Origin of the sequence: Pseudomonas sp. 57B-090624 (assembly GCF_003234055.1) — a bacterium.
In the GTDB taxonomy this organism is placed as follows: domain Bacteria; phylum Pseudomonadota; class Gammaproteobacteria; order Pseudomonadales; family Pseudomonadaceae; genus Metapseudomonas; species Metapseudomonas tohonis.
In genome coordinates, this window is record NZ_QKRU01000007.1 from 55,673 (window position 1) to 109,614 (window position 53,942).

58 protein-coding genes (2 of these 58 running past the window's edge) are annotated in these 53,942 nt (G+C 68.5%); 28 read left to right on the forward strand and 30 right to left on the reverse strand.

Annotation, left to right across the window (positions count from 1 at the left end):
• The 7 genes from DMX10_RS04860 to DMX10_RS04890 all read right to left on the reverse strand — a co-directional run.
• Positions 1-376, reverse strand: the 5' portion of a protein-coding gene (locus tag DMX10_RS04860; protein ID WP_111260028.1) for a putative glycolipid-binding domain-containing protein. It extends 227 nt beyond the left edge of the window; only the first 376 of its 603 coding nucleotides appear in the window; its start codon is at positions 374-376; its stop codon lies off the left edge, out of view.
• 170 nt (positions 377-546) lie between these two features.
• Positions 547-885, reverse strand: coding sequence for a HopJ type III effector protein (locus DMX10_RS04865; RefSeq protein WP_111260029.1), 339 nt, complete (start codon positions 883-885; stop codon positions 547-549).
• A complete protein-coding gene (locus tag DMX10_RS04870) occupies positions 882-1,175 on the reverse strand; it encodes a DUF1244 domain-containing protein (protein WP_111260030.1) in 294 nt (97 codons plus the stop codon). The genes DMX10_RS04865 and DMX10_RS04870 overlap by 4 nt, the downstream gene beginning before the upstream one ends.
• 100 nt (positions 1,176-1,275) lie before the next feature.
• The gene (gene folX, locus DMX10_RS04875) at positions 1,276-1,647 is read right to left on the reverse strand and encodes a dihydroneopterin triphosphate 2'-epimerase (protein ID WP_031286921.1); all 372 of its coding nucleotides are present in this window, start codon (positions 1,645-1,647) and stop codon (positions 1,276-1,278) included.
• 2 nt (positions 1,648-1,649) lie between these two features.
• Positions 1,650-2,210 carry a GTP cyclohydrolase I FolE gene (gene folE / locus DMX10_RS04880; protein ID WP_111260031.1) on the reverse strand — a complete coding sequence of 187 codons (561 nt, stop codon included), beginning with the start codon at positions 2,208-2,210 and terminating at the stop codon, positions 1,650-1,652.
• A gap of 22 nt (positions 2,211-2,232) precedes the next feature.
• Positions 2,233-2,943 (reverse strand): dihydromonapterin reductase, encoded by a 711-nt coding sequence (gene folM / locus DMX10_RS04885; protein ID WP_111260032.1) that lies wholly within the window; start codon positions 2,941-2,943, stop codon positions 2,233-2,235.
• Between the two features lie 207 nt (positions 2,944-3,150).
• Positions 3,151-3,720, reverse strand: coding sequence for an antibiotic biosynthesis monooxygenase (locus tag DMX10_RS04890; RefSeq protein ID WP_111260033.1), 570 nt, complete (start codon positions 3,718-3,720; stop codon positions 3,151-3,153).
• 284 nt (positions 3,721-4,004) lie between these two features.
• Between DMX10_RS04890 and DMX10_RS04895 the strand changes: the two genes are divergently transcribed.
• Positions 4,005-4,955, forward strand: coding sequence for a MerR family transcriptional regulator (locus DMX10_RS04895; protein ID WP_111260034.1), 951 nt, complete (start codon positions 4,005-4,007; stop codon positions 4,953-4,955).
• A gap of 194 nt (positions 4,956-5,149) precedes the next feature.
• On the opposite strand, the gene DMX10_RS04900 is transcribed toward DMX10_RS04895, so the two are convergent.
• Entirely contained in the window at positions 5,150-5,593 is a 444-nt protein-coding gene (locus DMX10_RS04900; protein ID WP_111260035.1) for a PAS domain-containing protein, read from the reverse strand.
• A gap of 102 nt (positions 5,594-5,695) precedes the next feature.
• Between DMX10_RS04900 and DMX10_RS04905 the strand changes: the two genes are divergently transcribed.
• Entirely contained in the window at positions 5,696-6,148 is a 453-nt protein-coding gene (locus DMX10_RS04905) for a flavodoxin (protein WP_111260036.1), read from the forward strand.
• Positions 6,149-6,170: 22 nt separating this feature from the next.
• On the opposite strand, the gene DMX10_RS04910 is transcribed toward DMX10_RS04905, so the two are convergent.
• Complete coding sequence (locus tag DMX10_RS04910) at positions 6,171-7,061, reverse strand: LysR family transcriptional regulator (RefSeq protein WP_111260037.1); 891 nt, start codon at positions 7,059-7,061, stop codon at positions 6,171-6,173.
• Positions 7,062-7,159: 98 nt separating this feature from the next.
• Here DMX10_RS04910 and DMX10_RS04915 point away from each other — a divergent pair, with 98 nt between their 5' ends.
• The 8 genes from DMX10_RS04915 (at position 7,160) to DMX10_RS04950 (ending at position 12,823) form a co-directional block, all read left to right on the forward strand.
• Positions 7,160-7,540, forward strand: a complete 381-nt coding sequence (locus DMX10_RS04915; protein WP_111260038.1) for a CidA/LrgA family protein — start codon at positions 7,160-7,162, stop codon at positions 7,538-7,540.
• Positions 7,530-8,216: an LrgB family protein gene (locus DMX10_RS04920; RefSeq protein WP_111260039.1), complete on the forward strand. Its 687-nt coding sequence runs from the start codon at positions 7,530-7,532 to the stop codon at positions 8,214-8,216. Before DMX10_RS04915 ends, DMX10_RS04920 begins: the two co-directional genes overlap by 11 nt.
• A 119-nt stretch (positions 8,217-8,335) precedes the next feature.
• Positions 8,336-9,100 (forward strand): class II aldolase/adducin family protein, encoded by a 765-nt coding sequence (locus tag DMX10_RS04925; RefSeq protein ID WP_178082920.1) that lies wholly within the window; start codon positions 8,336-8,338, stop codon positions 9,098-9,100.
• Positions 9,100-9,984, forward strand: coding sequence for an alpha/beta fold hydrolase (locus DMX10_RS04930; protein ID WP_111260040.1), 885 nt, complete (start codon positions 9,100-9,102; stop codon positions 9,982-9,984). The genes DMX10_RS04925 and DMX10_RS04930 overlap by 1 nt, the downstream gene beginning before the upstream one ends.
• Complete coding sequence (locus tag DMX10_RS04935; protein WP_111260041.1) at positions 9,981-10,511, forward strand: DUF1569 domain-containing protein; 531 nt, start codon at positions 9,981-9,983, stop codon at positions 10,509-10,511. Before DMX10_RS04930 ends, DMX10_RS04935 begins: the two co-directional genes overlap by 4 nt.
• A gap of 134 nt (positions 10,512-10,645) precedes the next feature.
• Complete coding sequence (locus DMX10_RS04940) at positions 10,646-10,897, forward strand: hypothetical protein (protein WP_111260042.1); 252 nt, start codon at positions 10,646-10,648, stop codon at positions 10,895-10,897.
• A 121-nt stretch (positions 10,898-11,018) separates the two neighbouring features.
• Positions 11,019-11,930 carry an SDR family oxidoreductase gene (locus DMX10_RS04945; RefSeq protein ID WP_111260043.1) on the forward strand — a complete coding sequence of 304 codons (912 nt, stop codon included), beginning with the start codon at positions 11,019-11,021 and terminating at the stop codon, positions 11,928-11,930.
• Between the two features lie 122 nt (positions 11,931-12,052).
• Positions 12,053-12,823 carry a crotonase/enoyl-CoA hydratase family protein gene (locus tag DMX10_RS04950; RefSeq protein ID WP_111260044.1) on the forward strand — a complete coding sequence of 257 codons (771 nt, stop codon included), beginning with the start codon at positions 12,053-12,055 and terminating at the stop codon, positions 12,821-12,823.
• An 810-nt stretch (positions 12,824-13,633) separates the two neighbouring features.
• Here the strand turns inward: DMX10_RS04950 and DMX10_RS04960 are convergent.
• The 3 genes from DMX10_RS04960 to DMX10_RS04970 all read right to left on the reverse strand — a co-directional run bounded on the left by DMX10_RS04960 (position 13,634) and on the right by DMX10_RS04970 (position 16,300).
• On the reverse strand, positions 13,634-13,978 hold the full coding sequence (locus DMX10_RS04960) for a cupin domain-containing protein (RefSeq protein ID WP_111260046.1): 345 nt from the start codon (positions 13,976-13,978) through the stop codon (positions 13,634-13,636).
• A 55-nt stretch (positions 13,979-14,033) separates the two neighbouring features.
• Positions 14,034-15,440, reverse strand: coding sequence for an FAD-binding oxidoreductase (locus tag DMX10_RS04965; protein WP_111260047.1), 1,407 nt, complete (start codon positions 15,438-15,440; stop codon positions 14,034-14,036).
• Positions 15,441-15,568: 128 nt separating this feature from the next.
• Positions 15,569-16,300, reverse strand: coding sequence for an AraC family transcriptional regulator (locus DMX10_RS04970; RefSeq protein ID WP_111260102.1), 732 nt, complete (start codon positions 16,298-16,300; stop codon positions 15,569-15,571).
• A gap of 293 nt (positions 16,301-16,593) precedes the next feature.
• Here DMX10_RS04970 and DMX10_RS04975 point away from each other — a divergent pair, with 293 nt between their 5' ends.
• From DMX10_RS04975 to DMX10_RS04985, 3 genes are all read left to right on the forward strand, one after another.
• Positions 16,594-18,387: a DUF1302 domain-containing protein gene (locus DMX10_RS04975; RefSeq protein ID WP_111260048.1), complete on the forward strand. Its 1,794-nt coding sequence runs from the start codon at positions 16,594-16,596 to the stop codon at positions 18,385-18,387.
• Positions 18,388-18,406: 19 nt separating this feature from the next.
• Positions 18,407-19,774 (forward strand): DUF1329 domain-containing protein, encoded by a 1,368-nt coding sequence (locus tag DMX10_RS04980; RefSeq protein ID WP_111260049.1) that lies wholly within the window; start codon positions 18,407-18,409, stop codon positions 19,772-19,774.
• A 186-nt stretch (positions 19,775-19,960) separates the two neighbouring features.
• Positions 19,961-22,510 carry a LuxR C-terminal-related transcriptional regulator gene (locus DMX10_RS04985; RefSeq protein WP_111260050.1) on the forward strand — a complete coding sequence of 850 codons (2,550 nt, stop codon included), beginning with the start codon at positions 19,961-19,963 and terminating at the stop codon, positions 22,508-22,510.
• Between the two features lie 182 nt (positions 22,511-22,692).
• Here the strand turns inward: DMX10_RS04985 and DMX10_RS04990 are convergent, their stop codons facing one another.
• The gene (locus DMX10_RS04990; RefSeq protein WP_111260051.1) at positions 22,693-23,502 is read right to left on the reverse strand and encodes a SirB1 family protein; all 810 of its coding nucleotides are present in this window, start codon (positions 23,500-23,502) and stop codon (positions 22,693-22,695) included.
• A 123-nt stretch (positions 23,503-23,625) separates the two neighbouring features.
• Here DMX10_RS04990 and DMX10_RS04995 point away from each other — a divergent pair, with 123 nt between their 5' ends.
• The 9 genes from DMX10_RS04995 to DMX10_RS05035 all read left to right on the forward strand — a co-directional run bounded on the left by DMX10_RS04995 (position 23,626) and on the right by DMX10_RS05035 (position 34,613).
• Positions 23,626-24,645, forward strand: coding sequence for a Glu/Leu/Phe/Val dehydrogenase dimerization domain-containing protein (locus DMX10_RS04995; protein WP_111260052.1), 1,020 nt, complete (start codon positions 23,626-23,628; stop codon positions 24,643-24,645).
• A gap of 121 nt (positions 24,646-24,766) precedes the next feature.
• Entirely contained in the window at positions 24,767-25,861 is a 1,095-nt protein-coding gene (pdhA, locus tag DMX10_RS05000; RefSeq protein ID WP_111260053.1) for a pyruvate dehydrogenase (acetyl-transferring) E1 component subunit alpha, read from the forward strand.
• Positions 25,854-26,852, forward strand: coding sequence for an alpha-ketoacid dehydrogenase subunit beta (locus tag DMX10_RS05005; RefSeq protein ID WP_111260054.1), 999 nt, complete (start codon positions 25,854-25,856; stop codon positions 26,850-26,852). The genes pdhA and DMX10_RS05005 overlap by 8 nt, the downstream gene beginning before the upstream one ends.
• Before the next feature lie 18 nt (positions 26,853-26,870).
• Complete coding sequence (locus tag DMX10_RS05010) at positions 26,871-27,977, forward strand: dihydrolipoamide acetyltransferase family protein (protein ID WP_111260055.1); 1,107 nt, start codon at positions 26,871-26,873, stop codon at positions 27,975-27,977.
• 262 nt (positions 27,978-28,239) lie between these two features.
• Entirely contained in the window at positions 28,240-29,376 is a 1,137-nt protein-coding gene (locus DMX10_RS05015; RefSeq protein WP_218281309.1) for a PAS domain-containing protein, read from the forward strand.
• A gap of 9 nt (positions 29,377-29,385) precedes the next feature.
• On the forward strand, positions 29,386-29,760 hold the full coding sequence (locus DMX10_RS05020) for an anti-anti-sigma factor (RefSeq protein WP_111260057.1): 375 nt from the start codon (positions 29,386-29,388) through the stop codon (positions 29,758-29,760).
• A gap of 3 nt (positions 29,761-29,763) precedes the next feature.
• Complete coding sequence (locus tag DMX10_RS05025) at positions 29,764-30,828, forward strand: SpoIIE family protein phosphatase (RefSeq protein ID WP_111260058.1); 1,065 nt, start codon at positions 29,764-29,766, stop codon at positions 30,826-30,828.
• On the forward strand, positions 30,829-33,498 hold the full coding sequence (locus DMX10_RS05030) for a hybrid sensor histidine kinase/response regulator (protein ID WP_111260059.1): 2,670 nt from the start codon (positions 30,829-30,831) through the stop codon (positions 33,496-33,498).
• Positions 33,499-33,509: 11 nt separating this feature from the next.
• Positions 33,510-34,613 (forward strand): two-component system response regulator, encoded by a 1,104-nt coding sequence (locus DMX10_RS05035; RefSeq protein WP_111260060.1) that lies wholly within the window; start codon positions 33,510-33,512, stop codon positions 34,611-34,613.
• 157 nt (positions 34,614-34,770) lie between these two features.
• Here DMX10_RS05035 and DMX10_RS05040 read toward each other — a convergent pair whose 3' ends face one another.
• Entirely contained in the window at positions 34,771-35,223 is a 453-nt protein-coding gene (locus DMX10_RS05040) for a BRO family protein (protein WP_111260061.1), read from the reverse strand.
• Between the two features lie 570 nt (positions 35,224-35,793).
• Here DMX10_RS05040 and DMX10_RS05045 point away from each other — a divergent pair.
• Complete coding sequence (locus DMX10_RS05045; RefSeq protein WP_111260062.1) at positions 35,794-36,474, forward strand: helix-turn-helix domain-containing protein; 681 nt, start codon at positions 35,794-35,796, stop codon at positions 36,472-36,474.
• Positions 36,475-36,738: 264 nt separating this feature from the next.
• Here DMX10_RS05045 and DMX10_RS05050 read toward each other — a convergent pair whose 3' ends face one another.
• The 3 genes from DMX10_RS05050 to DMX10_RS05060 all read right to left on the reverse strand — a co-directional run bounded on the left by DMX10_RS05050 (position 36,739) and on the right by DMX10_RS05060 (position 38,900).
• The gene (locus DMX10_RS05050) at positions 36,739-37,386 is read right to left on the reverse strand and encodes a transglycosylase domain-containing protein (RefSeq protein ID WP_111260063.1); all 648 of its coding nucleotides are present in this window, start codon (positions 37,384-37,386) and stop codon (positions 36,739-36,741) included.
• Between the two features lie 199 nt (positions 37,387-37,585).
• Positions 37,586-38,470, reverse strand: coding sequence for a sterol desaturase family protein (locus DMX10_RS05055; protein ID WP_111260064.1), 885 nt, complete (start codon positions 38,468-38,470; stop codon positions 37,586-37,588).
• 166 nt (positions 38,471-38,636) lie between these two features.
• On the reverse strand, positions 38,637-38,900 hold the full coding sequence (locus tag DMX10_RS05060; RefSeq protein WP_111260065.1) for a YebG family protein: 264 nt from the start codon (positions 38,898-38,900) through the stop codon (positions 38,637-38,639).
• A gap of 269 nt (positions 38,901-39,169) precedes the next feature.
• Between DMX10_RS05060 and DMX10_RS05065 the strand changes: the two genes are divergently transcribed.
• Complete coding sequence (locus DMX10_RS05065; protein ID WP_111260066.1) at positions 39,170-39,661, forward strand: phosphate-starvation-inducible protein PsiE; 492 nt, start codon at positions 39,170-39,172, stop codon at positions 39,659-39,661.
• Between the two features lie 22 nt (positions 39,662-39,683).
• Here DMX10_RS05065 and DMX10_RS05070 read toward each other — a convergent pair whose 3' ends face one another.
• The 4 genes from DMX10_RS05070 to DMX10_RS05085 all read right to left on the reverse strand — a co-directional run bounded on the left by DMX10_RS05070 (position 39,684) and on the right by DMX10_RS05085 (position 44,494).
• The gene (locus tag DMX10_RS05070; protein WP_111260067.1) at positions 39,684-40,007 is read right to left on the reverse strand and encodes a DUF3509 domain-containing protein; all 324 of its coding nucleotides are present in this window, start codon (positions 40,005-40,007) and stop codon (positions 39,684-39,686) included.
• Between the two features lie 364 nt (positions 40,008-40,371).
• Positions 40,372-42,915, reverse strand: a complete 2,544-nt coding sequence (locus DMX10_RS05075; protein WP_256604766.1) for a TonB-dependent receptor — start codon at positions 42,913-42,915, stop codon at positions 40,372-40,374.
• A 107-nt stretch (positions 42,916-43,022) separates the two neighbouring features.
• Positions 43,023-43,985, reverse strand: a complete 963-nt coding sequence (locus tag DMX10_RS05080) for a FecR domain-containing protein (RefSeq protein ID WP_111260068.1) — start codon at positions 43,983-43,985, stop codon at positions 43,023-43,025.
• Complete coding sequence (locus tag DMX10_RS05085) at positions 43,985-44,494, reverse strand: sigma-70 family RNA polymerase sigma factor (RefSeq protein ID WP_111260069.1); 510 nt, start codon at positions 44,492-44,494, stop codon at positions 43,985-43,987. Before DMX10_RS05085 ends, DMX10_RS05080 begins: the two co-directional genes overlap by 1 nt.
• Before the next feature lie 172 nt (positions 44,495-44,666).
• Here DMX10_RS05085 and DMX10_RS05090 point away from each other — a divergent pair, with 172 nt between their 5' ends.
• The gene (locus DMX10_RS05090; RefSeq protein WP_111260070.1) at positions 44,667-45,065 is read left to right on the forward strand and encodes a PA2779 family protein; all 399 of its coding nucleotides are present in this window, start codon (positions 44,667-44,669) and stop codon (positions 45,063-45,065) included.
• Entirely contained in the window at positions 45,065-46,021 is a 957-nt protein-coding gene (locus DMX10_RS05095) for a PA2778 family cysteine peptidase (protein ID WP_111260071.1), read from the forward strand. Before DMX10_RS05090 ends, DMX10_RS05095 begins: the two co-directional genes overlap by 1 nt.
• 174 nt (positions 46,022-46,195) lie before the next feature.
• On the opposite strand, the gene DMX10_RS05100 is transcribed toward DMX10_RS05095, so the two are convergent.
• On the reverse strand, positions 46,196-47,068 hold the full coding sequence (locus DMX10_RS05100; protein ID WP_111260072.1) for a helix-turn-helix domain-containing protein: 873 nt from the start codon (positions 47,066-47,068) through the stop codon (positions 46,196-46,198).
• A 150-nt stretch (positions 47,069-47,218) separates the two neighbouring features.
• Between DMX10_RS05100 and DMX10_RS05105 the strand changes: the two genes are divergently transcribed.
• Together DMX10_RS05105 and DMX10_RS05110 are read left to right on the forward strand one after the other, a co-directional pair.
• Positions 47,219-48,124 carry a DMT family transporter gene (locus DMX10_RS05105; protein ID WP_111260104.1) on the forward strand — a complete coding sequence of 302 codons (906 nt, stop codon included), beginning with the start codon at positions 47,219-47,221 and terminating at the stop codon, positions 48,122-48,124.
• Entirely contained in the window at positions 48,121-48,438 is a 318-nt protein-coding gene (locus DMX10_RS05110; RefSeq protein WP_111260073.1) for a cupin, read from the forward strand. The genes DMX10_RS05105 and DMX10_RS05110 overlap by 4 nt, the downstream gene beginning before the upstream one ends.
• On the opposite strand, the gene DMX10_RS05115 is transcribed toward DMX10_RS05110, so the two are convergent.
• The 8 genes from DMX10_RS05115 to DMX10_RS05150 all read right to left on the reverse strand — a co-directional run.
• Complete coding sequence (locus tag DMX10_RS05115; RefSeq protein ID WP_111260074.1) at positions 48,435-48,671, reverse strand: hypothetical protein; 237 nt, start codon at positions 48,669-48,671, stop codon at positions 48,435-48,437. The genes DMX10_RS05110 and DMX10_RS05115 overlap by 4 nt on opposite strands.
• Before the next feature lie 58 nt (positions 48,672-48,729).
• A complete protein-coding gene (locus tag DMX10_RS05120) occupies positions 48,730-49,266 on the reverse strand; it encodes a GNAT family N-acetyltransferase (RefSeq protein ID WP_111260075.1) in 537 nt (178 codons plus the stop codon).
• Between the two features lie 254 nt (positions 49,267-49,520).
• Complete coding sequence (locus tag DMX10_RS05125; RefSeq protein ID WP_158545575.1) at positions 49,521-50,252, reverse strand: hypothetical protein; 732 nt, start codon at positions 50,250-50,252, stop codon at positions 49,521-49,523.
• A gap of 183 nt (positions 50,253-50,435) precedes the next feature.
• Entirely contained in the window at positions 50,436-50,777 is a 342-nt protein-coding gene (locus DMX10_RS05130; RefSeq protein ID WP_111260105.1) for a hypothetical protein, read from the reverse strand.
• Positions 50,778-50,800: 23 nt separating this feature from the next.
• Positions 50,801-51,640 (reverse strand): SDR family oxidoreductase, encoded by an 840-nt coding sequence (locus DMX10_RS05135; RefSeq protein WP_111260077.1) that lies wholly within the window; start codon positions 51,638-51,640, stop codon positions 50,801-50,803.
• Between the two features lie 54 nt (positions 51,641-51,694).
• On the reverse strand, positions 51,695-52,159 hold the full coding sequence (locus DMX10_RS05140) for a multidrug transporter (protein WP_111260078.1): 465 nt from the start codon (positions 52,157-52,159) through the stop codon (positions 51,695-51,697).
• 168 nt (positions 52,160-52,327) lie between these two features.
• Positions 52,328-53,773, reverse strand: coding sequence for a mannose-1-phosphate guanylyltransferase/mannose-6-phosphate isomerase (locus DMX10_RS05145; protein WP_111260079.1), 1,446 nt, complete (start codon positions 53,771-53,773; stop codon positions 52,328-52,330).
• 140 nt (positions 53,774-53,913) lie between these two features.
• Positions 53,914-53,942: the end of an alginate O-acetyltransferase AlgF gene (locus tag DMX10_RS05150; RefSeq protein ID WP_111260080.1), read on the reverse strand. The gene runs 616 nt beyond the window's last position; only the last 29 of its 645 coding nucleotides appear in the window; its start codon lies off the right edge, out of view — the gene reads right to left on this strand; its stop codon occupies positions 53,914-53,916.

Sequence of the window (53,942 nt, forward strand, 5' to 3'; positions counted from 1 at the left end):
CGATCTGCATCTCCTCGCTCTGGCCGCATTCGAGGGCGCTGCGCTGCAGGATCGGCGTGTGGGTGAAGGGGCTGGCGGAGAGCATCACCTGCTGGCAGGCGTCGAGGTCGCCGCGCGGCTGGCCGTCCAGGCGCCACTGGCCACGGATGTCGCGCTGCAGGCGCAGGCTGGCCTGGCCGTGGTTGTCGACCTTTATCCACAGGCTGCGAAAGCGCCAGCAGGGGTCGTAGTCGAGCACGTAGGTGGCGGCGAAGCTCTGCCCGCCGGCACTGAGCATGAGGTGGCTGCTGGCGTGGATGCCGGCGCTGTCGACATGCAGGCGCAGGTTCTCGATGCCGGGGTTGGTCCAGGGTTTCCACACGAGGGTCTGTTGCATCCATGCGACTCCGAAACTGCACGGGAAGGGGAACGCACAACGGGCGTATATGCGTAGGACACCGTCCCTGGTGTTCCCGATACGTCGCGCAGAATACGTTGTTCCCTTTGTGACGTCTGTCAGCTTTCTCTGACAGATGAGCAGCGCCCGGAGCGCTGCCCGGCACCGCCTCAGGCCTTGCGCTTGAGCGGCTCGCCGTCGAAGCGAACACCGGCCAGGCCGGTTTCCATGAGGGCGCGGATGTTGCCGTGGTCGCTGCCCTGCGGCGTGGCCAGCACGGCGCGGTAGTGCTCGCCGAAGGCCAGCAGCGCCTCGTCCAGGCCCAGGCCTTCGAGCAGGGCCAGGCCGAGGGTCTTGCAGGAGCCCTCGTTCTGCCCGGCGGCGTTTTCCACCTTGCCGTTGGCGAAGGCGGTGGGTTGGTAGTCGTAGCCGGCGGCGATGAACGCCAGGGTGTCGGCGAAGGCATGCTGGCCGCTGCGCAGGCGGGCGCGGAAATCGATCAGGGTCATTCTTTGTTCGCTTTGTTGAAGGCCGCTTGCTGCTCGGCACTGGCTTCTTTCTGGTACTTGGCCTTCCAGTCGGCATAAGGCATGCCGTAGACCTCTTCGCGGGCCTGGTCGGGAGTGACCTCGACGCCGAGGTCGTCGGCGGCGGCCTTGTACCACTTGGACAGGCAGTTGCGGCAGAAGCCGGCGAGGTTCATCAGGTCGATGTTCTGCACGTCCGGGCGGCTGCGCAGGTGCTGGACCAGTTGGCGGAAGGCGGCGGCTTCGAGTTCGAGGCGTTCTTGCTCGTTCATCGCAGTACTCCTGGGCTCGGGTGGCGGGTGCGCCGGGATGATAAGAGTGGCCCGCGGCGGCGGCAATGCCCGGAGAGCGCCCGGGCATCACGGGTTTTCGTCAGCGGTGGCCGGCGAGGGTGATGGACACCGACTCGGCGAAACGCAGGGCGTGGGGCTTGTCCACTTCCACTTCGGCGTAGCGCACGCTGGGGTTGGCCATGACCAGGTCGAGGATCTCCTGGGTCAGGCGCTCCAGCAGGGCGAAGCGGTTCTCCTCGACATGGCGGATGATCGCCTTGGTGATGGTGCGGTAGTTGAGTGCGTGCTCGATGTCGTTGCCTTCAACGGCCTCCACGGCGGGGTAGAGGATGGTCAGGTTGATCAGCACGTCCTGCTTGTTGAGGATCTCTTCTTCCTTGATCCCGATGAAGGTACGCAGGCGCAGGTCCTTGACGCGGATTCGCGCCATTCCGGGCTCCAGTCGCGGCATTGTTACTTGCTCCGTCCAATCAGTTGCAGGAATTCGTGACGGGTCGTCGAGCTCTCGCGGAACGCGCCGAGCATCACCGAGGTGAGCATCTGCGAATTCTGCTTCTCCACGCCACGCATCATCATGCACATGTGCTGGGCCTCGATGACCACGGCCACTCCGGCCGCGCCGGTCACGCTTCGGATCGCCTCGGCGATCTGCCGGGTCAGGTTCTCCTGGATCTGCAGCCGGCGCGCGAACATGTCGACGATGCGCGCCACCTTGGACAGCCCCAGCACCTTGCCGGTGGGAATGTACGCCACATGGGCCTTGCCGATGAAGGGCAGCAGGTGGTGCTCGCAGAGGGAATAGAGCTCGATGTCCCGCACGATGACCATCTCGTCGTTGTCGGACGCGAACAGCGCGCCGTTGACGATCTCGTCCAGCGATTGTTCATAGCCGTGGCACAGGTAGCGCATGGCCTTGGCGGCGCGCTTGGGGGTGTCCAGCAGGCCTTCGCGCTGCGGGTCCTCGCCCAGGCCGAGAAGGATTTCCCGGTAATGGTGGGGCAGTTGTTCGCTCATCGATGGTTTCCTCGCGGCCGCCTCACTTGAGGTGGCGGCCACCGTTCAGTGTCAGGGTGGTTCCGGTGACGTAGGGGGTGTCCAGCAGGTAGCGCAGGCCCTGGTAGACCACCTCGGCGCCCGGCTCGATGCCCAGCGCGGATTTGGCCAGGGTCTTCTCGCGGTACGCCGCGTCGTCGTTGTCGTTGAACATCACCAGCGCCGGCGCGATGCCGTTGACCTTGATGGCCGGGGCGTAGCGCGCGGCGAAGGAGAGGGTGAGGTTGTCCAGCCCGGCCTTGCTGGCGCAGTAGGCGATGCGCTTCTCGCTGCCCTTGCGCGCCACATCGTCGCTGATGTGGACGATGTCGGCCGGGCCGCCGTGGCGCAGCAGCGCTTCGGCATGCAGGTTGATCAGGTAGGGCGCCAGCATGTGCACGCTGAACATCCGCTGGAAGGCCTCGGCTTCGTGGCCGGGGGCTTCGGTGAGCCAGTCGGAGGCGTTGTGCACGATGGCCCGCAGGTGCGGGGTGGCGGCCTTGAGACGTTCGATGAAGGCGAGGATCCCGGCTTCATCCGAGAAGTCCGCCGCGATCACGCAGGCACCGCGCTCACGCAGGCGGTGCACGCCATCGCGCTCGGTGCGGTAGCTGATGATCACCGGCTGGCCGTCGTCCAGCAGGCGCTCGGCGCAATGCAGGCCCACGCGCTGGCTGGCGCCGGTGATCAGGATGGGAGCGGCCGAAGGGCTCATGAGGGGCCTCGAGGCAGGACGATGCCCGGGGAGGGGCGGAATGCTGAAAACTTATACCAGATGCCCGTATTTGTACAATTGTTGGCGCCGCAAAAATACGGATTCCGACTGTGATTTCAGCCAAGGCCTTGATTTATGTGGGGTTATAGAAGAGCTGAGCGATTTTCTTGGTTGTACAGGTGTGGTGCCTGTACAACCTTTGTGACGTTATCGCGAGGGAGCGGTGGCGCCTGGGCGGCGGGTGCGGGAGGCTGGTGCGTTGAGCCAGAAGGCCAGCAGGCGGGTGGACAACGGGATGAACCAGTAGGTCATCAGCGGCGTCAGCGCCAGGGTGCTGATCAGGACGCGCACCACCAGCGGCAGGTCGGTCAGCCAGGGACCGAAGCACAGGTTGAAACCCAGCGACACCGGGAAGAACGCCAGCCAGATGGCCACGCTCTGCTTCCAGCGTGGCGGGCGGCGATCGGCACTGCCGAACCACGCGTCCAGGCCCAGGGCGCGGTGTTCATGGGGCTGCTCGAAGAGGCCGGTGCCGCGCTCCAGCCAGGCGCGGCGCGAAGCGGAGTGCTCCCAGGCCGACAGGGTCGACTCGTCGGCAAAGCGGAAGATCATCTGGAATTCGTCGTCTTCAGGAGGCGGCGCGAGCACGCCGGAGCCGAGGTAGCCGGGGAAGTCGGCAGCCAGTTGCTCGCCTTCGCGCAGCCAGGCCATGAAAGCGGAGTAGCGCTCGCGGGAAACGCGGCGCGCCACCATGAGGGTGACGGGATCGGCAGACATCGTGTATCTCCACTGAACGGGCACCCGGCCGGGTAGGCGGGGCGCGAAACGCTGCCCGGGGTGATGGGCTGCGTATTCGAAGAGGCAAGGATTATTCCGGATTCGCGAAAAATCGCCAGGGGTACGTCTCCTTGCGGGGTGCAGGCAGACAGCCGGTCGCTGGCGTCGCGCGGGGCGGCATGCGCTGCACCGGGCTGGTGCAGCCCGCCCGTCAGAGATGCATTCGAGCGCGAGGCCCGTGCTGGGTTAAACTCAGGCGCATCGTCCATCCACCGCAGCCGATCATGATCGAACCCGCCGCCGCCCCTCAGGCCGATATCGCCATGCAGCAGGAAGAACTGTTCCCCATCCGCGAGGTTTCCCGCCTCACTGGCGTCAACCCGGTCACCCTGCGTGCGTGGGAGCGGCGCTATGGCCTGATCAAGCCGACCCGCACCGACAGCGGCCATCGCCTCTATTCCTTCGCCGACATCGAGGCGGTGCGCAACATCCTCGCCTGGATGGATCGCGGCGTGGCGGTGAGCAAGGTAGGCACCATCCTGGCCCGCAGCGCCCAGGCAAAGGCACCGGCGGTGCCGGCCTACCAGGGCGTGGCGAGCGCCGAGTGGGTCGAACTCCAGGCGCAGCTGCGCCGGGTCCTGGCGAGCTTCGACGAAGCGGGCGTGGAGCGCCTCTACGGCCAGGTGTTCTCCACCTACCCGGTCCCGGTGGCGTTCCAGGATGTCCTGATGCCGGTGTGGCGCGACCTGCTGCTGCGCCAGGACGAATACGGCGCAGCCAGCGAATGGGCCTTCCTCGACGCCTTCCTGCGCGCGCGGGTGCTGCAGCGCCTGCAATTGGCGCGCAACCTTGCGGATGACCGCGTGCTGCTGGCACCCATTCCCGGCGAATGCCGCGAACTGGAGCTGCTGGTGGCCGGCCTGTTGATGGGCAGCGATGAGGTGGCGGTCAGCGTCCTGGGGCTCGAGCAACCCCTCCAGGAGCTGGCGCTGGTCTGCGAGAAGATGCGGCCCCAGGCGCTGGTGCTGTTCTCCAACCACCCGCCGCAGGACGATGCGGCCAGCCGCCTGTCCCGTCTCGCCCTGACCCTCGATTGCCCCCTGGCCCTGGCCGGTGAGGCGGCTGACCTCCTGGGTGACAGCCTCGATGGTTCGCCCGTCGCCTGCCTGGGCAATGACGGCCGTTCGATGCAGCGGCGCCTGGCGCAGTTCCTTGCGGGGCACCTGGACACCTGAGTCGGCTCGGGTTTGAAGTTTTTTCGATGCGATCCCTGTACAAATCTGTTTTATGTACAAGAATCGTCAGTGAACCTTCCAACTGCGCAACCGGCCGCCAACGCGTCCCCCTCCTTGTTCCTCTTCGGCCGCCGGTCTTTTATTCCCACAGGACGCCTCGCCTCGCGCGGGGCGTCCTGTCTCGTTTCCGCCGCTCAGCCCTTGGCCGCCAGCTCCGCCTTCAAGGCCGCCACTTCCGCCTCCAGCTCGCGGACCCGCTGCCGGGCCTCGATCTCGGGCGTGACGTTCTTCTGGATGCCGATGAAATAGGTCAACTGGTCACCCTCGTTGAACACGGGGGTGATCGACAGCTCGTTCCAGAAGGGGCTGCCGTCCTTGCGGTAGTTGCGCAGGATCTGCCGGCACGGTTCGCCCTTGCGGATCGCCTGGCGGATGGCGGCGAGGCCGATCTGGTCGCGGTCCTCGCCCTGCAGGAAACGGCAGTCCTGGTAGAGGATGTCGTCGCGGGCGTAGCCGGTGAGTTGCTCGAAGGCGCGGTTGGCGTAGATGAGGATGTTGTCCTCGCCCTCCTGCTCGGCGACGACGATGCCGTCGTTGGACGCGTCGATCACCAGTTGCAGCAGCTTGGCGTTGATCATGTAGAGGCTCTCGGTTCGGTGGCTCCGAGATTCTAAGACATCGGCCCAGGCTTTCCACTTGCGGCATAATGCGCGCCGTTTGCCAACGTTTCAGGAGTTGTCATGAAAGTCGCCATTCTCTCCGGGTCGGTCTACGGCACCGCCGAAGAAGTTGCCCGCCATGCCGAGCGCCTGCTCAAGGCCGCCGGTTTCGAGGCCTGGCACAAGGCCCACATGGGGCTCGACGAGCTCAAGGCCTTTGCCCCGGACGCCTTCCTCACCGTGACCTCGACCACCGGCATGGGCGAACTGCCGGACAACCTGCTGCCGCTCTACCACAGCATCCGCGACCAGCTCCCCGACTGGCGTGGCCGCCCCGGCGCCGTGCTGGCCCTGGGCGACTCCAGCTACGACCAGTTCTGCGGGGGAGGCGAGCAGGTGCGCGAGCTCTACGCCGAGCTGGGCATCCGTGAAGTCGTGGAAATGCTGCGCGTGGACTCCAGTGAGACCGTGACCCCCGAAGTCGACGCCGAGCCCTGGATCGCCGGGCTCATCCAGGCCCTGCGCGGCGCCTGATCCCGCCCTGATCGCGGCCCGGTCAGAGCCGGGCCAGCGGTCCCTTCTCCCGCAACAACGCCAGCCAGGCCTGCGCCGCCTTCGACAGGTAGCCGCCGCGTCGCCAGACGAAGGCGATGTCCCAGCGCAGGTCCGGTTCGCGCAGGGGCAGCCGGATGATCCCCGGCCGTTCCAGCTGGCGGGCGACGATGCGCGGCAGCAGCACCACCCCCTGGCCGGCCGCCACCAGCGCGGCGAGGAAGTCCGCCTGGCCGCTGCGCCCGGCCTCGCGCGGGGTGAAGCCGGCCTGCTTGCAGGCCTGCAGCAGGCGGTCGTTGAGGGTGAAGCTCTGCTGGTAGAGCAGGAAGGCCGAGTCGGCGAGCTGCGCCAGGGCCAGGCTTTGCTGGTCGTGCAGGGGATGGTCGGCCGGCAGCAGCACGTCCAGCGGCTCGTTGCAGAACGGCTGGTGGTCGAACGCCGGGTCGGTGGGCGTGAGGCTCCCGCTGAGTTCCAGTTCGCCCTGCAGGATGGCCTGCTCCAGCAGCTTGCTGCCGCCCTCGGCGAGGTGCACGTTGATGTTCGGGTAGCGCCGCCGGTATTCGCTGAACAGCTCGGCGAACAGCACCTCGCCCCCCAGCAGCGGCAGGCCCAGGCGCAACTCGCCGCGCTTGAGCTGGCTGAGGTCGTGGAGCTCGCTGTGCAGGTCCTGGCGCAGGCGCAGCATCTCCTCGGCGCGGCGCAGCACCAGCGCGCCGGCCTCGGTCAGGCGCAGGTGCGGGCCGTTGCGCTCGAGCAGTTGCACGTCGAGGCGCTGCTCCAGCTGCGCGACCTGTTTGCTGATGGTCGACTGGGTGGCGTGCAGGGCGCGCCCGGCCTGGGTGAAGCCGCCCTGGCGGACGACCTCGACGAAGCTGCGGAGCTGGTTGAATTCCATTGAGGTATTCCAGTTTCGAATGGCGGCGAGTCGAACAATTCGCTTTTGGGATGATAGGCGTCGCCCTAAGCTGGTGACCAGTCCCGGAGTCACCCGCCATGCCCCGTCTCATGCACCTTTCCCGTCTTTGCCTGCAGCTCGCCGTACTCATCGGCCTCTACCTGCTCGGCTGCCAGATCGCCACCTGGCTCGCCTGGCCGATTCCGGGCGGGGTGATCGGCCTCGGCCTGCTGCTCGCCGCCTTCGCCAGCGGCCGGGTACAACCGGCCGCGCTGCAACTGGGCGCCGGCCTGCTGATGGCGGAGATGCTGCTGTTCTTCATCCCCGCCCTGATGAGCCTGCTGGACTACGGCGCCCTGCTGCGCAGCGAGGGCTGGCGCATCCTCCTGGTGATCGGCGCCAGCACCCTGATGGTGATGCTCGCCACCGCGCTGACCGTCGAGTTCGTCTGCCGCTGGAGCGACCGTCATGAACATTGAGCCCATGTCCTGGTTCTGGCTGGCGCTGACCCTGGGCGGCTACCTGTTCAGCCGCTGGCTGTACCGGCGCAGCGGGCGCTACCTGCTGTCGCCGCTGATCCTGGTGCCGGCGCTGCTGCTGGCCGTGGCGGTGCCGCTGCACACCGGCTACGCCGAGTACTCCGGCGCCACCCACTGGCTGATGCTGCTGCTCGGCCCGGCCACCGTGGCCTTCGCCGTGCCCATCTGGCAGCAGCGCGCCTTGCTGGTGCGGCACTGGCCGGCGTTGTCCCTGGGCATGCTCATGGGCAGCAGCGTCGCCATCGCCAGTTCCTGGTGGCTGGCCCACGCGCTGGCCCTGGAAGCCTCGGTGAGCCTGTCGCTGGTGCCGCGCTCGATCACCACGCCCTTCGCCATGCCGCTGGCCCAGGGGCTGGGTGGCGTGCCCGAACTCACCGCGGTGTTCGTGATGGTCACCGGCGTCTTCGGCGCCCTGGCCGGCAGCCTGCTGATCCGCTGGCTGCCCCTGCGCAGCAGCCTCGCGCGGGGCGCGCTGTTGGGCGTCGGCGCCCACGGCGCGGGCGTCAGCCGGGCCCGGGAGGTGGGGGGCGAGGAAGGCACCGTGGCCGGCCTGGTGATGGTGCTGATGGGCCTGCTCAACCTCTTCGCCGCGCCCCTGGTGGCTGTCCTGTTGTGACTCCTGCGGTCATTCGGATGGCTGCCAAGGCGACTATCGGATCGCCGCGCCCTCGCTAGACTCCTGGGTCATTGCACACAACAAGAACCGAGGTGATCGCCGTGACCGCTGCCCAACCCCTGCACCCGAACTCCGTCAAGGACCAGGTTTCCGCTGCCGAGTGGCAGACCCGCGTCGACCTCGCCGCCTGCTACCGGCTCATCGCCCTGTACGGCTGGGACGACCTGATCTTCACCCACATCTCCGCCAAGGTGCCCGGCACCGAAGACTTCCTCATCAACCCCTATGGGCTGATGTTCCACGAGATCACCGCCTCCAGCCTGGTGAAGGTGGACCTGGCCGGCAACAAGCTGATGGACAGCCCCTACGACATCAACCCGGCCGGCTACACCATCCACAGCGCCGTGCACGAGGTGCGCCACGACGCCGCCTGCGTGCTGCACATCCACACCCCGGCCGGCATCGCCGTCTCGGCACAGAAGCAGGGCCTGCTGCCCTTGTCCCAGCAGTCGCTGTTCGTGCTCGCCAGCCTGGCCTACCACCAGTACGAAGGCGTGGCGCTGAACCACGAGGAGAAGGCCCGCCTGCAGGCCGACCTGGGCAACGCCAACTTCCTGATCCTGCCCAACCACGGCCTGCTCACCGCCTTCGGCAGCATCGCCGACGCCTTCCTCGGCATGTTCACCCTGCAGCGCGCCTGCGAGATCCAGGTCATGGCCCAGAGCGGCGGCGCCGAGCTCATCCACATCCCGCAGCAGATCCTCGACGGCGCCCGGGCGATGATCGCCGGCGTGATGAAGACCTCCTCCGGCATGGGGGGCGCGCTGCCTTGGCCGGCATTGCTGCGCAAGCTGGACCTGCAGAACCCGGGATACGCCGACTGATGGCCCTGCCGGGCATCCCCCTGGGCGACTGGCGCGCCCAGGGACGCGACCTGCTGTTCCACCGCCACCGCATCCGCTACTGGGAAGCCGGGCAGGGCGAGCCGCTGCTGCTCATCCACGGCTTCCCCACCGCCTCCTGGGACTGGCACTACATCTGGGAGCCGCTGGCCGAGCGCTACCGGGTGATCGCCTGCGACATGCTCGGCTTCGGCGATTCCGACAAGCCCCGTGGCCACGACTACCGGCTGCTGGAGCAGGCCGACCTGCAACTGGCGCTGCTGCGCCACCTGGGCATCTCCGGGCCGGTGCACCTGCTGGCCCATGACTATGGCGACAGCGTCGCCCAGGAGCTGCTGGCGCGGCACCACGAGGGGCGCTGCGTGCTCGGCAGTTGCGTGTTCCTCAACGGCGGCCTGTTCCCCGAGACGCACCGCCCGGTGCTGGTGCAGAAGCTGTTGCTCAGCCCGCTGGGGCCGCTGATCGGCCGGGGGTTCTCCCGCGCCAAGCTGGGGGCCAACTTCGGCAAGGTGTTCGGCCCCGCGACCCAGCCGTCGGAGGCGGAGCTCGACGACTTCTGGAGCCTGATCGCCCAGCAGCAGGGACCGCGCGTCATGCATCGACTGATCCGCTACATCCCCGAACGCCGCGAGCAGCGCGACCGCTGGGTGGCCGCCATGCAGAAGGGCGCCTTGCCGCTGCGGGTGATCGATGGCGCGGTGGACCCGATCTCCGGGGCGCACATGGTGGCGCGTTACCGCGAGCTGATCCCGCAGCCGGACACCGTGCTGCTCGACGGCATCGGCCACTACCCGCAGACCGAGGCGCCCGAAGCGGTGCTGGAGCACTACCTGGCCTTCCGCCAGGGGCTGGAGGTGCGCCCGTGAACCGTCGGCAACTGCTGAAACTGACCGCTGTCGCCGGCGTGGCCGGCGCCGGAGCCGGCTTCTGGGCGCTGCCCCGGGGGCCGCAGCCCGGTGCCACGGACCTCGCCGACGCCCAGCGGGTATTGGCGGGCCTGGCCGACAGGGCGCTGGTGAGCGTGCGCGGCTGGAGCCCGGCCGAGGTGTTCAACCACTGCGCGCAGAGCATCGAGTACTCCATGAGCGGCTACCCCGTACTCAAGCCGGCCTGGTTCCGTGGCAGCGTCGGGCCCCTGGCCTTCGGCGTGTTCGCCACGCGCGGCGCCATGCGCCACGCGTTGGACGAGGCCATTCCGGGGGCCCAGCCCCTCGACCAGCCCGCATCCCCGGCCCAGGCGCTGGCCCGGCTGCAACGGGCCTTCGCCGATTTCGCCAGTTACCGGGGCGAGCTCAAGCCGCACTTCGCCTACGGTGCGCTGGACCCTGCGGATTACGCCCGAGCCCATGTGATGCATCTCTACGACCACCTGAACCTGATCCGATCGGCGTAGGGCGGTCGATTTTCCGAGGCATCCGTCAGCCCCTGTCGGAATCCCCCGGCAGCCGTGGCTGGCCGGGTTTCCTAGCATCGCGACTCCACTCAACGACGATTCGCCGGGTCCTCGCCCGGCGCCTGGAGATCGCAATGCTCTACAAGCTGCTGGTGTTGCTGCACCCCTTCGTCCAGGGGCCGGGGCGGCCCCTCGCGTTTCTTCTCCTGCTGGGCAGCATCGGCCTGGTGGCCTACGGCTGCTATTACGAGAGCAGCCCGCGCATCTGGTGGTCCGCGGCAGGTGCTTTCGCAAGTTGCCTGGCGCTGACGCTGCTTTGCACCTTCCATGGCTGGTGGCTGTTCAAGCTGCGGCCGCGGGGGCGGATCTTCATGCCCTTCGAGTGACGGCCCCGGAGTCATCCCCTGGCGTTATCAGCCACCATTCATGCCCGCTGCCTTACTTGTGAGGCGGGCCCGGGCTGCAGGAAACTCGGCCGATACCAAAAACTGCCCTGGAGTCCATTGCATGAGCGAGTCGATCCGTTTCGAAGACAAAGTGGTCATAGTCACCGGCGCCGGTGGTGGCCTTGGCCGCGCCCATGCCCTGCTGTTCGCCAAGCACGGTGCCAAGGTGGTGGTGAACGACCTGGGCGGCAGCACCCATGGCGAGGGCGCCAACGCCTCGGCGGCCGACCGCGTGGTGGCCGAGATCCGCGAAGCGGGCGGCACCGCCGTGGCCAACCATGACTCGGTCACCGACGGCGACAAGATCGTGCAGACCGCCCTCGACAGCTTCGGCCGCATCGACGTGGTGGTGAACAACGCCGGCATCCTGCGTGACAAGACCTTCCACAAGATGGACGACGCCGACTGGGACCTGGTCTACAAGGTCCACGTCGAAGGCGCCTACAAGGTGACCCGCGCCGCCTGGCCGCACCTGCGTGAGCAGGGCTTCGGCCGGGTGATCTTCACCTCCTCCACTTCCGGCATCTACGGCAACTTCGGCCAGTCCAACTACGGCATGGCCAAGCTCGGCCTCTACGGCCTCACCCGCACCCTGGCGATCGAGGGCCGCAAGAACAACATCCTGGTCAACGCCATCGCCCCCACCGGCGGCACCCGCATGACCGAAGGCCTGATCCCGCCGCAGGTGTTCGAGCAGCTCAAGCCCGAGCTGGTCAGCCCGCTGGTGGTCTACCTCGGCAGCGAGCAGTGCCAGGAAACCTCCGGCCTGTTCGAAGTAGGCGGCGGCTGGATCGGCAAGGTGCGCTGGGAACGCAGCCTGGGCGCCGGCTTCGACCCGCGCGAAGGCTTCAGCGTCGAGGACGTGGCCGCCAGCTGGAAGCAGATCTGCGACTTCGAAGGCGCCGCCCACCCGGCGGACAACGTCGAGGCGCTGAAGGAAATGATGGCCAACCTGCAGAAATACGTGGGCTGATCCCGCCAGACTCCTTGGGAGTTCCGCCAGCGGGCTGAACATCTCCCCGGGGACGCACTATGTTGAAGGCCGGCAACCTTGCCGGCCTTTTTCATGCCCGCGTTTCAACCCGAGGAGTCCCGATGAGCATCCGAGTCGAGAAGAACGGCCCCGTCACCACCCTGACCATCGACCGCCCGCAGGTGCGCAACGCCGTCGACCGGCCCACCGCCCAGGCGCTGGCCGATGCCTTGCGCGCTTTCGAGGCGGACGATGCAGCGCGGGTGGCAGTGCTCACCGGTGCGGGCGGCACATTCTGCGCCGGGGCGGACCTGGCGGCGGTGGCCGAGGATGGCGAGCGGCGCAACCGCCTGGAGGTGGACGGCGACGGGCCCATGGGGCCGAGTCGCATGCAACTCGCCAAGCCGCTGATCGCCGCCATCGAGGGCCATGCCGTGGCCGGCGGCCTGGAGCTGGCGCTGCTGGCGGACCTGCGGGTGGTGGCCGAGGACGCGGTGCTCGGCGTGTTCTGCCGGCGCTTCGGCGTGCCGCTGATCGATGGCGGCACCGTGCGCCTGCCGCGCATCGTCGGCCAGGGGCGGGCGCTGGACCTGATCCTCACCGGCCGCCCGGTGCAGGCCGACGAAGCACTCGCCATGGGCCTGGCCAACCGCGTGGTGCCGCCCGGCTCGGCACTGGAGGCGGCGCAAGCCCTGGCCCTTGAGATCGCCGCCTTTCCGCAGCGCTGCATGCTCGCCGACCGCGCCAGCGCCTACGCCCAGTGGCAGCTGCCGTTCGAGGCGGCCATCGCCAACGAATTCGAGGGCGGGCTCGAGGTTATCCACAGCGGCGAGACCCGCGCTGGCGCCCAGGCGTTCAGCGCCGGGAAAGGCCGTCACGGGCAGTTTTCCTGACGGCGGGCCGTCATCCGCCGAACCCCGTCCGTGGGAGCGAATTCATTCGCGAATGGGCAGGCTTGGTGCGACCGATGGCGTTCGTTTGGTGGAGGTAAAAAGCGACCTCCACCCTACGCCTGGCATCCGCCCCGGCCCTTCCCGGGGGCGAATTCATTGGCTCTGTCTGCGTTAAGTGTTGCTAGAGGATTTGAACCCAGCTGATTGCCGAGCTCTGGTGATGTTTCTGGTTTCGCCCCCCCGGGCGAGTCCCTTTTCCAATCGCTGGAACGCCAGCCCGGTGAAAAGGAACCAAAAAACTTGCCCCATCATCCGGCCCGACTGCGTCGGGTTCCCTCACTCCATCGCCGTTACTCGCTACGCTCGCCCTTCGGGCCGCACTGAAGTGCGTTCGCCGCAAGCGTCGTCTGGAGGCCGGCGCGATGGGCCATCCATGGCCTGGCGCGCCTCTCGCGGCATCCATGCCGCTCGTCCCCCGGCGCAACGACTGCGTTCGGCCTCCTGGAGGGGCGTTGGCGGCTGCTCCAACTTCTTCGTCCAGCGCATCGCCACGTGGTGCGCACGGGCTTTCGTAGGATGGTGTAGAGCGGAGCGAAACCCATGCGGTGGGGCGCGCGACCCCTTGGGTGCCCGAAAATAATCGTGCTTGAGCGCTTGCATTAAAACCACAACAGCTAACGCCGACAGAGCCAATTCATTCGCGAATGGGCAGGCTCGGTGCGACCGATGGCGTTCGTTTGGTGGAGGTAAAAAGCTACCTCCACCCTGGCATCCGCCCAGGAGTTGCGCTCCCGGGCTGTACCGCCAGAGTCAGCGGCTGATGATCACGTAGGTCTTGCGCAGGGTTTCCTTCACATCCCAGATGCCCAGGCTGTTGGCGGGCAGCAGCAGGGCGTCGCCGGCCTTGATCTCGATGGGCTCGCCGCCGTCCGGGGTGAAGGTGCAGCTGCCGTGGGTGAAGTGGCAGAACTCCTGCTCGAGGATCTGCCGGCGGAACTTGCCGGGGCTGCATTCCCAGACGCCGGTTTCCACGCCGTCGGTGCGCTCCACCGAGTGCACGCGGGTATGCGGCACGGGCTCGCCGACCGGCACGGGCACCGGCGCCGGCGCAGAGAGTGGCAGGTCGTGGGTGTTCTTCAGCAGGGTGGCTTTCATGCAAGGGCTTCCAGTCTGGTGGTCGTGTCGGTGCGCGGGGGGCGGCATTGCCGGCTCAGCGCATCAGGCTTTCCATGAACCCGGCCAGGCGGCTGGCCAGGGCGCGGCGCCAGGGGGCGCTCTGGGGGTTGGCCAGCACCCGGTCCTCGTGGACGAAGCTGCGGATGATGGCGTTGTAGCCAAGCCAGCGGCAGGGCTCCGGTTCCCAGGCGGACAGGCGCGTCAGCGGCCCGTCGCCCAGTACCCAGGGCTGGCGGGTGAGCAGGGTCTCGCGGCCGAGGATCAGGTCGGCCAGGGTGCGACCGCCGAGGTTGGTCGCCCCCACGCCTTCACCGCCGTAGCCGCCGGAGAGGGCGATGCCGCTGGCGCGGTCCACCAGCATGTGCGGCTGGAAGCGCCGGGCCATGCCCAGGTTGCCGCCCCAGCTGTGGGTCAGGCGCACGTTGCGCAGCATCGGGAACAGTTCGCCGAACAGGTAGCGGCGCAGGGCGATCTCGTCGTCGTCGAGCTGGAAGTTCTCCCGCAGCTTGCCGCCGAAGCGGTAGCCGCCGCGGGCACCGAAGACCAGGCGGTTGTCGGCGGTGCGCTGGCCGTAGGTGACCTGGCGGCTGTTCTCGCTGAAGGCCTGGCCCTGTTCCAGGCCGATCTCGGCCCAGGTGGATTCCGGCAACGGCTCGGTGCCCACCAGCAGGCTCTGCACCGGCAACTGGTAGCGGCCGAGCGGGGGCAGGGCGGCGGCATAGCCTTCGATGGCGGGCACCACCCAGTGGGCCTTCACCTCGCCCTGCAGGGTGGTGATGCGCCCGGGCTGCCAGTCGGTGACGCGGCTCTGCTCGAACAGTTGCACGCCCATGCGCTCGACGGTACGGGCCAGGCCGCGCACCAGGCGTGCCGGCTGGATGGTCGCGCAGTGGGGCGTGAAGATGCCGCCCAGGGCGCCGGCCACGCGGATCTGCCGGCCCAGTTCGGGCGGCGTCAGCCAGCGGTAGTCGTCCTCGCCCAGGCCTTCGGCGTGCAGGTCGCGCAGTTGCTGGCGCAGGCGCACTTCCTGCTCGGGGTAGCGGGCCGCGCAATAGAGCACGCCGCCCTTGCGGTAGTCGCAGTCGATGCCTTCGCGCTGCAGCACCTCGGCCACTTCGTCGGGGATGCCGTGGAGCAGGTCGAAGGAGGTGCGGCGCTCCTCGCGGGAGAGCTTCGCCAGGGCGCGGTCCTCGCCCAGCAGGTTGCCCATCAGCCAGCCGCCGTTGCGCCCGCTGGCACCGAAACCGGCGATCTCGGCCTCGAGTATGGCGATGCGCAGCTCGGGGGCCTGGCGCTTGAGGTAGTAGGCGGTCCACAGGCCGGTGTAGCCGGCGCCGATGATGGCGACATCCACCTCCAGGCTGCCGCCCAGGGCGGGGCGTGGGGTGAGCGGCTCATCGAGCTGGTCCATCCACAGGCTGATCGATTGCCAGGCCGGCATAGCGGGGCTCCCAGTTGGAAAGGTTCGGATGGCGGCAAGACTAGAAGCTGGCGCGGGCGTTGTCGTGCGTGCGTGCACGCCGGGACTCGATGCGCAGGCGGGCTGCGCACGGTGCGGCGAGCCGACGCCTAGCCGTCCTGGCGCAGCTGCTTGAGGTAGGCCTTCGGCGACAGCCCCGTGTGCTGGCGGAAGCAGCGGTAGAAGGCCGACAGCGAGTTGAAGCCGGCGGCGAAGGCCATCTCGTCGATGCGCGGCGAGGCCGGCCCCTGCTTCAGCTGCGCCAGCAGATGCTGCAGGCGTGCCTGGTTGACGTACTGGTAGAAGCTCTGGCCGAGCATCTGGTTGAGCAGGTAGGAGATCTGGTTGCGCGTGTAGCCGGTGGCGGCGGCGACCTGATGCAGGTCCAGCGCCGGGTCGAGGTAGGGCTGGCTGCGCTGGAAATAGTCCTCCAGGTCCCGCGCCAGCAGGCTCAGTTGGCGGGCCGAGAGGCCCAGGCGGCTGGCGGCGGGACGTTGCACGCGGTCGCCGGGCTCGGCCTTGGCCTGGATCAGCAGGGCGTATTCGTTGATCCGCCAGATCAGGCCGTCACGCACGGTAATGGCCTCGCTGGTACGAAAGGTACCGCTGTGGCCCAGGCGCAGGCTGTACTGGATGAACGCGGTATCGCCGTCGACACGGATGCGGTCGCTGTGCACCAGGAACTCGTCCGGCCCGCTGGGCATGGTGGCGCGTACATAGTCGCCGAGCTCCGCCAGGTGCAGGCAGCGGTTCTGGAAGTAGTCGTTGTATTCCACGTCGGGGTGGTAGAGCGCCAGCACCGCGTCGATGTCGCGGTCCTTCCAGCTGAGGTGGTAACGCATCACCACTTCGCGGGTGGCGGCAGTTTCGTGATCGTGCTCGGTCATGGTCGTTCGGGAATCGGCAAGTGGCTCAGGATGCCAAAGCGCTGGCCGCGAGGGTAGGGGGCGGCTGAAGTTCCATCCATGCTCTCGATGGTGCGCCATAGCGCCGCCGGATAATGGCCCGGCAAGGAGTGTTCCAGAGCATGGATTCACTCTTTCGAGCTACATGATGAATCCCTCCTTGGTGCGCTTATCGCCTGTGCGGGTGACTGGTTAGGGTGTGCTCCTCCTTCACCAACCAGGAAAGCCGCATGACAAAAACAACAATGCGCGCAGTTTTCCGGCCGCACGCGCTGGCCGCCGCCGTAGCCATGGGATTTGCCACCCAGGCCCACGCCGTCAACTTCAACATCGGCGAGATCGAAGGGCAGTTCGACTCCTCGCTGTCGGTGGGTGCCAGCTGGTCCATGCGCGGCGCCGACCCGGATCTGGTCAGCACCGTGAACGGCGGCAAGGGCCAGTCGTCCACCGGTGACGACGGCCGCCTCAACTTCAAGAAGGGCGAGACCTTCTCGAAGATCTTCAAGGGCATCCACGACCTGGAGCTGAAGTACGGCGACACCGGCGTCTTCGTCCGTGGCAAGTACTGGTACGACTTCGAGCTGAAGGACGAGAACCGCCAGTTCAAGGACATCAGCGACCACAACCGCAAGGAAGGCTCCAAGTCCGCCGGCGCCCAACTGCTCGACGCCTTCGTCTACCACAACTACAGCATCGCCGACCTGCCGGGTAACGTGCGCGTGGGCAAGCAGGTGGTGAGCTGGGGCGAGAGCACCTTCATCGGCAACAGCATCAACTCGATCAACCCGGTCGACGTCTCCGCCTTCCGCCGCCCCGGCGCGGAGATCAAGGAGGGCCTGATCCCGGTCAACATGTTCTACCTGTCCCAGACCCTGACCGACCAGCTCAGCGTCGAGGCCTTCTACCAGCTCGAATGGGACCAGACCGTCCTCGACAACTGCGGCACCTTCTTCGGCGGCGACGTGGCCTCCGACGGCTGCGAGACCGGCTACACCGTGGGTTCGCCCGCCATCGCCCCGCTGCAGCCCGTCGCGGCCGCCTTCGGCCAGGGCTTCGACGTCACCTCCGAGGGCGTGATCCTGCCCCGCGCCGGCGACCGTGACGCCCGTGACGGCGGCCAGTTCGGCGCAGCCCTGCGCTGGCTGGGCGACGAGACCGAGTACGGCCTGTACTTCATGAACTACCACAGCCGCACCCCGTTCGTGGGCACCAAGACGGCTGGCGCCGCGACCCTCGCCGCACTGCCCGGCATAATCGGCACCGCCAACGGCATCGTCCCCGGCTCCGGTGCGGGCCTCGCGCAGAGCACCATGCTCGGCAATGGCCGCTACTACCTGGAATACCCCGAGGACATCCAGCTCTACGGCCTGAGCTTCTCCACCACCCTGCCCACCGGCACGGCCTGGAGCGGCGAGATCAGCTACCGCCCGAACGCGCCGATCCAGCTCAACACCAACGACGTGACCCTGGCCCTGGTCAACCCGATCGCCGGCGGCACCGCCTCGCCGATCGCCACGGCGCCGGGCGCCGACAACACCGGCTACAAGCGCAAGGAAATCACCCAGGCCCAGACCACCCTGACCCACTTCATCGACCAGGTCCTGGGTGCCGAGCGCCTGACCCTGGTGGGCGAAGTCGGCGTGGTGCACGTCGGCGGCCTGGAGAATGCCCGCGAGCTGCGCTACGGCCGCGACTCGGTGTATGGCGCCTACGGCTTCGGCGGCGACACCCACGGGTTCGTCACCAGCACCTCCTGGGGCTACCGCACCCGGGCCATCCTCGACTACAGCAACGTCGTCGCCGGCATCAACCTGAAGCCGAACCTGGCCTGGTCCCATGACGTCGACGGCTACGGCCCCAACGGCCTGTTCAACGAGGGTGCCAAGGCGCTCAGCATCGGTGTCGATGCCGACTACCAGAACACCTACACCGCCAGCCTCAGCTACACGGACTTCTTCGGTGGCAAGTACAACACCCTGGTCGACCGCGACTTCCTCGCCCTCAGCTTCGGCATGAACTTCTGAGTGAACAGAGAACATGACTATGCGTAAGACGATCCTGCACAGCACCGCCCTGGTTCTCAGCCTGCTCGCCGCCAACGTGATGGCCGCCGTGTCCGCCGATGAAGCGGCCAAGCTCGGCACCAGCCTCACCCCGCTGGGTGCGGAGAAGGCCGGTAACGCCGACGGCAGCATTCCCGAATGGACCGGTGGCATCGGCAAGGACGCCGGCGCGGTGGACGCCAAGGGCTTCCTCGCCGACCCCTTCGCCAGCGAGAAACCGCTGTTCACCATCACCGCCGCCAACGTCGACCAGTACAAGGACAAGCTGTCCGACGGCCAGGTGGCGATGTTCAAGCGCTACCCCGAGACCTACAAGATCCCGGTCTACCCGACCCACCGCACCGTCGCCGTACCCGCCGCGGTCAACGAGGCGGCGAAGAAAAGCGCCGTCACCGTGCAGCCGATCAACGACGGCAACGGCCTGGCCAACTTCGCCGACAGCCGCTACTACGCCTTCCCGATTCCGAAGAACGGCGTGGAAGTGATCTGGAACCACATCACCCGCTACCGTGGCGGCAACCTGCGCCGGATCATCACCCAGGCCACGCCCCAGGTGAACGGCTCCTACACGCCGATCCGCTTCGAGGAAGAAGTGGCCGTGCCCCAGGAAATGCCGGACCTGCCGGCCGGCAAGGGCGAGAACGTGCTGCTGTTCTTCAAGCAGCAGGTGACCGCGCCGTCGCGCCTGGCCGGTAACGTCCTGCTGGTGCACGAGACCCTGGACCAGGTGAAGGAACCGCGCCTGGCGTGGATCTACAACGCCGGCCAGCGCCGTGTGCGCCGTGCGCCCCAGGTCGCCTACGACGGCCCGGGTACCGCCTCCGACGGCCTGCGCACCTCCGACAACTTCGACATGTTCTCCGGCGCCCCGGATCGCTACGACTGGAAGCTGGTGGGCAAGAAGGAGATGTACATCCCCTACAACAGCTACAAGCTGGACTCGCCCTCGCTCAAGTACGACGACGTGATCAAGGCCGGCCACATCAACCAGGACCTGACCCGCTACGAGCTGCATCGCGTCTGGGAAGTGGTCGCCACCGTGAAGAGCGGCGAGCGCCACATCTACGCCAAGCGCCACATGTACATCGACGAAGACAGCTGGCAGGTGGCCCTGGTCGACCACTACGACGGCCGTGGCCAGCTGTGGCGCGTCGCCGAGGGTCACGCCCAGTTCTATTACAACCAGCAGGTGCCGGCCTACACCCTGGAAGCCCTGTACGACATCATCGCCGGCCGCTACCTGGCCCTGGGCATGAAGAACGAAGAGAAGCACAGCTTCGAGTTCGGCTTCGTCGGCAAGGCCGCCGACTACACCCCGGCCGCCCTGCGCAACGCCGGCGTGCGCTGATGCCCCACACGCACAGGGATGTGCGTGACCCTGTCTTGTTGTCGTGACGCTCCCTTGCGAGGCGGCCTTTGGCCGCCTTTTTTATGAGCGTGGATCAGTGCCCTGAATGATCCTTCAAGGTGCGCGCCCCAGAGGCCTAGGCTGGCGCCCCGAGCAGCCCGAACAAGAACAACTGAGGCGTGCCGCATGTCCGCCATGACCCGTTTCGATTCCCACGCCTACCTGCCGCGCCTGCCCGCGCTGCATGTCCCGCGGCCGCGCCTCTGCGACGCCCTGGTCGCCTCCTCGGCGCGCCTGCGCCTGCTCTGCGCCCCCGCCGGCAGTGGCAAGAGCGTGTTGCTGATGGAATGCGTGCAACGCTGCCCGGCCGATCATTCGGTGCACTGGTTGCCGCTGGGAGGCGTGGCCCTCTCGCCGGCGGGCTTGTGTGCCGGCCTCGCGGCGGTCATGGGGCTGGAGGAGTCGGAGGAGACCTGCGTGCAGCGCGCCCTGGCCCAGTGGACGACGCCCGGCTGGATCATCCTCGACGACTATTGCCGCCAGCCCAACCCCGAACTCGACGCCTGCCTCGACCGCCTGCTGACCACCAGCAGCCCGGCGCTGCGCTGGTGGATCAGCGGCCGGCGGCGCCCGGCCTGCAACCTGCCGCGCCTGCTGATCGACGGCGAGCTGCTGGAGCTGGACGCCGCCGCCCTGGCGCTTAACGCCGAGGAACTGGCCCGGCTGCTGGAGCCGTCGCGCCACGGCTGGCCCAACGATGCGCCGGCGCGCCTGCTGGAAAGCACCGGCGGCTGGTGCGCCGGCGTGCGCATGGCGCTGCTGGAGCCGGTGGACTGGGGCTTTGCCGACCCGCTGCAGCGCGGCGGCCATTCCGCCACCCTGGCCGCCTACCTCGACCACGAGCTCTTCGCCGGCCTCGGTCCCGAGCAGGCCGAGGCCTGGCTCGCCCTCGCGCACCTGCCGCGCTTCAACGCCGCCCTGTGCGAACACCTCTTCGGCCCCGGTGATGGCGCCCGCCTGCTGCGTGACCTCGACGCCCTGGGCAGCTTCATCGAGCCCCTGGGCGATGCCCCCGGCTGGTTCCGCATCTTCGCCCCGCTGGCCCTGCAGATGCGCAACCGCGACGCCCACTCCGGGCGTGGCTGGCACCTGCGCGCCTGCCAGTGGTTCGCCGCCGAAGGCGACTGGCAGGCCGCTGCCGAACACGCCCTGGAAGCCGAGCAGCCCGAGGCCGCCGTCAGCCTGCTGCAGCACTTCGGTGTGCAGCACCTGTTCCAGGGACGCAACGTCGCCCTGTTGCTGCGCCTGCACCAGGAAGTGGAAGAAAGCCTGCTGCTGGTCTCCCCGCATTCCCTGCGCCTGCTGGCCGGGGCGCTGCTGTTCTCCGGCAAGCTCGATGAGGCCGCGCGCTGCATCGCCGAGCAGGGCCGCTTCCTGCCCCAGCCCGATGCCGAGCGGCAGCGCGAGCTGGTGGCCTACTGGCAGGCCCAGTACGGCCTGCTCGCCCACCTCCAGGGCGACGGCCCCGGCGCGCGCCTGCACCTGACCGAGGCGCTGGCGACCCTGGGCGACGACGCCTGGGAACAGAAGCTGATCTGCTATTCCGGCCTCACCCAGCAGGCGTTGCTGGCCGGTGATCTGGATGTCGCCCAGGAGCTGAGCCGCGAGGCCCTGCAACTGGCGCGCAGCCACGGCAGCCTGCTGCTGGAGGCCTTCCTCGAACTGGACCACTCGCAGCTGCTGGAACATCGCGGCGCCCTGCTGCGCGCCGACGCGGTACTCGAGCGCGCCCAGGAATTCCTCATGGGGCAGGGCCGCAACGCCAGCCCGCTGCTCGGCCGCCTGGCCTTGCGTCGCGGGCGCCTGGCCCTGCGCCAGGGGCGTGACGAGGAGGCCCGCAAGCACTACCAGTACGGGCTGCAGGAAGCGCGCAACTGCGGCGATTACCGCGCCCTGTTCGGCTACCTCGGCCTGGCCACGCTGGACGCCAACCGCCGCGAGTTCGACCGCGCCTTCGACCGCCTGCGCGAAGCCGAGCGGCTGATGCAGATGCGCCACATCCCCGAGCGGGTCTACCGTGCCGTGCTCCTGCAGGTCAGCAGCAGCCTGCTGCTGATGCAGGGCCGGGCCGGCCAGGCCCGCCACGCGCTGCTGCGGGTGCTGCGGCACTTCCGTGGCGAGAATGCGGTGCAGGCACCGCCCGCGACCCTCGACCTGATCCCGCGCATCGAGTGGCAGCTGGCCCTGGCCGAACTCTACGAAGGCGAGGCCTTCAACGCCCGCCAGCGCCTGCTGGGCCAGTTGCACAAGGCCCGGGAGAACGGCATGCACGCCCTGGAAGTGGAAATCCACCTGGCCCTGGCCGAGGCGGAATACCTCGGTGGCGACCTGGCCCAGGCCGCCGCCACCCTGCGCGACGGCCTGACCCTGGCCGAACAGTTCAACCTGCAACAGCCCCTGCGCGAACTGCAGCTGCGCCAACCGGCCATGCTCAAGGCGCTGGACATGGACCCGGGCGAGGAGCCCGATGACAGCCTCGCCGGTGGCCCGTTGAGCCAGCGCGAGCTGGAAGTGCTCGGGCTGATCGCCCAGGGCAGCTCCAACCAGGAAATCGCCGAGCGCCTGTTCATCTCCCTGCACACCGTCAAGACCCATGCCCGGCGCATCAACGGCAAGCTCGGCGTCAAGCGCCGCACCCAGGCGGTCGCCCACGCCAAGGCGCTGGGCTTGATGTAGGCCTGGGACGCGTGGTCGTTGGGTGGGGACGTGTAATTCGTGGCCGTGCAACGATGGGTTTCGTGGGGCTCTACCCATCCTGCGCAGGGGTCACGTTCACTCCGTGGTTAGGGGGCGTTCCTGCAGCTCGTAGGATGGTGTAGAGCGAAGCGAAACCCATCACCACGGAGCGACAGGCCCACTCAGTGCAACGCCGGTGCCGCCGCCTGCCCCAGCTGCTCCAGGCGCTGGGTCAGCAGCAGGCGCTGGGCCGGGTCTTCGCAGAGCAACAGGGCGTGCTGCAGGTCGAAGCGTTCGGCCTGGGGGCATTCCAGTTGCTTGTAGATGTCGGCGCGGGAGAGGTGGTCCACCAGGTTGGCGGTGCCGAGCTCCAGCACCCGCTCGGCGTCCTTCAGCGCCTCCAGCGGCTTCTCCGCCTGCAGGTGCAGCTGGCGCAGGTTGCGTGACAGCCGTTGCAGCTGCTCGCGGGGGGTGCAGGGTTGCAGGTGGCCGGCCTGGAGTTCGGCCTTGGGGCCGAGGTTGCGCAGCAGCAGCTCGCGGCAGTCGCGGGTATAGAGGCGGCGCCCACCGCAGGGGTCGAGCAGGTGATCGGCACCGGGCACGCGCAGCAGGAAGTGCCCGGGAAAGTTCACCCCCACCAGCGGCACGTCCAGGCGCCGGGCCAGCTCAAGGGCCAGCAGGGCGAGGGACAACGGCTGCCCGCGGCGGCGCAGCAACACCTGGTCCAGCAGCGCGGCACGGGGGCGCAGCGGCTGGTCGTCGTCCTCGTTGAAGTCCAGCTCGCTGAGGCGGCGCAGCAGCGGTTGCGCCAACTCCACCGCCGGCAGTTGCGGCAGGCCGGCGGCTACCTGCTGGGCGAGGCCGGCGACATCACGCATCAGTGCCACCGGGTTCACTGCCGGCTCATGCTCGGCAGCGATCCAGAACGCCGCTTCCAGGGTCGCGGGCGGGTCGGCTTCAAGGCAGGCGAGGCAGTGTTGGCGGGGGGTCATGAGGCATCTCCAGTTCGCCTCAGGTTTGTAGCCGGCCCCTGGATTTTCGTCCAGTGGGCGGGCGGTGACCCGCTGCGGCGGCTGACGCCTATACTGGCTCCTAAAGTCAGCAAGGGGCTCGCCATGTTCAGCATGATGGAGGCCGCGCGGCTCGAAGCGCTGCACCTCGCCCAGGATCCGGTCACCGGGCTCCGCGCCGTCATCGCCATCCACGACACCCGGCTCGGCCCGGCGCTGGGTGGCTGCCGATACCTGGCCTACCCCAATGAAGAAAGCGCCATCCGCGATGCCATCCGCCTCGCCCAGGGCATGAGCTACAAGGCCGCGCTCGCCGGCCTCGAGCAGGGCGGTGGCAAGGCGGTGATCATGCGTCCCGCCCATGTGGATGACCGCGCCGCGCTGTTCGAAGCCTTCGGCCGCATGATCGAGTCCCTGGGCGGGCGCTACATCACCGCAGTGGACAGCGGCACCTCCAGCGCCGACATGGATTGCATCGCCCAGCAGACCCGCCACGTCACCAGCACCAGTTCCGCCGGCGACCCCTCGCCGCACACCGCCATGGGCGTGTTCGCCGGCATCCGCGCCAGCGCCCGGGCGCGCCTCGGCAGCGACGACCTCGAAGGCCTGCGCGTGGCCATCCAGGGGCTCGGCAACGTCGGCTTCGCCCTTGCCGAGCAACTGGTGGCGGCCGGCGCCGAGCTGCTGGTCAGTGACCTCGACCCCGGCCGCGTGCAGCTGGCGGTGGAGCAGCTCGGCGCCCAGCCGGTGGCCAGCGAAGCGCTGCTCACCACGCCCTGCGACATCCTCGCCCCCTGCGGCCTGGGCGGCGTGCTCAACCCGCAGACCATCCCCCAGCTGCGTTGCGCGGCGGTGGCGGGCGCGGCGAACAACCAACTGGCCAGCGCCGACAGCGCCGACGGGCTGGAGGCCCGCGGCATCCTCTACGCCCCCGACTACGTGATCAATTCCGGCGGGCTCATCTACGTCGCCCTCAGGCACAAGGGTGACGAACTGCCCGCCATCACCGCGCACCTGTCGCGCATCGGTCAGCGCCTGACCGAAATCTACGCCCACGCCCAGGCCGACAAGCGCTCACCCGCGCGCGTCGCCGATGCCCTGGCGGAGCGCCTGCTCAACCGTTGAGCGGGGCCTCCCGCGCCCGTCGCGGGAGCCGGGACCAGGGCCGTGATCCGGCCCGCCGTCCCCCATGCGGCGCCACGAGCGCCGCCACCCTTGAAGCACCCATGAGGTGAGGAGGAGTGACATGCACAACCCACGGATCGACATCCCCTACACGCGCCACCTGGACCCCGAAGGGCGCCTGCTCGGCGAATTGCCCGCCTGGGCCGACGACTTCAACCTGCTGACCCGGCTCTACCGGCAGATGGTCCTGACCCGCCTGTTCGACCAGAAGGCCGTGGCCCTGCAGCGCACCGGCCGCATCGGCACCTACGCGCCGACCCTCGGCCAGGAGGCGATCGGCGTCGCCATCGGCAGCCTGATGCGCAAGGAGGACGTGCTGGTGCCCTACTACCGCGACACTGCCGTGCAGCTCATGCGTGGCGTGCGCATGGAGGAGATCCTCCTCTACTGGGGCGGCGACGAACGCGGCAGCGCCTACGCCGACCCGGCCGTGGCGCAGGACTTCCCGCTCTGCGTGCCCATCGCCACCCAGGCCCTGCACGCCTGCGGGGTGGCCACCGCGTTCAAGATCCGTGGCCAGCACCGGGTCGCCGTCACCACCTGCGGCGACGGCGCCACCAGCAAGGGCGACTTCCTCGAAGCGCTCAACGTCGCCGGTGCCTGGCAGCTGCCCATGGTCTTCGTGGTCAACAACAACCAGTGGGCCATCTCGGTGCCGCGCAGCATCCAGTGCGGCGCCGCCACCCTGGCGCAGAAGGCCATCGGCGCCGGCTTCCCCGGCGAGCAGGTGGACGGCAACGACATGCTCGCCGTCTACGACCGCATGCGCGCGGCCCTGGACCGGGCCCGCCACGGCAAGGGCCCGGTGCTGCTGGAGTGCATCAGCTACCGCCTGGGCGATCACACCACCGCCGACGACGCCACCCGCTACCGCAGCGCCGACGAGGTGAAGAAGGCCTGGCAGGAGGAACCCATCAAGCGTCTGCAGGCCTACCTCGCCGCCAGCGCGGTGTGGGACGAGGGCCGCGAGCAGGCGCTCATCGCCGAGTGCCAGAAAGAGGTCCAGGCGGCGGTGGAGCGCTTCGAGGCGGCCGGCAACCAGCCGGTGGAATCCGTCATCGACCATGTCTATGCCCGCTGGCCGACGCCCCTGTCCGAGCAGCGCGAAATGCTCCTGGAGCGGGCTGCCCGTCGCGAGGTGACCCGCCATGAATAAGCCTGTGACCCTGGAAAGGCGCGCCCTGCTGGAAGCCGTCAACCTGGCCCTGCATCGCGCCATGCAAGAGGACGAGAACGTCGTCGTGCTGGGCGAGGACGTCGGCGTCAACGGCGGCGTGTTCCGCGCCACCCTCGGCCTGCGCGAGGCCTTCGGCTTCAAGCGGGTGATCGACACGCCGCTGGCGGAAACCATGATCGCCGGGCTCTGCGTCGGCATGGCTGCCCAGGGCCTGAAGCCGGTGATGGAAATCCAGTTCCTCGGCTTCATCTACGCCGCCATGGAGCACCTGGTGTCCCACGCCAGCCGCATGCGCAACCGCACCCGGGGCCGCCTCGGCTGCTCCATGGTGCTGCGCAGCCCCATGGGCGCCGGCATCCGTGCGCCGGAACACCACAGCGAGAGCACCGAGGCGATCTTCGCCCAGATCCCCGGCGTGCGCGTGGTCATCCCCTCGTCACCGGCCCGCGCCTACGGCCTGCTGCTGGCGGCCATCGACGACCCGGACCCGGTGGTCTTCCTCGAGCCCACGCGGCTGTATCGGATGAATCCGCAACCCCTGGTGGACGACGGCCAGCGCCTGCCCCTGGACAGCTGCTTCACCCTGCGCGAGGGCGCCGACATCACCCTCGTCAGCTGGGGCGCCAGCGTCCACGAGACCCTGCAGGCCGCGCAGCGCCTGGAGGAGCAGGGCATCAGCGCCGAGGTGATCGACGTCGCCTGCATCAAGCCCCTGGACCTCGACACCCTCGAAGCCTCGGTGCGCAAGACTGGGCGCTGCGTGATCGTGCACGAGGCGCCGCGCTCCTGCGGGGTGGGCGCTGAGATCGCCGCCAGCCTCTACGAACGGGCACTGCTCGATTTGCAGGCGCCGATCCAGCGCGTCACCGCGCCGGATATCCCGCCGCCCCTGTACCGCCTGGAGCAGCTCTACATCCCCAGCCCCGAGGACATCCTCGCGGCCTGCGAACTGGTGCTGGACTACGCCTGACGAGCCGAGGAGACGACCATGAAGCATTTCAAACTGCCCGACCTTGGCGAAGGCCTGCAGGAGGCCGAGATCGTCGAGTGGCACATCAAGGCCGGCGACAGCGTGCACGCCGACCAGCTGGTGGTCTCGGTGGAAACCGCCAAGGCCCTGGTGGACATCCCCGCGCCTCACGACGGCGTGGTGGCCAAGCTGTTCGGCCGCGAGGGCGACATCCTCCATGTCGGCGAGCCGCTGCTGGCCTACGAGGGCGAGGACAGCGACGCCGGCACCGTGGTCGGGCGCCTGGAGGGCGGAGGCGATGCCCGTGCCGACGCCTTCTTCGTCGGCGCCGCCCCCTCCACCCGCGAACACCTCGCGCCCCGTGCTACCCCGGCGGTGCGCCAGCTGGCGCAACGGCTGGGTGTCGAGCTGGCCGGGCTGCAGGGCAGCGGTGCCGAAGGCCTGGTCACCCGCGCCGATGTCGAGGCCGCCGCGCAGAGCGCCCGCGACCGCTTCGGTGGCGAGCGCCTGCGCGGGGTGCGCCGCAGCATGGCGATCAACATGGCGCGTTCCCACGCCGAGGTGGTGCCGGTAACGATCTACGGCGACGCCGACCTGCACCGCTGGGAACGGGCGCGTGATCCGCTGATCCGCCTCGGCAAGGCCATCGCCGCCGCCTGCCAGGTGGAGCCCATCCTCAACAGCTGGTTCGATGGCCGCGTGCTGTCCATCCGCCGGCATGACAAGCTCGACCTCGGCATCGCCGTCGACACGCCGGACGGCCTGTTCGTCCCGGTGCTGCGCGATGTGGGCGGGCGCAGCGCCGAAGACCTCAAGGCCGGCATGGCGCGGCTGCGCGCGGACGTCCAGGCGCGCTCCATCCCGCCGCAGGAAATGATGGGCGCGACCCTCACCCTGTCCAACTTCGGCACCCTGTTCGGCCGCTACGCCAACCCGGTGGTGGTGCCGCCCCAGGTGGCGATCATCGGTGCCGGCGGCATCCGCGACGAAGTGGTGGCCTGGGAGGGCAAGCCGGCGGTGCACCCGATCCTGCCGCTGTCGCTGACCTTCGACCACCGTGCCGTCACCGGCGGCGAGGCCGCGCGCTTCCTCAAGGCGCTGGTGGCGGCGCTGGAGCAACCCTGACCCATCGAGCCCCAGGGATGGGGCGACCGAGCTTCGCGCCTCACCAGTCCATAGCCCGTTACATCGCCCCCGGCGAAGCGCCGGTCGGGTGTTTGGCGCTGCCCCCTCGCAATCGGTGCCGCTGGGCTATAACTCCTGTAGCCCTGAGTCAACACCTCTTCCTCTCGGAGAGACCATGGACGTTCAAGCCTCCTCTGATCAGTTCGACTCTGCTTCTGCTTTTGCCTTTGCTCAGGCCCAGTTGGGCGCCGTCGATCAGGTGATGACCCGTTTGGAGGTCTCCCCGGACGGGCGGATACTGGACGCCAATCCACGCTTGCTCCGTGTCACGGGGTACGACCTGGCCGACCTTCGCGGTCAGTCCCATCGCATCCTGCTTCCTCCCGAGGAGAGCCGCTCCCCGGCCTACGAGGCGCTCTGGGAAAAACTGCGCAACGGCCAGGCCTGGGAGGGGGAGCTCCACTACCGCGACAGCCAGGGGCGGGACGTCTGGCTGCGGGGCGGCTGCTGCCCGTTGCAGGATGCCGAGGGCCGCACCCAGCGCATCCTCGAGTACGCCATCGACCTGACCGAGAAGAAGCAGGCCACCGCCAACTTCGAAGGCCAGATCAACGCCCTGAGCCGGGTCATGGGCAAGGTGGAGTTCGCCCTGGACGGCACCATCCTCGACGCCAACCCGCGCTTCCTGGAGACCGTGGGCTACCAGCTGGAGGAGTTGAAGGGCCAGCACCACCGCCTTCTGGTGGACCCGGACTACGCCCAGTCGGCGGACTACCGCGCCTTCTGGGACACCCTGCGGCGCGGCGAGTACCTGGCCGGCGAGTTCTGCCGGGTGGCCAAGGACGGGCACGAGGTCTGGATCCAGGGCTCCTACAACCCGGTGCTGGACCTGGACCGCAAGCCCTGCAAGATCGTCAAGTTCGCCACCGACATCACCGCCCAGGTCGAGCAGAACCGCCGCCTCAAGCAGGCGATGGAGGAGGCCGAGGAGGCTGCCCGGGTGCGCGAGGAGCTGCACAAGTCGCTGCAGGAGATGTCCACCCCGGTCACCCCCATCTGGGACGGCATCCTCCTCCTGCCCCTGGTGGGCATCATCGACTCCATGCGCACCGCCGACGTCATGAACAAGTCGCTGACCAAGATCGCCGAGACCCGCGCCCGGGTCTTCGTGCTGGACATCGCCGGCGTCGCCACGGTGGACACCGGCGTCGCCAACCAGCTGATCAAGATCACCAAGGCCACCCAGTTCATGGGCTGCGAGGCGATCATCTCCGGGGTGTCCCCGGCCATCGCCCGGACCATGGTGGAGCTGGGCGTCTCGGTGGGCGACATCCGCACCACCGCCACCCTGCGCGACGCCTTCGAGATCGCCCTCAAGCGAGTCGGGTCCGCGCTCTAGGAGGCGGTCATGGAGCTGGAAAGCAACGACCTGGGCATCGCCGACGTCGCCGATTGCATCGTCGTCAGCATGCGCCCGGACCTGGGCGACGAGGGCATGCAGCGCTTCATGCAGGTGCTGTCGCAACGCCTGCTCTCGGGGCGCCAGCATGCCGTGCTGCTGGATTTCTCGGCGGTCACGCTGCTCGACCACCACGAGTTCAAGCAAGTGCGCAAGGTGGCCGACGTGTGCCGCCTGCTCGGCGCGAACTGCCTGCTGGTGGGCCTGAATCCCGGGATCGCTGCCTTCCTCGCATTGGCCGATGCCGACCCCGGCCCGTTGCGCTGCTTCATCGACATGGACGACGCCCTGGCCCACGCGCGCAGCTGCAAGGGAGCGGCCTAGGCCATGGCCGGGGAACGCGACGCCAGGGAGGCCCGCTACCCGTTGCGCCACGACGTGGACCTGCACCTGGCGGTGATGTCGGTGCGCCGGCTGCCCTTCCTTGCCGGCCTGTCCGAGGTGGACCGCGCGATGCTCTCCACCGTGGTGTCGGAGCTTGGCAGCAACATCCTCAAGTACGCCGTGAAGGGCGAGGTGACGCTGGCCCTCAACCAGGCCGAGGGTCGTCCCTGCATCGACATCGTCGCTCGTGACCAGGGCCCCGGCATCGAGGACGTGCACAAGGCCGTGCAGGACCACTACAGCACCTCCGGCACCCTGGGGCTGGGGCTGCCAGGCGTGCGCCGGATGATGTCCGAGCTGTCCATCACCCTGCCGCCGGAGGGCGGTACGCAGGTACTGGCGCGCAAGTGGCTGGGGCCGGCCCCCAATACCGCGCGTCTCTTCCTGCCGGAACCGGGCGCGGGGCGGGGGGGCCTGCAACTGGAATGGGCCAGCGAGAACCGCCCCTGCCACCCGGAGCGCGTTTCCGGTGACCTGGCCTTCACACGGGCAGGGCCGGACGGGGTGTCGCTGGTGCTGATCGACGTCAGCGGCCATGGCGCCTCGGCCCACCAGCTGGCCCGTGCCCTCGAGGCGGTTTTGCAGCAGACCCCGGAGCAGGAGCCCACCCGCCTGCTGCAGCTGCTGCACCAGCACTGCATCGGCACCCGTGGCGCGGCGGCCGGCGTGGCGCTGGTCAACGGCGAGCGCGGCGAGCTGAGCTACGCCGGCATCGGCAACACCCGCATCTGCCTGCGGGGCCGCGAGGCCTGGCGCGGCGTCTCCCGCGACGGCGTGCTCGGCGAGCGCTACCCAACGCCCTTGCTGCAACGCCAGCCGATCGATTCCGGGGATGTCGTGATGCTGTACTCCGACGGGGTCAGCGAAACGCTGAACCTGCGCGACGGCCTGCTCGACCTGGGTGCCGATCCGGCGTCACTGGCCCGCCAGGTCATCACCCACAGCGGGCGCAGCACCGACGATGCGAGCTGCATCGTGCTGCGCGTGCTGGCAGGCGAGGGCGGCTAGATGCGGCACGTGGTCGGCGACATCACCCTCAATGGCCCGGCCTCCGCGTTGGCGGCCCGGCGCAAGGTCGCGCAGGTGCTCGCCTGCATCGATCCGCACCCCGCCTTCATGGCGCCGCTGGCGAGCACCACCTCCGAGCTGGTACGCCAGTTGGCGGCCACCGTGCCCGCCCTGCACCTGCAGCTGTGGCTGGACGACAGGACCCAGGAGCTGGGGCTCGGCCTGTCGGCGGACCAGCCGCTGCAGCACCAGTTGCCCAGGGCCTTGCAGGGCGGCGTCCGCCTGCTCGTCCTGGCGGAGGGCGGGCTCGCCCTGTCCTGCCGGCTGCCACGCTGGCCCGATGCCGCGTTGCAGCGGCGCATGCGCCAGCAGTTCGCCGAGCCTTCCCGCGAGGAACTCTTCGCCCTGATGCAGGCCAAGAACCAGGAACTGGAGCAGGCCTATGTCCTGGCGGAAAGCGCCACCCGGGCCAAGAGCGATTTCCTCGCCAACATGAGCCACGAGATCCGCACGCCGATGAACGCCATCCTCGGCATGGCCCACCTCGCCCTGCAGAGCCCCCTCGACCCGCAGCAGTTCGACTACCTGAGCAAGATCCAGCGCTCGGCCCAGCACCTGCTGGGGATCATCAACGACATCCTCGACTTCTCGAAGATCGAGGCCGGCAAGCTGGACCTGGAGCGGATCGAGTTCGACCTCGACCACGTGCTGGAGAACCTCGCCACCCTGGTGGGGGAGAAGGCCGAGGCCAAGGGCATCGAACTGCTGTTCGAGATCGACCACCGGCTGGACACGCTGCTGCTCGGCGACCCGCTGCGCCTGGGCCAGATCCTGATCAACTACGCCAACAACGCGGTCAAGTTCACCGAGCAGGGCGAGATCCTGGTCAAGGTCAACTGCCTGGAGACCTGGCCGGAGGAGGTGCTGCTGCATTTCTCCGTGCAGGACACCGGCATCGGCATGAGCCCGGAGCAGCAGCAGCGGCTGTTCCAGTCCTTCCAGCAGGCCGACACCTCCACCACCCGCAAGTACGGCGGCACCGGGCTGGGCCTGGCCATCTCGCGGCGCCTGGCGGAACTGATGGGGGGCGAGGTGGGCGTGCACAGCGAGCCGGGCCAGGGCAGCACCTTCTGGTTCACCGCGAGGCTCGGCCGGGGGCGGCGACGCGCCCGCTACCTGCCCAGCCTGGACCTGCGCGGCCGGCGCATGCTGGTGGTTGACGACAGCCCCAGCGCGCGCAACATCCTCGCCACCCTGCTCGCCAGCATGACCTTTGCCGTGGATACGGCCGAATCGGGCCAGCAGGCGTTGCAGATGATCGCTGACGCCGAACAGGACGGGCGCCCCTACGACGTGGTGCTACTGGACTGGCACATGCCGGGGCTCGACGGCATCGAGACCGGGCGCCGGCTCATCGCGCGCGGCATGACCAGCCGGCCCCACCGCATCATGGTCACCGGCTACGGCCGCGAACAGGTGTTCCGCGAGGCCGAAGGCGCCGGGTTCGACCGGGTACTGGTCAAGCCGGTGTGCGCCTCCGTGCTGTTCGACACCCTCATCGGCCTGTTCGGCCAGCAGGCGACCTCCCTGCCCCAGCGCAGCGCCGGCCCGCCCGTGCCCCAGCGCTTCGATGGCGCGAGGATTCTCCTGGCCGAGGACAACGAGCTGAACCAGCAGGTCGCCAAAGGGCTGTTGCGGCTGGTCGGCGCCGAGGTGGTGGTGGCCGAGAACGGCGCCATTGCGGTGGAAATGGCCGCCCAGGTGCCCGTCGACCTGATCCTCATGGACATGCAGATGCCGGTGATGGACGGCCTGGCTGCGACCCGTTGCCTGCGCGAGCGCGAGCAGGGCGGGGCGCGCATCCCGATCCTGGCGATGACGGCCAATGCCATGGCCGGCGACCGCGAGCGCTGCCTGGAGGCCGGCATGGACGACCACATCGCCAAGCCCATCGACCCCGAGAAACTCTATGCCGCCCTGCTGCGCTGGCTGCCCGCCTTCGCCCACCAGGCCGAGGCGCCGAGCGAGCCGCCAGCCCCGCATCCGGCCTCGCCGGAGCATGGGCTGGAGCCGCTGCAGGCACTGGGCCTGAACGCCGAGACGGCGTTGCAGCGCCTGATGCACAACTGGCAGTGGTACGAGGACCTGCTGCGCAGCTTCGCCCGCCAGGGCAGCCAGCCCATGCAGAACCTGGTCGCCGCCCTGCGGGCCGGCCAGCGGGAGGAAGCGCACCGTCATGCCCACACCTTGAAGGGCATCGCCGCCACCCTGGGCGCCGAGTCGCTGCGGGAACTCTCCGCCCGGCTCGAAGGCGCCCTGTCCGGGCAGGAAGACCTCGGCGGCCTCCTGGCCCTGGCCGAGGAAGGCGTGCAGCTGCAGCAGCGCCTGGCCGAGGGCCTGCAAGCGCTGCTGCCGGCGGAGAACGCCGCCCCGCCCGGGCAGGAGGCACCCGACATGCCCGGCCTGGTGGCACGCCTGATGGCCCTGCTGGCCGATGACGACGCCGATGCCCTGGCCCTGTTCCAGCAGCACCGGCCATCGCTCGACGATGCCCTGGGCGGCGCTGCGCCGGCCATGGCAGAGGCCATGACGCAGTTCCGCTTCACCGATGCCCTGGCACATCTGCACGAACTCCGGACCGCCAGGCCCGACCTGTTCAACATGGAGTGAGGTCACCTTCGATGCTCAACCTGATGGATCCCGACAGCAAACCCACCCTGCTGGTGGTCGACGACACGCCGGAGAACCTCTCGCTGCTCAGCGCCCTGCTGGGGCCCCACTACCGGGTCAAGGTCGCCATCAATGGCCAGCGCGCCCTGGACATCCTCGCCTCGGGCACCCGGGTGGATCTCATCCTCCTCGACGTGGTGATGCCCCACATGGACGGCTACCAGGTGATGCAGGCGCTGCAGGAAATCCCCCAGGCGCGCGGCGTGCCGGTGATCTTCCTCACCGCCCAGGTGGAGGAGAGCGCCGAGGCCCACGGGTTGGCCCTCGGCGCCGTGGACTACATCCACAAGCCCATCACCCCCGCCATCGTCCTCGCCCGGGTGCGCAACCACCTGGAACTGAAGACCGCGCGGGACCTGCTCTACAACCAGAACGCCTACCTCGAACAGGAGGTGGAGCGGCGCACCCGGGAGAACGAGCTGATCCAGAACATCACCATCCACTCCCTCGCGTCCCTCGCCGAAACCCGCGACAACGAGACCGGCAACCACATCCTGCGTACCCAGCACTACGTGAAGCTGCTGGCGGAGGAATTGTGCGACCACCCGCGCTTCCAGGATGAACTCACGCCCAAGACCATCGACCTGCTGTTCAAGTCCGCCCCCCTGCACGACATCGGCAAGGTCGGCGTGCCGGACCGGATCCTGCTCAAGCCCGGCAAGCTGGAGCCCGAGGAATTCGCCCAGATGAAGAACCACCCCATCCTGGGCAAGGAAGCCATCGTCCACGCCGAGGAGGCCCTGGGGGTGGAAGTGGAGTTCCTGCGCCTGGCCAAGGAGATCGCCTGTCACCACCATGAGAAATGGGACGGCAGCGGCTACCCGACCGGGCTGGCCGGTGACGAGATCCCACTCTCCGCGCGGCTGATGGCCCTGGCCGACGTGTACGACGCGCTCATCAGCAAGCGCTGCTACAAGGCCGCCATGCCTCACGAGGACGTGGTGCCGATCATCCTCGCGGGGCGGGGCAATCACTTCGACCCGGACATCACCGACGCCTTCGCCCGCATCCACCCCCGGTTCCAGGACATCGCCCGGCGCTTCCACGACGACTAGGCCAAGGGGCTCCAGGCCGCTCCCGCAGCAGGCGGCATGCCCGTAGCCCGGGGAATACCGAGCGGCACGGGTCTTCCCCGTGGGAGCGAATTCATTCGCGATCAGGCCCGGCGCACGGACCTTCGCGGTTGAAACCGCTCCCACAAAAGTGACCTGCCTAGCCCGAGTACACCAGGCTCGGCATGTCCTCCAGCGGCACCCAGAGTTCCCCCTGCCAGTCGAGCATCACCACCCGCGTGCCCTGCCAGGCCAGCAACACGCGACGCGGCACCTGGCGGTCACACGCATGGGCATCGCGCAGCGTGGGAATCACCTGGCGATTGAGCCAGCGCTCCAGGTGCGGGTTCTCGGGGTGGCCGAAGCGCACCAGCGCCTTGTACAGGCCGGCCTCGCTGATCACATCCACCGGTTCCTCCAGGCCGCTGGCGCAGGCGAGGAACACGCGCCGTGCATGGTCGCCGCCAAGGCGACGGTGCAGGGTCTGCGGATGCTGCACGCCCAGGATGCGGGCGAAATCCTCCGCGACGAACCAGGGCTGGTTGTCCAGCATCAGCGCGCGCAGCGGGCGGTTGTGGCGGTAGAAGGAGAGGGGGATAAATGCATCGTGCATGGTGAAGCTCCATCTCTGGGTACAGGAGCCGCCACTCTGTTTCGTCAAGGTAAGGGTGGCGGACCACGCGGGGTTGACGAACCGGCGAGATGTAGACCGGCAGACCTCAGGGTCTCCCCGCGCAGTCCGCCATTGAGCGATGTGGAGGTTTGCAGGCTCGGGCACGTCTGCAAAAGGCATGCGCCGCCCTCCACATGTGCCAGTGGGCACGATGCGCCATCTCTTCGGGCCGTCAACGCCCGGTCGCGGGATTGACCGCGACCGCCGGAGGATAGGGAGGGGGTACTGAGCGAACAATCGGACTGCTGGGGAGATCGTCCCGTTTGCATGTCAGAAGATGGCGATGAAAGGAGGCGGAGCGCGTGAGGTTAGCGAACCGGCAAGACGGGAACCGGCAGACCCGAAGGTCTCCTCACGCGACCCGCCATAACGCCAGGCAAATCGACAAGGACAGCACCCTAGGCAGACGACCTTCGAACTGCAATGGGCTTGGGCTCGGCAGCTTCCTCTTGCCCTATCGGCCTCCGCCCCCCAATGCTGTCCGCCCCGCAACCGACAACATGTCCCCCGATGATCGAATCCCCCTGGCAAGGCGCCCTCTGGCTGGCCCACGACTTCTGCCTGATCGACGGCGCCAATGGCGACACCGGCTCCCATGCCCATTACGCCCACCAGGTGCTCATTGCCCGCGAGGCCCAGGTTCACCTGCGGGTGGAAGGCGAGCCGGTGGGCGACCAGGTGGTGCTGGTGGAATCCATGCGCGAGCACGCGCTGGCCCTGCCTGGGCAGGCATTGCTGGCCGTCTACGCCGAACCCCTGGCCTTCGCTCCGCAGGCGTTGCTGGCCCTGGTGGCCGACGCCGGCACGGGTCTGCAGACCCTGGCCGAACGCCTGCTGGCCGCGCCGCGCCCGACGCTGGACGCTCGCCTGCAACGGGCCCTGGACGAGGTGGACGAGCTGCTGGCCGACAAGGTCAGCGCCCAGGCCCTGGCCAACCGCGCCTGCCTGTCCCTGAGCCAACTGGAGCGGCTGTTCGGCGAGCAGGTCGGCCTGTCGGTCCGCCGGCTGGTGCTCTGGCGCCGACTGCGCCTCGCCGTGCGCCTGGCCCTGGAAGGCCACTCCCTCACCCAGGCCGCCCACGGCGCCGGCTTCGCCGACGCCTCCCACTTCTCCCGCACCATGCGCGCCACCTTCGGCATCCGCGCCGACCGCAACCTCGGCAACCTGCAACTGCGCCTGCTGGGCGACTGAGGCCGCCCCTACAGGACACGGCGCAATCGTAGGGTGGGCTTCAGCCCACGCGGTGCCTGTGTTGGTGGGCTGAAGCGGAACGCCGCCCGGCCCACCCTACGACGGAGCGCCTTTGCTGCCGGTTGCAGCGGTGTAGGGGCGAATTTGTTCGCCCGCTTTTGGGCATTGGGGCCGCTGCGCTGCCCTTGGCGACTGAAGTCGCCCCTACAGGGCACGGCGACCTTTCATGCGGTGTGACCATGGGGGGCGCGGGTGTCACCCACTTTACGATGCGTCTGCGCTGTCCGTTATCGGTTGTCCACAGGTGGCTTCCAGGTCTCTTGCGCGGATGAGTCGCTCCGAAGCCTCCGAGCCAGGGGCGAAGTGCTTGGGCGCGCGGACCATCACCACCAACGCCGCCAAGTCATGGCAGTCCAGCTCGCGAAGAGGGCGTTCGAAGTAGTGCAAGGCGGCCGCCTCCAGCCCCGTTCCCGCAGGTGAGAGGGCCTGTGCACTCCACAGGGCCGCCATGGCCTCGTGGTCGTAGCTGATATTCAGCGACAGTTGCCACGCGATGCCGTCCAGATGGCGCCACAGACTGGAGCGGTAGAGGTCTTCCTTGGCCGTGATGAAACGTGCGACCTGCCCGGTGATCCTTGCGTCAGGCCCATCCAACCAATGAACAGGAGTGGGACGTGCGGGATTGTCCTGGACGTTTGCCCAGACGAGGCCCCTCAGCATCCGCAGGTGCGGCGCCGGCCCCTGGTAAGGCACCAGGCTCTCATCCAGCTCCGACTTGGCCGGCAGGAAACGGGTGACCACGAAGACCAGGTAGGCGCCCACCGGTATGAGCAGCAGCACGAGCAGCAGCCGGAAGAGCCAGCGTACGAAGGCTATGGCAATCGAGGTGGGTGTGTAGGTTCGTGTTTGCATCGTTCATCCCTGTGTACGAATGCGCATCCTAAGGGAGGTCGCCTTTACAGGGCACGGCGCAATCGTAGGGTGGGGCGCCATTTCTGCCGGTTGCATAGGTGTAGGGGCGAATTCATTCGCCTGCTTCTGGGTAGGGGCCGCTACGCCGCCCTTGGCGACTTAAGTCGCCCCTACAGGCTCCTACATGGGGTTCGGCGGCCTACGAACGCATCAATTCCTGCGGCACCTCCGGGCTGGGTTGTTGGGCTGGGCTTTTGCGGAAGGGGTCGGCCAGCTGCGCGAGGTAGGCGTCGGGGTAGTCGGGGCGGCTGCCGATGCCCAGGTCGTCGCCGCGCATGCGGTAGTCGCTGTGGAAGGCGGTGCCCAGCAGGCGGTCCCAGAGGCTGAAGAACAGGGCGAAGTTCACATCGCCCGCGCGGCCGTATTTCATGTGGTGGAAGCGGTGCACCGGCGCCCAGGCGAACAGGTGGCGCAGCGCGCCGATGCGCATGTCGACGTTGCTGTGCTGGAGCAGCAGCTGCAGGGTGATGGCCAGGGCGAGGAGGGCGGCGACCCGTTCCGGCATGCCCAGCAGCAACAGCGGCAGGGTGCCGGCCAGGGCTTCGCAGCCCAGGTGCAGCGGGTGCTTCATCAGGCCGTTGAAGCCGTACATGCGCTTCACGCTGTGGTGCACGGCGTGCAGGCGCCAGAGGAAACCCACCCGATGGCTGGCGTAGTGCATGAGGGTGATGCCCAGGTCCGCGACGATGATGGCGGCCAGCAGTTGCAACGCCAGCGGCCAGTGATGGGGCCAGAGCCCGGCCTCCGGCAGCAGCGCCGCACTCAACGGGATGACCAGGATGCCCAGGCAGTTGAGCCCTTCGTTGACCAGCGCGTGCAGCGAGTCGCGCAGGCGGTCGCCGTGGTTTCGGTTCCAGGCCCGTTCATAGGGCAGCCAGGCTTCGGCGAGAAAGCAGGCGGTGATGGCCGGGATCAGCAACAACAGCAACCAGCGCAAGGGCAGGTGCTCGGTCATCCACAGGGCCAGGGCGAGAAAGCCGAGGAGAAAGACCGGGGCATAGAGGCAGGCGAACAGACGGCGCATGGCGAAGCTCCTTCATAAGGGGCTTGCAGCATGCGATCGGGCGGTGGCCTGGGGCTTGAACAAACGGCGCAAGGTGCCGGCGCGGACTTTTGCCGGGCAAAAAAAAGCCCGCTGGGGCAGCGGGCTCGGTGCAGGACGGGCATGCCTGCAATGAGGGGTGTTGGGGTCATTCCTCGGCGGGGACGGCGTCCAGTTCGGCGAGGGCGTCTGGCTGGTTCTTGAAGGCGCGGGCGAAGATGTCGCGGTTGCGCGCCATGTAGATGCCCAGGTCCTCGACCTGCTGTTCGCTCAGCGAAGGCACGGCCTTGTGCAGGACGGTGGCCAGGGACTCGGCCAGTTCGAGCATCTTGTCGTAACGGTCGGCTTCGGCTTTATCCATGAACAAGCGCTCCGGGTCGCGGCTGCTGCGGTACACCACTTCGACGGCCATTCATCACCTCTCACCTTTGAAATCGGTCTGTAAGATACTGGATGTGTGTACAGTATATGGGTCGGATTTCTCCGTCAACAGATGTCATTCATAGGCCATGCCAGCCGCTACGTCCTGCTGCTCGTCGGCCCCTGCGACAACCTGTCCCGTGGCGTCTGGTCGCACCCGCGCATCTCATTGGGCCGGGACCGCTGGCCTTCATCCTGCAAGGTCGGATCGTCATCCCGGTGATGCACCATCGCCACCAAGACGTACCGAGGAGCTGGATCGTGAAAATCAAATGGGCTGAAGAGCTGCGCGGCAATGTGCACGGGCTGGCCGAGTCGCTGGGCAACCTGCTGGTGGAGAGCTTCCACTACCTGGCGTTGTTCGCCATCGGGGGGATCACCGCCTGGGCGGCGGTGGTGGCGTTCCTGGGCATGGTGGAGAAGGGGCACATCACGGTGGATGACATCCTGCTGCTGTTCATCTACCTGGAGCTGGGCGCGATGGTGGGGATCTACTTCAAGACCAACCACATGCCGGTGCGCTTTCTGATCTACGTGGCGATCACCGCGCTGACGCGCCTGTTGATCTCCGACGTTTCGCACCATAACCGCCCCGACGAGAGCATCGTGTATGTCTGCGGTGCGATCCTGCTGCTGGCGCTGTCGATCCTGGTGGTGCGCTTCGCCTCGTCGCGATTCCCCTCGGAGGCCAGTGACAGCTTGAACCCGAGGCGGCGCCTGCAGGTGGCGCGCGGTGGCGAAGGGGACGCCTGAGCACGAGCGCCCGTGAGGGCGCTCAGATACCGACGGCGAGCGGGCCGGTGACCCGACCGGGCTGGCGCTCGACCAGCGTGGGGAGGGCCTTGCCTCCCGTCATGGCGCTGAGCATTTCCCCGACGTTGTGCCCTTTTTCGATGGCGATGCCAAAACGGATGCTTTCGATCACCCGCTCCAGGCGCTTCGGATCGTTGCGCTGCGCGGGGCTGATCATGCGCCGCGCGACCACGCCGGTCTCATCGGCCAGGGTGAGCATGATGTTGCCGTCCAGGCGCTCCAGGCTGAGGTTGACCCGGTAATCGGCCTGGAAGGCGTCGGTCAGAATCTGAAAGGGGTTGTACATGGCGAGCTACCTGAGTTGTTGACGCATGGAGCGATTGACTGAGGCTGGCTCTGCAAAGTTCGATCCCATTGGACGAACGGAAAACCGGTTTCACGACGCCTGTCGCAAACGGCCAATTCCGTGTCGTTCGGTCAGGAGTCTGATGAGGGGGGAGCCCGGACTTCAGTCCGGGGTTGGCGGAGGCCCCTCCCGGGCTGAGGCCCGGGCTACGGTGCATGCGTTCGGCCTTCGTCGCGGATGAATCCGCTCCCACTGCGGCGTTTACCCATCACACCGACGGTGGACCGATGAAGCGTGGTCCACCCTACGCACCGAGGGGGCGATGTAGCCCGGACTTCAGCCCGTGGCCTGTATGGGGCGGGGCTCAGAACTCGACGCTGTAGCTCAGGCTGTAGGTGCGGCCACGGCCGTGGTAGTCGAACAGGTCGGCGGTGGCGTTGGTGCCGTAGAACACCTGGGCGCGCTGGCCCCAGACGGTGGTGTAGTCCTTGTCCAGCAGGTTCTGGATGCCGAAGTTGAGGGTGCCCACCGGCAGCGCCTGGCTGCCCAGCAGGTCGAAGGTGGTGTAGCCGTCGATCTTGTGGTCGTTGCCGTCGAAGGTGCCGCTGGCCAGGACGTTGCCATCGTCGCTGAGGTTGAAGCTGCGCACGGCCTGCAGGCGCAGGCTGGTCTCGCCGTTCTGCCAGCCGGCGAAGGCGGTGAGCTTGGACGGGCTGGCGGCGGTGACGTCCTGCTTCTGCCAGCGCTGGGCGATCTTCTGCTGGGAGCGGATGGCCAGGGCGCTGGCGCCGATCTGCCAGTTGTCGTCCAGCCAGTAGGTGGCCTGGCCTTCGAGGCCGTAGTTGCGCTTCTTGTTGTCCAGCTGCTCCACCAGCAGGGTGGTGCGGTTGTAGGTGATGCTCTTGTCCGACCAGGCGTAGAAGGCCGCCAGCTGGGCATCCAGGCCATCGGCGTAGTGGCGCCAGCCGAGCTCCACCTGCTTGGTCTTGATGCCGTCCAGGGCCGAGTCCTCGACGTTGACGTGGCGGCCCAGGCTCCAGTGGTTGCCCACCAGGGTGTAGCTGCCCTGGCCGTAGTACTTGGCCGGGTCGGGCAACTCGAAGCCCTCGGAGTAGTTGGCCCAGACCTGCTGCGCCTTGCTCAGCTTGTAGACGGCGCCGGCGTTGTAGAGGTCCACCTGGTAGTCCTTCGAGCCGCCGGGCACGGCGTCGGCGCTGGTGCCGTTGCCCTTGCTGATCTGGATCTGCTGGGCGGCGGCGACGAAGGAGCCGACGTCGTTGCCGATGCGCTGGTGGCGCACGCCGGCGGACAGGGTCAGGTCGTCGGTGGCCTTCCAGCTGGCCTGGGCGAACAGCGATTTGCTGTCGGTGTCGATGCCTGGGTAGCGGCCGACGCGGGCGTACTCGTCGGCCACCAGCCCGCCGGTGTTGGCGGCGGTATCGAGGTTGAACAGGGCCTGGTCGGAGTCGAAGCTCTCCCACTCGAAGTCGGCGCCGTAGGTCAGGCTGACGCGGTCCCATTCCTTGACCAGCACGGACTTGAGGCCGAAGTAGTCGGTGTCCTGCTGCGAGGCGGAGTAGTAGGAGCGGTTGGTGTCGATGGCGCCGCTGGCGAAGGTGATGGAGGGGTACGGCTGGAACGCCATCTCCTCGCTGCGGTAGTAGGCCTGCAGGTAGAAGTCGTGGCCCAGCACCTCCGGCACGTGCCAGGTGGCGTTGAACTGCTGGCGCTCGGTGTGCGGTTCGCGGTCGAAGCTGGCGCCGCCTTCCACTTCGAAGGGCGTCTGGCCGCGCAGGCCCTGGAAGTTGCGCCCCAGGTTCACGCCCTTCTCGCCGTCGTAGCCGGAGTCGTACCACTGCATGCCCAGGTTCAGGGTCTGGCCGTTGGCGAAGGCGAAGTCCAGGCTGCCCATCACGTCCACCGCCTGGTTGTACTGCAGGTCGGTCTGGGTGATGTCGAGCATCACCTGGTCGCCGTTGCCGTCGTAGGCGGCGCCGTTCTTCTGGTAGGCCACCGAGACGCGGCCCTTGACCTGCTCGCTGCCGCCGCTGACCGACTGGGCCACGCGCCAGTCGTGGTCCTGGTGGGTCTCGAAGCCGCTGCGCACGCCGATTTCGCTGGTGAAGCGCGCCTCGCCCGCCTCGGCGCGTTTGGTGACGATGTTGATGATGCCGCCGGTGGCGCCGCCGCCGTACACGGCACTGGCGCCGGAGAGCACTTCGATGCGCTCGATGTTGAACGGGTCGATGGAGTCGAACTGGCGGCTGATGCCCCGGGAGCTGTTCAGCGACACGCCATCGATCATCACCAGGGCGCTGCGGCCGCGCATGTTCTGGCCGTAGTTGGTGCGGCCCTGGGGGCCGATGTCCAGGCCCGGGATCAGTTGCCCGAGGGCTTCCTTGAGCGGCACGCCGCCCTTGGTCTGCTCCTGCAGCTGCTGGCTGTCGATCACCCAGACGGTACCCGGCAGCTCGCTGATGCTCACCGGCGCGCGGGAGCCGATCACCACCTGGCGGTCGATCTCCAGCGCCGCGCCTTCGGAGGCGGTGTGCAGGCTGAAGCCACCGTCGGCGGCCTCGGCGCGCAGGCCGCTGTCGGCGAGCAGGTGGTCGAGGCCCTCGGCCACGGCGAATTCGCCCTTCAGGCCCTGGGTGCTGCGGCCCTGGGTCAGCTCCGGGCTGAAGGCCAGCAGCACGCCGGCTTCGCGGCCGAAGCGGTTGAGCGCGGGCTCCAGGGCACCGGCCGGGATGTCGAAGGCCTGGCGCTGGTCGGCACCGATCACCGCCTCCTGGGCGCTGGCGACGGTGGGCAGCCCGGCGGCGGCCAGGCTCAGGCCCAGCAGCAGCGGTTGCAGGGCACGGGCCAGGGGCGTGCGGGTGAAGCGGCGGAGGGTCGGGTCGGCGTTCATGGTGGCACTCGTCGAGAGAGGGAAAGGGGTTCTGCCTTCCCTGTCACGCGAGGCCGGGAAAAAGGTTCAGGTCGGTGGAAATTTTTTTCACAGGGCCGATGCGCGGCTCAGGAGGCGGCCCTGGGGTGCACGCTGATCCAGTAGCGGGTGACGCTGCGCACCTCCACCGGCAGGGTGCGCGGCAGCAGGGCGAGGATGCGGTCGGTGTGGTCCAGCGGGTAGGTGCCGGACAGGCGCAGGTCGGCGATGGCCGGGTCGCAGCCGATGCGCCCGTGGCGATAGCGGCCGAGTTCGGCGAGGAAGTCGCCCAGGCGCATGGCACTGGCCACCAGCATGCCGTTGATCCAGGCCACGCTGTTCTCGTCCACCGCCTGGGCCGCCCCGCCGCCACGGGCGTCGAGGTCCAGGCGCTGGCCGGGGTGCAAGGCCAGGCGCTGGCCATGGCTGAACACCTGGGCATCGCCGGCGAACAGGCTGACCTGGCTGCGGCTGTCCTGCAGGCGCACGGCAAGGCGACCGCCGTTGAGCAGGACCAGCCCCTGGGGCGTTTCCACCCGCAGCGGGCGAGCCTCGTCCACCGCGTCCACCAGCATCTCGCCCTGGTGCAGGTGGAGCAGGCGCTGGCGGGCGTCGAAGCGGATGTCCAGCGCGCTGTCGGTGTTCAGCGACAGGGTCGAGCCATCGTCCAGGGTCAGGTTCCGCCGCTCGCCCACGGCGGTGCTCTGGTCGGCGCGCAGGGCCAGCAGCGGCTCGCTGTCCCGCACCGCCAGGGCGCCGCCACCGGCGATCACCAGCAGGGTGAGCAGCTTCAGGGCGTCGCGACGGCCGCGCGAGGTGGGGGCATCCAGGGCGGCAAGGGCAGTGGGCGTGTTCAACCCGCGCAGGCCCTGGTTGACCGACTCGATACGCTGCCAGGCGCGCTCGTGCTCCGGGTCGGCGGCGCGCCAGCGTTGCCAGTCCTCCTCGCGCTGGCGCGACGGCGTGCCGTCCTGCAGCTCCACCAGCCACTGCACGGCCTGGGCGGCGACGGCGGGGGCGATGCGGTGCTCGCCGCTCTTGCGCAGGGCCATCAGAGGCACTCCGCGAAGTAGCAGCGCTCGGCGGCCTTGGCCATGTAGCGCTTGACGCTGGAGAGGGAGAGGCCGAGCTGTTCGGCGATCTCGGCGTAGGTGCAACCGTCCACCTGGGCCAGCAGGAAGACCTTCTTGGCTTGGGGCGGCAGGCCGTCGAGCAGGCGGTCCAGCTCCACCAGGGTCTCCAGGATGATGGCGCGGGCCTCCTCGCTGGGGACCTCGTCCTCCGGCAGCGCGGCGAGGGCCAGCAGGTAGGCGCGCTCGATGTCCTGGCGGCGGTAATGGTTGGCCAGCACGCGCTTGGCGAGGGTGGTGAGGAACGCCCGGGGTTCGAGGATGCGGTGCGCCTCGCGCCCCAGCAGCACCTTGAGGAAGGTGTCCTGGGCCAGGTCGGCAGCACTCTGCGGGCAGCCGAGCTTGCGCTGCAGCCAGTGGCGGAGCCAGCCGTTGTGGTCGCTGTAGAGCTTGTGCAACGCCTGCTCGGGGGCTGCCGGGCTGTGGGTCAAGGAGGGCTCCGGAAGGGGGATTCGGCAATGGATCAAATAGGAATGCTTCGCATTCTATTTGTGCCGTGGCCATTGCGCAATGCGGCGGTGAACACCGGGCGATCGGACGGTGGAACCCGGGAAGCGAGGCGCGGGTCAATCGATCACAACAACAGAATCCAGGAGAACCACCATGCTCAATCCCGCCATCAACCGCCGACTCGCCGCCGTGCTGGTCGCCAGCCAACTCACCTTCTTCGCCCAGGTGCCGCTGGCCCAGGCCGCCATGATCGGTACGCCCCAGGCGCTGCAGGAACAGCAGCAGCAGGTCGACCGCGCGCAGCTGCGCGGCATGCTCGACAACCAGGACGTGCAGAAGAAGTTGCAGGAGTACGGGGTGCCCCGCGAGCAGGTGGAGGCGCGCATCAACAGCCTCACCCCGGCCGAGCTGGCGCAGTTCAACCAGCAGCTGCAGCAGGAGCCCGCCGGTGCCGGCGTGGTCGGCATCATCGTGCTGTTCCTGGTGATCTTCATCATCACCGACATGCTCTGCGCCACGGATATCTTCAGCTTCATCAAGTGCATCCGTTGATGCGTGTGCTGCGGCCGGGGCTCCTCGCCCTGGCCGTGCTGCTCGGCGGTTGCGCCAGCGGCCCGCTGCTGCCCCCGCAGAGCGGGCGGCTGCCCGAGCGCATCGAGCTGGTGGACGTGCCCTTCTACCCGCAGGAGGACTACCAGTGCGGCCCGGCGGCGCTGGCCACGGTGCTGGTGCACCGCGGCGTGGCCACCTCGCCGGAGGCGCTGGTGCCCAAGGTCTACCTGCCCGAGCGGCGCGGCAGCCTCAAGCTGGAACTGGTGGCGGCGGCGCGGCAGAGCGGCATGCTGGTCTACCCGCTGCAACCCAGCCTGGATGCCCTGCTGGCCCAGGTGGCGGAGGGCAACCCGGTGCTGGTGATGCAGAACCTCGGGCTCGACTGGTACCCGCAATGGCACTTCGCGGTGGTGGTCGGCTATGACCGTGCGAAGGACGAGCTGGTGCTGCGTTCGGCCACCACACGGCGATGGGTCACCGACCTGCGCAGTTTCGATCGCACCTGGGCGCGCGCCGAGCGCTGGGCGGTGGTGACCCTGCCCCCCGAGCAACTGCCGGCCGAGCCGCGCCTGGAAGCCTGGATGCAGGGTGCCAGCGACCTGGAACAGACCGGCCAGCGCGAACGCGCCGAACGGGCCTACCTCACGGCTTCCGGGCACTGGTACCGCGAGCCGCTGCCGTTGTTCGCCCTGGCCAATGCGCGCTACTCCGAGGGCGACCGCGAGGGCGCGGAGAAGGCCCTGCGCCAGAGCATCACCCGCAAGCCGGACTATGCCCTGGGCTGGTTCAACCTCTCCGAGCTGCTGGCCGAACGCGGCTGCCTGGGCCAGGCCGAACAGGCCCGCGCCTGCGCCCGCCAGCTGGCCCCGGACGACACGCGCATGGCCGCACCCCTCGGTGACGCAGCCAAGGCCGGCGGCCGTTGTGAAGCCGTGCCAGCGTGCGGGGGGCAATGATTTCCCTGTAGGGGCGAATTCATTCGCCCAGCGGCGCCACCTTCATCGCCCAGCGGATGGGGCGACGTTCTCCTGATCGTCTTTCTCGATGGGCGCGCCGCATTACGTGGCACCCGTAGGATGGGTAGAGCTCCGCGAAACCCATCACGTCGGCGCCCCCAGGAGGCCCGTCGCTCACCCCATCGCGGCCCGGTATTCCCCGGGCGTGCCGCCGACCGCGCTGCGGAAGCGGTTGCTGAAGTGGCTGGCGCTGGCGAAGCCGCAGGCCAGGGCGACCTCGCCCAGGGGCAGGGCGGTGCGGGCCAGCAGGTGGCGGGCATGGGCCAGGCGGCGGGCGAGGACGTACTGGTGCGGCGGCAGGCCGAAGCTTTCGCGGAACATCCGCGCGAAGTGGTATTCCGAGAGCGCCGAGAAGGCCGCCAGCTCGCCCAGGCTCAGCGGCTCGGCCAGGTGTTCGTCGATGTAGTCCATCAGCCGCTTGCGCACCGCGGGGGCGAGGCCACCCTTGAGTTGCGGGCCCTGGCGCAGGCCGACCTGGGTCAGCAGGGTGTGGCCGAGCATCTCGTGGGCGAGGCTGCTGGTGAGCATGCGCTCGCCGGGTTCGTTCCAGTCCAGGCGGATCAGGCGGTGAAAGCGTGCGGCTTGCTCGGCGTCGTCGAGGAAGGTCGCTTCGCGCATTTCCAGCTCGCGCGGTTCACGGTCCAGCAGGGTGACGGCGGCGTGGGCGAATTGCGCCGGGGCGATGTACAGATGCGCCAGGCGGATCTCGCCGTTGATCACCCAGGAGGACTCGTGCCCGGCGGGGAGGATGCACAGCTTGTCCGGGGCGCCCTTGGTGTCCGGGCGCTCGCGGCGGAAGGTGCCGGTGCCGCCGGCCAGGTAGCACGACAGCGTGTGCAGGCGGGTGCCCTGGTAGTCGCGGGCGTCGTGGTGGTTGCTCCACAGCGCCGCGCCCATGCCATCGCCCAGCTCGGCGGCATGCTCCAGGCGGGCATGGGGCGAGCTGGCGAGGGACTGGAAGACCTGGTTCTGCAGGAGTGACGACATGCTCGGGGCAACCGCGGGGCTTGGGTGTTCATGCTAGCGCGGGCGCCCGCGCGACGCAGCGGGGCGGCGCAGATAAGCGCAAGTTTTTGCAAGCGCGCCGACGGGCTGCGCGGGAGACTGGGCACACGACGCACCACCCGGATGACCGCCATGAATCTCTCGCTGTACCTGCTCACCGTCCTGATCTGGGGCACCACCTGGATCGCCATCAAGCTGCAGATGGGCGAGGTGGCGATCCCCGTGTCCATCGCCTACCGCTTCGCCCTGGCCGCCGTGGTGCTGTTCGCCATCCTGCTGCTCGGCCGCCGCCTGCAGAAGCTCGACGGCCGCGCGCAGATGATCTGCCTGGCCCAGGGTCTGTGCCTGTTCTGCGTCAACTTCATGTGCTTCTACACCGCCAGCCAGTGGATCCCCAGCGGGCTGATCGCCGTGGTGTTCTCCACCGCCACCCTGTGGAACGCGCTGAATGCACGGGTGTTCTTCGGCCAGCGCATCGCCGCCAACGTGCTGGCTGGCGGCGCCCTGGGCCTGGCCGGGCTGGCGCTGCTGTTCTGGCCCGAGCTGGCCGGCCACCAGGCCAGCCGCGAAACCCTGCTGGGCCTCGGCCTGGCGCTGCTGGGCACGCTGTGCTTCTCCGCCGGCAACATGCTCTCCAGCCTGCAGCAGAAGGCCGGCTACCGGCCGCTGACCACCAACGCCTGGGGCATGTTCTACGGCGCCTCGCTGCTGGCCCTGTGGTGCCTGGCCAGCGGCACGCCCTTCGCCATGGAGTGGAACACCCGCTACCTCGGCTCGCTGCTGTACCTGGCGATCCCCGGCTCGGTGATCGGCTTCACCGCCTACCTCACCCTGGTGGGGCGCATGGGGCCGGAGCGCGCGGCCTACTGCACGGTGCTGTTCCCGGTGGTGGCGCTGAACATCTCGGCCTTCGCCGAAGGCTACACCTGGACCGCCCCGGCGCTGCTCGGCCTGGTGCTGGTGATGGCCGGCAACCTGCTGGTGTTCCGCAAGCCGAAAGCGCCGGTGGCCACCGCGCCCCTGGGGAGCCGCGCATGAGCCAGCGCGTGGTCCGCAGCCGCGACTTCACCGCCGAGCGTGCCTGGGGCGCGCTGGACATCGCCAACCTCGACGGCACCACGGTGCGCCTGCACTGGACCGACCAGCCCTACATCTGGCACGTCAACGACGGCAGCGAAGTCTTCGTGGTGCTCGATGGCGAGGTGGAGATGCGCTACCGCGAGTGCGGCGAGGAGCACGCGGTGCTGCTGGGCGTGGGCGACCTGTTCCACGCCGGCCCCGGTTGCGAGCACGTGGCCCACCCCCGTGGGGCGGCGCGCATCCTGGTGGTGGAGCGCGAGGGCAGCGTCTAGCTCGCCTCGTCGGCCTTCTTCGCCCCGCGCAGGTTCATCGCCGCGAGGCACAGTTGCAGCACGATCAGCGCCCAGGCGTGGGCGTGCAGGCCCCAGGCGATCCACAGGGCGTTGCTGGCCAGGAACACCCAGAAGCCGATGTGGCGCCGGGCGGGTGTCTTCGAGCCGATCAGCCAGGCGGCGGCCACGGTGACCAGCATGGCCGGCCATTGCAGCAGGTCGAGATAGTCCATCGGATCCCCCCTTGTTCTCTTTTTAGTGAGGCGGGGAGGGCAACGGTTCCAACGTTTTTCAGGTCTCCAGGGGCTGGTTGAAGAACAGCGCGACTTCCTCGGGCGCGGTCTCGCGCGGGTCGTAGAGCGCGGTGTCCAGGCCGCTGAAGGCGAAGCCGGATTTCAGGTAGAAGCCGATGGCAGGGTGGTTGCTGCTCTGGGTTTCCAGCCACAGGCAGCGCGCGCCGCAGCTGCGGGCGAATGCCGTTGCCTGGTCCAGCAACCGCCGGCCCAGCCCCTGGCCCTTGCAGGCCGGCGCGACGAACAGCGCGCTCAACTCGGCGCTGCGGTTCCACTCATCCAGGCGCACGCAGGCGAACCCGGCCAGGCTGCCGTCCTCGGCTTCGGCGGCGACGGTGAAGTCCGCGTCCTCGACATCCTCGGCGAACCCCTCGGCGTCGTAGCGCTTGCGGAAGGGCGCCGCGCGGCGTTCCTCGACCAGCGCAAAGGCCAGGCCCTGCCGCTCCACGCGGTAGATGAGAGAGGTGTCGTAGCCGGCCTCGAAGGCGCTCAGGGCTTCGGCGTCGCGGGGCAGTTCGAGGGGGCGCAGGTGCATGGTGTCCGTTCCTTTGGTGAGAGGGAGGATTCTACTGGGGTCGGCTCACCAGCGGTGCTTGACCGGGCATCGCATGGTGGATGCAAAGAGCGGCATCCACCCTACACACCGGTGAAGCCCGTGTGGGGATGGGCGTAGGTTGGCGCCGAGCGCAGCGAGGCCCAACGGGCGGGGGGCGGGATCGCTGCGTTGGGTTTCGTGCCTCAGCGGAGCGCCGCCCTGGCCAACCTACGGGGCGTGCCTTGGAGGAGCGCTCAGTCCAGCAGGCAGGCGAGCAGGTCGGGCGGCACCTGGGGGGCTTCGCGCAGGAACAGCTCATGGATCAGCGCGTAGCGCTGGCCTTTCGGGGTGGTGCCAACGTAATAGCTCGCCACCGAGTAGCCCTGGCCGGCAGGCGCGAGGAGGAAGCTCATGGGACCAAGGCGCTCGTATTCGGCCTCCACCAGCAGCCAGCCATTGCGGTGGGCCAGCCTGTTCAGGCGCTTCATCGCGACCTTCTGCTGGCCATCCTCGGCGAGGCGTTGCTCGATGGCTGCGAATGCCTGGGCGTAGGCGCTCGGTGACTCACGGCGAGGGCAGGTGGGGTCGGGCGGTGGTGGCGGTGCCTTCTCGGCGATGACCCACTCGGGCTCGTGGCTCCGTCCCTTGCGTGGCTCCGTGCTGATCAGGCCCATGTAGAGGGTCGAGGCCTCGTCGCCGAGGGTCACGATTTCCTGGCGGCTGGCCAGCAGCGTGCCGTCGGGGGCCTTGCAGTCGACGCGGACGGTGTACAGATCGTCGCCGAATGGCGACACCATCATGCCGTCGTAAAAGGCGGCCTCGCGGATTTCTGACGAGGATGACTTCCCCGTCGAGTTTCGAATGAACGACTCGCATTTGGAGCGCGCGAACAGCCGGGGTTCGATGGTGCCTTCCACCGTGACAATGGCATCGCACCCCGCGAGTGTTGCAGCTACCAGCGCCAGTGCTGTCAGTCTTCCCTGCATTTTGCCGCTCCTTGTCCACCGACGGGCGTGCCAGCAGGTCGCGTTTATAGCCTGAGGCCGTGATGCTCGGGAAGAGTCTGCTGGTGGATGCGAAGAGCGGCATCCACCCTACGCAGCGGTGAAGCCCGGGCGCGACGGCGATGTAGGTTGGCGCCGAGCGCAGCGAGGCCCAACGGTGCGGGGTCAGCGGCGGGGGAGGAGGGTTAACCAGGCGAGGACGGGGTAGCAGAGGTAGTGCAGGAAGAACAGGAAGACGGCCATGGGGCTGGGTTGGTCCTGCAGGGTCATCATGCCGAGCAGGCCGAGGTAGAGGACGCCGAGCAGGGCGCCGTAGCCGACGAGGATGCGCCAGGCCTCGCCCCGGGTCGGGGCGCGGCGCTGGATGAGGCGGAAGGCCCCGGCGAGCAGCAGGGCGACGGCGCCGGCGATGATCAGGGTGGCGAGCAGGCCGCCGACTTTGACCAGGCTGCGCAGGGCGAGGTTGAGCACCATCGCCAGCACGACGCCGCCGATGGCGTAGCGCATCGGGAAGGTGGGGCGCGGGTCGTTCACGGGCGCTCCAGGGCCACGTCGAGGCCGAAGCGTTTCTTCAGCACCGATTCCAGCAGGCCCTTGGGCAGCAGCGCGGCGAGCAGCGGCAGGGCGCGGCTGCCATTGCCCAGGCGCAGCAGGCGCGGGCGCGGGTGGCGCTGGGCGGCGGCGAGCAGGTCGCGGGCGAATTCGGTGGCGGGGGTGGGGTTGTCCTGGGAGGCCTTGGCGCGGGCGCGGATGCCGTCGCGGATCGGCCACCAGGGCGAACCCTCGGCGATCACCGCCTCGGCTTCGCGGCTGGCGTTGGCACCGAAGCTGGAGGCGATGGCGCCGGGCTGCACTTCCATCACGTCGATGCCGAAGGGGGCGAGCTCCAGGCGCAGGGCGTCGGAGAGGGCGTGCACGGCGGCCTTGGAGGCGCAGTAGGCGCCGGCGAAGGGGGTGACCAGCACACCGGAGACGCTGCCGATGTTGACCACCAGGCCGCGACTGGCGCGCAGCACGGGGAAGCAGGCGCGGGTCAGGCCGATCAGGGAGAAGACATTGGTCTCGAACTGCCGGCGCAGGGCGTCGGTGCCGCCGTCCAGCAGCGGGCCCATGGCGCCGTAGCCGGCGTTGTTGACCAGCACGTCGAGGCGGCCGATCTCCCGTTGCAGGCGCTCGCCCAGCTGCGCCACCGCGGCCTCGTCGTTGACGTCCAGCTGCACGCCGGTGAAGCCGGCGACGTTCAGGGCGTCGACGTCATTGGCCTTGCGCGCGCAGGCCCAGACGCTGTAACCGGCGTGCTTGAAGGCATCGGCCAGGGCGCGGCCGATGCCACTGGAGCAGCCGGTGATGAGGGCGACGGGTTGGCTCATTGCTGGGTTCCTTGTTGGTCTTGTTGTGAGGGAGGCGGGGCGGCGGTTCGCGCATCAGTCGGCGAATCTGCCATGTAATCGCTCGGCGCGGAACTCCAGGGTCTGCGGACGGTAGCCGCTGCGCAGGGGCGGCACGGGCAGGCAGTGGCTCCAGTCGGCGCCGGCCTGCAGGCGCGGCGGGCCGAGGGAGCGTTCGGCATCGAAGGCCGACTGGGTGAGGTTGATGGCGTCGCCCGGACGGTAGGCCTGGATCACCCAGGCGAGGTCCAGCAGGGTGGTGCTGCTGCCGTTGTGCACGCGGATCTGCAGCGGGCGGTCGGCGGGGCACGCGTCGGGGGCGTAGGTGACGCGGACGTCGAGCAGGGCCAGCTGGCGGTCCACCACGCGCTCTTCCCAGAGCACCCAGGCGGCGACCAGGCCGATGCCGAGCACGGCGACCAGCGAGATGGGCAGGGCCTTGGCGGGTTGGCGGATGACCAGGATCAGCCAGGTCAGGGTGAGGATCGCACCGATCAGCATGGGGACGCCCGTGGGGATTGGAGGGGCTCAATGCTAGCGCATTACGCCGGGGCGATGCGGGTGGATGGTGGTGCCGGGCGCGGGGGCCCGGCGGGGCCCCCTTGGGTTGGCGCACGCCATCCCCCTGCTGGCACAGGGGGAATGGGCCTCCCGATGGGGGAAGGAGGCTCAGCGTGCTGTCACATGGCTCACGGAGACGGAGTCGCTGCGGCCGTAGACGTCTTCCAGGCGCTCGATGTCGTCCTCGCCCAGGTAGCTGCCGGACTGCACCTCGATGATCTCCAGGGGGATCTTGCCGGGGTTGGTCAGGCGGTGCACCGCGGTCATGGGGATGTAGGTCGACTGGTTCTCGGTGAGCAGGAAGGTCTTGTCGTCACAGGTCACCTCGGCGGTGCCGGAGACCACGATCCAGTGCTCGGCGCGGTGGTGGTGCATCTGCAGCGAGAGCTGCGCGCCGGGCTTGACGGTGATGTGCTTGACCTGGAAGCGGCCGCCCATGTCCACCGAGTCGTACGAGCCCCAGGGGCGGTACACGGCGCAGTGGTTCTGGGTCTCGCTGCGGCCCTGGGCGTCCAGTTCGTTGACCAGCTTCTTGACGTCCTGCACGCGGTCGCGGTGGGCGATCATCATGGCGTCCTTGGTCTCGACGACGACGATGTCCTCCAGGCCGATCACCGACACCAGCTTGCCGTTGCCGTGCACCAGGCAGTTGTGGCTGTCGTGCACCACCACGTCGCCCTTGGTGACGTTGCCGTCCTTGTCCTTGTCGTGCACTTCCCAGATCGAGCTCCAGCTGCCGACGTCGTTCCAGCCGGCGGAGAGCGGCACCACGCAGGCACGCTGGGTCTTCTCCATCACCGCGTAGTCGATGGAGTTGTCCGGGCAGCAGGCGAAGGTGGCGGCGTCGATGGTCACCGTGGTGCCGTCGCGCTGGCTGCGTTCCAGGGCCAGCAGGCAGGTGTCGTAGATGTCCACGTCGTGGTGCTTGAGCTCGTCGAGGAAGCGGCTGGCGCGGAACAGGAACATGCCGCTGTTCCAGAAGTAGTCGCCGGAATCCACGTACTGCTGGGCACGCTCGGCGTCGGGCTTCTCGACGAACTGGGCGACGCGGCTGATGCCGTCCGGCAGGCTGCCGGCCGAATCCTTGCCACGGATGTAGCCGTAGCCTGTTTCGGGGCGCAGGGCGGGCACGCCGAACAGCACCATCTCGCCCTTCTCGGCGGCGATGGTGGCCAGGGCCAGGGCCTGCTGGAAGGCGCGCTGGTCTTCCAGCACGTGGTCGGCCGGCATCACCAGCATCAGCTCGTCGCGGCCTTCGGCCAGCAGCTGCATGGCGGCGATGGCGACGGCGGGCGCGGTGTTGCGGCCGAAGGGTTCGAGCAGCATGGCCTGCGGGGTGATGCCGATGGCGTCCAGCTGCTCCTGGACGATGAAGCGGTGATCCTTGTTGGCCACCAGCACCGGGGCCTGCATGCCTTCGAAGTTCAGGCGCTCCAGGGTCTGCTGGAACAGGGTGTGGTCACCGGTCAGGGCCAGGAACTGCTTGGGGTATTGCTTGCGCGAAAGGGGCCAGAGTCGGGAGCCGCTACCGCCAGAGAGGATCACAGGAATCATGGGTGTATCTCCTAGAATCGTTCATCGTTTGTGGATAGGTTTCTCATCACATCGATCACTGATTTCTGTCTTGTAGTCCCACTGTCTCGTGCGGCGGGTACGAAGCGTTCGCCCGGGGCGCGAGCCCCGGGCCGGGTACATCAGGATTCGGCCGGGCGCTTGACCCAGA

Coding starts and splice junctions, on each gene's coding strand:
- DMX10_RS04865 (WP_111260029.1), bottom strand. CDS start 885: ATGACCCTGATCGATTTCCGCGCCCGCCTGCGCAGCGGCCAGCATGCC.
- DMX10_RS04870 (WP_111260030.1), bottom strand. CDS start 1,175: ATGAACGAGCAAGAACGCCTCGAACTCGAAGCCGCCGCCTTCCGCCAA.
- folX (WP_031286921.1), bottom strand. CDS start 1,647: ATGCCGCGACTGGAGCCCGGAATGGCGCGAATCCGCGTCAAGGACCTG.
- folE (WP_111260031.1), bottom strand. CDS start 2,210: ATGAGCGAACAACTGCCCCACCATTACCGGGAAATCCTTCTCGGCCTG.
- folM (WP_111260032.1), bottom strand. CDS start 2,943: ATGAGCCCTTCGGCCGCTCCCATCCTGATCACCGGCGCCAGCCAGCGC.
- DMX10_RS04890 (WP_111260033.1), bottom strand. CDS start 3,720: ATGTCTGCCGATCCCGTCACCCTCATGGTGGCGCGCCGCGTTTCCCGC.
- DMX10_RS04895 (WP_111260034.1), top strand. CDS start 4,005: ATGATCGAACCCGCCGCCGCCCCTCAGGCCGATATCGCCATGCAGCAG.
- DMX10_RS04900 (WP_111260035.1), bottom strand. CDS start 5,593: ATGATCAACGCCAAGCTGCTGCAACTGGTGATCGACGCGTCCAACGAC.
- DMX10_RS04905 (WP_111260036.1), top strand. CDS start 5,696: ATGAAAGTCGCCATTCTCTCCGGGTCGGTCTACGGCACCGCCGAAGAA.
- DMX10_RS04910 (WP_111260037.1), bottom strand. CDS start 7,061: ATGGAATTCAACCAGCTCCGCAGCTTCGTCGAGGTCGTCCGCCAGGGC.
- DMX10_RS04915 (WP_111260038.1), top strand. CDS start 7,160: ATGCCCCGTCTCATGCACCTTTCCCGTCTTTGCCTGCAGCTCGCCGTA.
- DMX10_RS04920 (WP_111260039.1), top strand. CDS start 7,530: ATGAACATTGAGCCCATGTCCTGGTTCTGGCTGGCGCTGACCCTGGGC.
- DMX10_RS04930 (WP_111260040.1), top strand. CDS start 9,100: ATGGCCCTGCCGGGCATCCCCCTGGGCGACTGGCGCGCCCAGGGACGC.
- DMX10_RS04940 (WP_111260042.1), top strand. CDS start 10,646: ATGCTCTACAAGCTGCTGGTGTTGCTGCACCCCTTCGTCCAGGGGCCG.
- DMX10_RS04945 (WP_111260043.1), top strand. CDS start 11,019: ATGAGCGAGTCGATCCGTTTCGAAGACAAAGTGGTCATAGTCACCGGC.
- DMX10_RS04950 (WP_111260044.1), top strand. CDS start 12,053: ATGAGCATCCGAGTCGAGAAGAACGGCCCCGTCACCACCCTGACCATC.
- DMX10_RS04960 (WP_111260046.1), bottom strand. CDS start 13,978: ATGAAAGCCACCCTGCTGAAGAACACCCACGACCTGCCACTCTCTGCG.
- DMX10_RS04965 (WP_111260047.1), bottom strand. CDS start 15,440: ATGCCGGCCTGGCAATCGATCAGCCTGTGGATGGACCAGCTCGATGAG.
- DMX10_RS04970 (WP_111260102.1), bottom strand. CDS start 16,300: ATGCGTTACCACCTCAGCTGGAAGGACCGCGACATCGACGCGGTGCTG.
- DMX10_RS04975 (WP_111260048.1), top strand. CDS start 16,594: ATGACAAAAACAACAATGCGCGCAGTTTTCCGGCCGCACGCGCTGGCC.
- DMX10_RS04980 (WP_111260049.1), top strand. CDS start 18,407: ATGCGTAAGACGATCCTGCACAGCACCGCCCTGGTTCTCAGCCTGCTC.
- DMX10_RS04985 (WP_111260050.1), top strand. CDS start 19,961: ATGTCCGCCATGACCCGTTTCGATTCCCACGCCTACCTGCCGCGCCTG.
- DMX10_RS04990 (WP_111260051.1), bottom strand. CDS start 23,502: ATGACCCCCCGCCAACACTGCCTCGCCTGCCTTGAAGCCGACCCGCCC.
- DMX10_RS04995 (WP_111260052.1), top strand. CDS start 23,626: ATGTTCAGCATGATGGAGGCCGCGCGGCTCGAAGCGCTGCACCTCGCC.
- pdhA (WP_111260053.1), top strand. CDS start 24,767: ATGCACAACCCACGGATCGACATCCCCTACACGCGCCACCTGGACCCC.
- DMX10_RS05005 (WP_111260054.1), top strand. CDS start 25,854: ATGAATAAGCCTGTGACCCTGGAAAGGCGCGCCCTGCTGGAAGCCGTC.
- DMX10_RS05010 (WP_111260055.1), top strand. CDS start 26,871: ATGAAGCATTTCAAACTGCCCGACCTTGGCGAAGGCCTGCAGGAGGCC.
- DMX10_RS05015 (WP_218281309.1), top strand. CDS start 28,240: ATGACCCGTTTGGAGGTCTCCCCGGACGGGCGGATACTGGACGCCAAT.
- DMX10_RS05020 (WP_111260057.1), top strand. CDS start 29,386: ATGGAGCTGGAAAGCAACGACCTGGGCATCGCCGACGTCGCCGATTGC.
- DMX10_RS05025 (WP_111260058.1), top strand. CDS start 29,764: ATGGCCGGGGAACGCGACGCCAGGGAGGCCCGCTACCCGTTGCGCCAC.
- DMX10_RS05030 (WP_111260059.1), top strand. CDS start 30,829: ATGCGGCACGTGGTCGGCGACATCACCCTCAATGGCCCGGCCTCCGCG.
- DMX10_RS05035 (WP_111260060.1), top strand. CDS start 33,510: ATGCTCAACCTGATGGATCCCGACAGCAAACCCACCCTGCTGGTGGTC.
- DMX10_RS05040 (WP_111260061.1), bottom strand. CDS start 35,223: ATGCACGATGCATTTATCCCCCTCTCCTTCTACCGCCACAACCGCCCG.
- DMX10_RS05045 (WP_111260062.1), top strand. CDS start 35,794: ATGATCGAATCCCCCTGGCAAGGCGCCCTCTGGCTGGCCCACGACTTC.
- DMX10_RS05050 (WP_111260063.1), bottom strand. CDS start 37,386: ATGCAAACACGAACCTACACACCCACCTCGATTGCCATAGCCTTCGTA.
- DMX10_RS05055 (WP_111260064.1), bottom strand. CDS start 38,470: ATGCGCCGTCTGTTCGCCTGCCTCTATGCCCCGGTCTTTCTCCTCGGC.
- DMX10_RS05060 (WP_111260065.1), bottom strand. CDS start 38,900: ATGGCCGTCGAAGTGGTGTACCGCAGCAGCCGCGACCCGGAGCGCTTG.
- DMX10_RS05070 (WP_111260067.1), bottom strand. CDS start 40,007: ATGTACAACCCCTTTCAGATTCTGACCGACGCCTTCCAGGCCGATTAC.
- DMX10_RS05075 (WP_256604766.1), bottom strand. CDS start 42,915: ATGAACGCCGACCCGACCCTCCGCCGCTTCACCCGCACGCCCCTGGCC.
- DMX10_RS05080 (WP_111260068.1), bottom strand. CDS start 43,985: ATGGCCCTGCGCAAGAGCGGCGAGCACCGCATCGCCCCCGCCGTCGCC.
- DMX10_RS05090 (WP_111260070.1), top strand. CDS start 44,667: ATGCTCAATCCCGCCATCAACCGCCGACTCGCCGCCGTGCTGGTCGCC.
- DMX10_RS05095 (WP_111260071.1), top strand. CDS start 45,065: ATGCGTGTGCTGCGGCCGGGGCTCCTCGCCCTGGCCGTGCTGCTCGGC.
- DMX10_RS05100 (WP_111260072.1), bottom strand. CDS start 47,068: ATGTCGTCACTCCTGCAGAACCAGGTCTTCCAGTCCCTCGCCAGCTCG.
- DMX10_RS05105 (WP_111260104.1), top strand. CDS start 47,219: ATGAATCTCTCGCTGTACCTGCTCACCGTCCTGATCTGGGGCACCACC.
- DMX10_RS05110 (WP_111260073.1), top strand. CDS start 48,121: ATGAGCCAGCGCGTGGTCCGCAGCCGCGACTTCACCGCCGAGCGTGCC.
- DMX10_RS05115 (WP_111260074.1), bottom strand. CDS start 48,671: ATGGACTATCTCGACCTGCTGCAATGGCCGGCCATGCTGGTCACCGTG.
- DMX10_RS05120 (WP_111260075.1), bottom strand. CDS start 49,266: ATGCACCTGCGCCCCCTCGAACTGCCCCGCGACGCCGAAGCCCTGAGC.
- DMX10_RS05125 (WP_158545575.1), bottom strand. CDS start 50,252: ATGCAGGGAAGACTGACAGCACTGGCGCTGGTAGCTGCAACACTCGCG.
- DMX10_RS05130 (WP_111260105.1), bottom strand. CDS start 50,777: ATGCGCTACGCCATCGGCGGCGTCGTGCTGGCGATGGTGCTCAACCTC.
- DMX10_RS05135 (WP_111260077.1), bottom strand. CDS start 51,640: ATGAGCCAACCCGTCGCCCTCATCACCGGCTGCTCCAGTGGCATCGGC.
- DMX10_RS05140 (WP_111260078.1), bottom strand. CDS start 52,159: ATGCTGATCGGTGCGATCCTCACCCTGACCTGGCTGATCCTGGTCATC.
- DMX10_RS05145 (WP_111260079.1), bottom strand. CDS start 53,773: ATGATTCCTGTGATCCTCTCTGGCGGTAGCGGCTCCCGACTCTGGCCC.